General features: G+C 57.8%; 57 protein-coding genes, 1 other RNA gene and 1 other annotated feature (1 of these 59 cut by a window edge). Of the genes, 35 read left to right on the top strand and 23 right to left on the bottom strand.

Annotation, left to right across the window (positions count from 1 at the left end; translation table 11 throughout):
- Positions 1-207 precede the first annotated feature (207 nt).
- Together sltY and trpR are read left to right on the top strand one after the other, a co-directional pair.
- On the top strand, positions 208-2,142 hold the full coding sequence (gene sltY, locus KFZ77_RS16470) for a murein transglycosylase (protein ID WP_264384807.1): 1,935 nt from the start codon (positions 208-210) through the stop codon (positions 2,140-2,142).
- Positions 2,143-2,204: 62 nt separating this feature from the next.
- Positions 2,205-2,537, top strand: a complete 333-nt coding sequence (gene trpR / locus KFZ77_RS16465; RefSeq protein ID WP_264384806.1) for a trp operon repressor — start codon at positions 2,205-2,207, stop codon at positions 2,535-2,537.
- On the opposite strand, the gene yjjX is transcribed toward trpR, so the two are convergent.
- A complete protein-coding gene (gene yjjX / locus KFZ77_RS16460; RefSeq protein WP_264386208.1) occupies positions 2,528-3,043 on the bottom strand; it encodes an inosine/xanthosine triphosphatase in 516 nt (171 codons plus the stop codon). The two genes, trpR and yjjX, sit on opposite strands and share 10 nt — an antisense overlap.
- A 52-nt stretch (positions 3,044-3,095) precedes the next feature.
- Between yjjX and gpmB the strand changes: the two genes are divergently transcribed.
- A complete protein-coding gene (gpmB, locus tag KFZ77_RS16455; RefSeq protein WP_031519616.1) occupies positions 3,096-3,743 on the top strand; it encodes a 2,3-diphosphoglycerate-dependent phosphoglycerate mutase GpmB in 648 nt (215 codons plus the stop codon).
- Positions 3,744-3,746: 3 nt separating this feature from the next.
- Here the strand turns inward: gpmB and robA are convergent, their stop codons facing one another.
- Positions 3,747-4,616 carry an MDR efflux pump AcrAB transcriptional activator RobA gene (robA, locus tag KFZ77_RS16450; protein ID WP_031519618.1) on the bottom strand — a complete coding sequence of 290 codons (870 nt, stop codon included), beginning with the start codon at positions 4,614-4,616 and terminating at the stop codon, positions 3,747-3,749.
- Between the two features lie 207 nt (positions 4,617-4,823).
- On the opposite strand from robA, the gene creA reads away from it, so the two are divergent.
- Positions 4,824-5,294 carry a protein CreA gene (creA, locus tag KFZ77_RS16445; RefSeq protein ID WP_031519619.1) on the top strand — a complete coding sequence of 157 codons (471 nt, stop codon included), beginning with the start codon at positions 4,824-4,826 and terminating at the stop codon, positions 5,292-5,294.
- Between the two features lie 59 nt (positions 5,295-5,353).
- Here the strand turns inward: creA and arcA are convergent, their stop codons facing one another.
- Entirely contained in the window at positions 5,354-6,070 is a 717-nt protein-coding gene (gene arcA / locus KFZ77_RS16440) for a two-component system response regulator ArcA (RefSeq protein ID WP_031519621.1), read from the bottom strand.
- A gap of 95 nt (positions 6,071-6,165) precedes the next feature.
- On the opposite strand from arcA, the gene yjjY reads away from it, so the two are divergent.
- The 7 genes from yjjY to KFZ77_RS16405 all read left to right on the top strand — a co-directional run bounded on the left by yjjY (position 6,166) and on the right by KFZ77_RS16405 (position 12,929).
- A complete protein-coding gene (gene yjjY / locus KFZ77_RS16435) occupies positions 6,166-6,306 on the top strand; it encodes a YjjY family protein (protein ID WP_152548344.1) in 141 nt (46 codons plus the stop codon).
- A gap of 395 nt (positions 6,307-6,701) precedes the next feature.
- A complete protein-coding gene (locus KFZ77_RS16430; RefSeq protein ID WP_264384805.1) occupies positions 6,702-7,388 on the top strand; it encodes a tRNA/rRNA methyltransferase in 687 nt (228 codons plus the stop codon).
- 203 nt (positions 7,389-7,591) lie between these two features.
- Positions 7,592-7,660 (top strand): thr operon leader peptide, encoded by a 69-nt coding sequence (gene thrL, locus KFZ77_RS16425; protein WP_071789318.1) that lies wholly within the window; start codon positions 7,592-7,594, stop codon positions 7,658-7,660.
- Positions 7,599-7,716 (top strand) — a sequence feature (Thr leader region). It overlaps the preceding gene by 62 nt.
- A 25-nt stretch (positions 7,717-7,741) precedes the next feature.
- Entirely contained in the window at positions 7,742-10,204 is a 2,463-nt protein-coding gene (thrA, locus tag KFZ77_RS16420; protein WP_264384804.1) for a bifunctional aspartate kinase/homoserine dehydrogenase I, read from the top strand.
- Between the two features lies 1 nt (position 10,205).
- Entirely contained in the window at positions 10,206-11,135 is a 930-nt protein-coding gene (gene thrB, locus KFZ77_RS16415) for a homoserine kinase (protein WP_031519626.1), read from the top strand.
- A gap of 3 nt (positions 11,136-11,138) precedes the next feature.
- Positions 11,139-12,428 carry a threonine synthase gene (thrC, locus tag KFZ77_RS16410; protein ID WP_264384803.1) on the top strand — a complete coding sequence of 430 codons (1,290 nt, stop codon included), beginning with the start codon at positions 11,139-11,141 and terminating at the stop codon, positions 12,426-12,428.
- A 216-nt stretch (positions 12,429-12,644) separates the two neighbouring features.
- On the top strand, positions 12,645-12,929 hold the full coding sequence (locus KFZ77_RS16405) for a DUF2502 domain-containing protein (protein WP_031519630.1): 285 nt from the start codon (positions 12,645-12,647) through the stop codon (positions 12,927-12,929).
- A gap of 44 nt (positions 12,930-12,973) precedes the next feature.
- Here the strand turns inward: KFZ77_RS16405 and yaaA are convergent, their stop codons facing one another.
- Complete coding sequence (gene yaaA, locus KFZ77_RS16400) at positions 12,974-13,747, bottom strand: peroxide stress protein YaaA (RefSeq protein WP_031519632.1); 774 nt, start codon at positions 13,745-13,747, stop codon at positions 12,974-12,976.
- 59 nt (positions 13,748-13,806) lie between these two features.
- Here yaaA and KFZ77_RS16395 point away from each other — a divergent pair, with 59 nt between their 5' ends.
- The 4 genes from KFZ77_RS16395 (at position 13,807) to KFZ77_RS16380 (ending at position 17,130) form a co-directional block, all read left to right on the top strand.
- Positions 13,807-13,989 (top strand): hypothetical protein, encoded by a 183-nt coding sequence (locus KFZ77_RS16395; protein WP_264384802.1) that lies wholly within the window; start codon positions 13,807-13,809, stop codon positions 13,987-13,989.
- A 59-nt stretch (positions 13,990-14,048) separates the two neighbouring features.
- The gene (tal, locus tag KFZ77_RS16390; RefSeq protein ID WP_264384801.1) at positions 14,049-15,002 is read left to right on the top strand and encodes a transaldolase; all 954 of its coding nucleotides are present in this window, start codon (positions 14,049-14,051) and stop codon (positions 15,000-15,002) included.
- A gap of 107 nt (positions 15,003-15,109) precedes the next feature.
- A complete protein-coding gene (gene mog / locus KFZ77_RS16385; RefSeq protein ID WP_031519637.1) occupies positions 15,110-15,697 on the top strand; it encodes a molybdopterin adenylyltransferase in 588 nt (195 codons plus the stop codon).
- 125 nt (positions 15,698-15,822) lie between these two features.
- On the top strand, positions 15,823-17,130 hold the full coding sequence (locus tag KFZ77_RS16380) for an MFS transporter (protein ID WP_264384800.1): 1,308 nt from the start codon (positions 15,823-15,825) through the stop codon (positions 17,128-17,130).
- A gap of 93 nt (positions 17,131-17,223) precedes the next feature.
- On the opposite strand, the gene hemW is transcribed toward KFZ77_RS16380, so the two are convergent.
- The 5 genes from hemW to KFZ77_RS16355 are packed head-to-tail and all read right to left on the bottom strand — an operon-like array spanning position 17,224 to position 20,529.
- Complete coding sequence (gene hemW / locus KFZ77_RS16375) at positions 17,224-18,360, bottom strand: radical SAM family heme chaperone HemW (protein WP_264384799.1); 1,137 nt, start codon at positions 18,358-18,360, stop codon at positions 17,224-17,226.
- Complete coding sequence (locus KFZ77_RS16370) at positions 18,353-18,946, bottom strand: XTP/dITP diphosphatase (RefSeq protein ID WP_264384798.1); 594 nt, start codon at positions 18,944-18,946, stop codon at positions 18,353-18,355. The genes hemW and KFZ77_RS16370 overlap by 8 nt, the downstream gene beginning before the upstream one ends.
- 13 nt (positions 18,947-18,959) lie before the next feature.
- The gene (yggU, locus tag KFZ77_RS16365; protein ID WP_406678814.1) at positions 18,960-19,235 is read right to left on the bottom strand and encodes a DUF167 family protein YggU; all 276 of its coding nucleotides are present in this window, start codon (positions 19,233-19,235) and stop codon (positions 18,960-18,962) included.
- Positions 19,236-19,246: 11 nt separating this feature from the next.
- Positions 19,247-19,801 carry a YggT family protein gene (locus KFZ77_RS16360; protein WP_264384796.1) on the bottom strand — a complete coding sequence of 185 codons (555 nt, stop codon included), beginning with the start codon at positions 19,799-19,801 and terminating at the stop codon, positions 19,247-19,249.
- A gap of 8 nt (positions 19,802-19,809) precedes the next feature.
- A complete protein-coding gene (locus KFZ77_RS16355) occupies positions 19,810-20,529 on the bottom strand; it encodes a YggS family pyridoxal phosphate-dependent enzyme (protein WP_264384795.1) in 720 nt (239 codons plus the stop codon).
- Between KFZ77_RS16355 and KFZ77_RS16350 the strand changes: the two genes are divergently transcribed.
- Positions 20,528-21,529, top strand: a complete 1,002-nt coding sequence (locus KFZ77_RS16350) for a type IV pilus twitching motility protein PilT (RefSeq protein WP_264384794.1) — start codon at positions 20,528-20,530, stop codon at positions 21,527-21,529. The two genes, KFZ77_RS16355 and KFZ77_RS16350, sit on opposite strands and share 2 nt — an antisense overlap.
- 18 nt (positions 21,530-21,547) lie before the next feature.
- Here the strand turns inward: KFZ77_RS16350 and KFZ77_RS16345 are convergent, their stop codons facing one another.
- Entirely contained in the window at positions 21,548-23,806 is a 2,259-nt protein-coding gene (locus KFZ77_RS16345; protein WP_264384793.1) for an FAD-dependent oxidoreductase, read from the bottom strand.
- Between the two features lie 53 nt (positions 23,807-23,859).
- On the opposite strand from KFZ77_RS16345, the gene KFZ77_RS16340 reads away from it, so the two are divergent.
- A complete protein-coding gene (locus KFZ77_RS16340) occupies positions 23,860-24,549 on the top strand; it encodes an IclR family transcriptional regulator domain-containing protein (RefSeq protein WP_031519652.1) in 690 nt (229 codons plus the stop codon).
- A gap of 130 nt (positions 24,550-24,679) precedes the next feature.
- Here the strand turns inward: KFZ77_RS16340 and ruvX are convergent, their stop codons facing one another.
- The 6 genes from ruvX to KFZ77_RS16310 all read right to left on the bottom strand — a co-directional run bounded on the left by ruvX (position 24,680) and on the right by KFZ77_RS16310 (position 28,951).
- On the bottom strand, positions 24,680-25,096 hold the full coding sequence (gene ruvX / locus KFZ77_RS16335; protein WP_031519654.1) for a Holliday junction resolvase RuvX: 417 nt from the start codon (positions 25,094-25,096) through the stop codon (positions 24,680-24,682).
- Positions 25,096-25,659, bottom strand: a complete 564-nt coding sequence (locus tag KFZ77_RS16330) for a YqgE/AlgH family protein (protein ID WP_031519655.1) — start codon at positions 25,657-25,659, stop codon at positions 25,096-25,098. Before KFZ77_RS16330 ends, ruvX begins: the two co-directional genes overlap by 1 nt.
- Before the next feature lie 143 nt (positions 25,660-25,802).
- The gene (gene gshB, locus KFZ77_RS16325) at positions 25,803-26,750 is read right to left on the bottom strand and encodes a glutathione synthase (RefSeq protein WP_031519657.1); all 948 of its coding nucleotides are present in this window, start codon (positions 26,748-26,750) and stop codon (positions 25,803-25,805) included.
- A 68-nt stretch (positions 26,751-26,818) separates the two neighbouring features.
- Complete coding sequence (gene rsmE / locus KFZ77_RS16320) at positions 26,819-27,550, bottom strand: 16S rRNA (uracil(1498)-N(3))-methyltransferase (RefSeq protein ID WP_031519659.1); 732 nt, start codon at positions 27,548-27,550, stop codon at positions 26,819-26,821.
- An 86-nt stretch (positions 27,551-27,636) separates the two neighbouring features.
- Complete coding sequence (gene endA / locus KFZ77_RS16315; protein WP_264384792.1) at positions 27,637-28,344, bottom strand: deoxyribonuclease I; 708 nt, start codon at positions 28,342-28,344, stop codon at positions 27,637-27,639.
- A 94-nt stretch (positions 28,345-28,438) separates the two neighbouring features.
- Complete coding sequence (locus KFZ77_RS16310) at positions 28,439-28,951, bottom strand: SprT family zinc-dependent metalloprotease (protein ID WP_031519662.1); 513 nt, start codon at positions 28,949-28,951, stop codon at positions 28,439-28,441.
- A 269-nt stretch (positions 28,952-29,220) separates the two neighbouring features.
- On the opposite strand from KFZ77_RS16310, the gene KFZ77_RS16305 reads away from it, so the two are divergent.
- A complete protein-coding gene (locus tag KFZ77_RS16305; RefSeq protein ID WP_264384791.1) occupies positions 29,221-30,069 on the top strand; it encodes a nucleoside-specific channel-forming protein Tsx in 849 nt (282 codons plus the stop codon).
- A gap of 45 nt (positions 30,070-30,114) precedes the next feature.
- On the opposite strand, the gene KFZ77_RS16300 is transcribed toward KFZ77_RS16305, so the two are convergent.
- Both KFZ77_RS16300 and metK read right to left on the bottom strand, forming a co-directional pair.
- Positions 30,115-31,509, bottom strand: coding sequence for a sugar porter family MFS transporter (locus KFZ77_RS16300; RefSeq protein ID WP_031519665.1), 1,395 nt, complete (start codon positions 31,507-31,509; stop codon positions 30,115-30,117).
- A 402-nt stretch (positions 31,510-31,911) separates the two neighbouring features.
- Positions 31,912-33,066 carry a methionine adenosyltransferase gene (metK, locus tag KFZ77_RS16295; protein ID WP_031519667.1) on the bottom strand — a complete coding sequence of 385 codons (1,155 nt, stop codon included), beginning with the start codon at positions 33,064-33,066 and terminating at the stop codon, positions 31,912-31,914.
- A gap of 514 nt (positions 33,067-33,580) precedes the next feature.
- Here metK and KFZ77_RS19830 point away from each other — a divergent pair.
- The 4 genes from KFZ77_RS19830 to speB all read left to right on the top strand — a co-directional run bounded on the left by KFZ77_RS19830 (position 33,581) and on the right by speB (position 37,137).
- Complete coding sequence (locus tag KFZ77_RS19830) at positions 33,581-33,724, top strand: hypothetical protein (protein ID WP_426447450.1); 144 nt, start codon at positions 33,581-33,583, stop codon at positions 33,722-33,724.
- A 91-nt stretch (positions 33,725-33,815) separates the two neighbouring features.
- Entirely contained in the window at positions 33,816-34,028 is a 213-nt protein-coding gene (gene yqgB, locus KFZ77_RS19785; protein ID WP_406678813.1) for an acid stress response protein YqgB, read from the top strand.
- A complete protein-coding gene (gene speA / locus KFZ77_RS16285) occupies positions 34,021-35,997 on the top strand; it encodes a biosynthetic arginine decarboxylase (RefSeq protein WP_264384790.1) in 1,977 nt (658 codons plus the stop codon). The genes yqgB and speA overlap by 8 nt, the downstream gene beginning before the upstream one ends.
- A 219-nt stretch (positions 35,998-36,216) precedes the next feature.
- Positions 36,217-37,137 carry an agmatinase gene (gene speB, locus KFZ77_RS16280; protein ID WP_264384789.1) on the top strand — a complete coding sequence of 307 codons (921 nt, stop codon included), beginning with the start codon at positions 36,217-36,219 and terminating at the stop codon, positions 37,135-37,137.
- A gap of 88 nt (positions 37,138-37,225) precedes the next feature.
- Here speB and loiP read toward each other — a convergent pair whose 3' ends face one another.
- Complete coding sequence (loiP, locus tag KFZ77_RS16275; RefSeq protein WP_031519673.1) at positions 37,226-37,999, bottom strand: metalloprotease LoiP; 774 nt, start codon at positions 37,997-37,999, stop codon at positions 37,226-37,228.
- A 278-nt stretch (positions 38,000-38,277) separates the two neighbouring features.
- Here loiP and tkt point away from each other — a divergent pair, with 278 nt between their 5' ends.
- The 7 genes from tkt (at position 38,278) to KFZ77_RS16240 (ending at position 46,780) form a co-directional block, all read left to right on the top strand.
- Positions 38,278-40,269, top strand: coding sequence for a transketolase (tkt, locus tag KFZ77_RS16270; RefSeq protein ID WP_264384788.1), 1,992 nt, complete (start codon positions 38,278-38,280; stop codon positions 40,267-40,269).
- A gap of 324 nt (positions 40,270-40,593) precedes the next feature.
- Positions 40,594-41,613: an erythrose-4-phosphate dehydrogenase gene (gene epd, locus KFZ77_RS16265; RefSeq protein WP_031519677.1), complete on the top strand. Its 1,020-nt coding sequence runs from the start codon at positions 40,594-40,596 to the stop codon at positions 41,611-41,613.
- Between the two features lie 48 nt (positions 41,614-41,661).
- Positions 41,662-42,825 (top strand): phosphoglycerate kinase, encoded by a 1,164-nt coding sequence (pgk, locus tag KFZ77_RS16260; protein ID WP_031519680.1) that lies wholly within the window; start codon positions 41,662-41,664, stop codon positions 42,823-42,825.
- A gap of 160 nt (positions 42,826-42,985) precedes the next feature.
- Positions 42,986-44,065 carry a class II fructose-bisphosphate aldolase gene (gene fbaA, locus KFZ77_RS16255; RefSeq protein ID WP_031519682.1) on the top strand — a complete coding sequence of 360 codons (1,080 nt, stop codon included), beginning with the start codon at positions 42,986-42,988 and terminating at the stop codon, positions 44,063-44,065.
- Between the two features lie 188 nt (positions 44,066-44,253).
- Positions 44,254-45,138, top strand: a complete 885-nt coding sequence (gene mscS, locus KFZ77_RS16250) for a small-conductance mechanosensitive channel MscS (RefSeq protein ID WP_031519684.1) — start codon at positions 44,254-44,256, stop codon at positions 45,136-45,138.
- 141 nt (positions 45,139-45,279) lie between these two features.
- Complete coding sequence (gene argO / locus KFZ77_RS16245) at positions 45,280-45,915, top strand: arginine exporter ArgO (RefSeq protein WP_031519685.1); 636 nt, start codon at positions 45,280-45,282, stop codon at positions 45,913-45,915.
- Positions 45,916-46,018: 103 nt separating this feature from the next.
- A complete protein-coding gene (locus KFZ77_RS16240) occupies positions 46,019-46,780 on the top strand; it encodes an oxidative stress defense protein (protein WP_031519687.1) in 762 nt (253 codons plus the stop codon).
- Between the two features lie 48 nt (positions 46,781-46,828).
- On the opposite strand, the gene argP is transcribed toward KFZ77_RS16240, so the two are convergent.
- Positions 46,829-47,722 (bottom strand): DNA-binding transcriptional regulator ArgP, encoded by an 894-nt coding sequence (argP, locus tag KFZ77_RS16235; protein ID WP_031519689.1) that lies wholly within the window; start codon positions 47,720-47,722, stop codon positions 46,829-46,831.
- 164 nt (positions 47,723-47,886) lie between these two features.
- On the opposite strand from argP, the gene rpiA reads away from it, so the two are divergent.
- A complete protein-coding gene (rpiA, locus tag KFZ77_RS16230; protein WP_031519691.1) occupies positions 47,887-48,546 on the top strand; it encodes a ribose-5-phosphate isomerase RpiA in 660 nt (219 codons plus the stop codon).
- 269 nt (positions 48,547-48,815) lie between these two features.
- Positions 48,816-50,054, top strand: a complete 1,239-nt coding sequence (gene serA / locus KFZ77_RS16225) for a phosphoglycerate dehydrogenase (protein ID WP_264384787.1) — start codon at positions 48,816-48,818, stop codon at positions 50,052-50,054.
- A 69-nt stretch (positions 50,055-50,123) separates the two neighbouring features.
- On the opposite strand, the gene KFZ77_RS16220 is transcribed toward serA, so the two are convergent.
- The 3 genes from KFZ77_RS16220 to zapA all read right to left on the bottom strand — a co-directional run bounded on the left by KFZ77_RS16220 (position 50,124) and on the right by zapA (position 51,344).
- Complete coding sequence (locus tag KFZ77_RS16220; RefSeq protein WP_264384786.1) at positions 50,124-50,720, bottom strand: 5-formyltetrahydrofolate cyclo-ligase; 597 nt, start codon at positions 50,718-50,720, stop codon at positions 50,124-50,126.
- A gap of 61 nt (positions 50,721-50,781) precedes the next feature.
- Positions 50,782-50,965, bottom strand: a non-coding RNA gene (gene ssrS / locus KFZ77_RS16215) — 6S RNA.
- A gap of 49 nt (positions 50,966-51,014) precedes the next feature.
- Positions 51,015-51,344, bottom strand: coding sequence for a cell division protein ZapA (gene zapA, locus KFZ77_RS16210; protein ID WP_031519697.1), 330 nt, complete (start codon positions 51,342-51,344; stop codon positions 51,015-51,017).
- Between the two features lie 163 nt (positions 51,345-51,507).
- On the opposite strand from zapA, the gene KFZ77_RS16205 reads away from it, so the two are divergent.
- The 4 genes in view from KFZ77_RS16205 to ubiI are tightly spaced (at most 27 nt apart) and all read left to right on the top strand, a layout consistent with a single transcriptional unit that may run on beyond the window.
- Positions 51,508-52,086 (top strand): YecA/YgfB family protein, encoded by a 579-nt coding sequence (locus tag KFZ77_RS16205; RefSeq protein WP_031519699.1) that lies wholly within the window; start codon positions 51,508-51,510, stop codon positions 52,084-52,086.
- 27 nt (positions 52,087-52,113) lie between these two features.
- Entirely contained in the window at positions 52,114-53,430 is a 1,317-nt protein-coding gene (pepP, locus tag KFZ77_RS16200; RefSeq protein WP_264384785.1) for a Xaa-Pro aminopeptidase, read from the top strand.
- Complete coding sequence (gene ubiH, locus KFZ77_RS16195) at positions 53,427-54,605, top strand: 2-octaprenyl-6-methoxyphenyl hydroxylase (RefSeq protein WP_264384784.1); 1,179 nt, start codon at positions 53,427-53,429, stop codon at positions 54,603-54,605. Before pepP ends, ubiH begins: the two co-directional genes overlap by 4 nt.
- A gap of 10 nt (positions 54,606-54,615) precedes the next feature.
- Positions 54,616-55,446: the 5' portion of an FAD-dependent 2-octaprenylphenol hydroxylase gene (gene ubiI / locus KFZ77_RS16190; protein WP_264384783.1), read on the top strand. 372 nt of this gene lie beyond the right edge of the window; only the first 831 of its 1,203 coding nucleotides appear in the window; it begins with the start codon at positions 54,616-54,618; its stop codon lies beyond the right edge, outside the window.

Below are 55,446 nucleotides of genomic sequence, written 5' to 3'. Positions count from 1 at the left end.
GCGAAGTGTAGCCTTTTTCATGGCCCAAGCCCAGCCATCAACGCCCGGCGTGTTATGTCGCGCAGGCCGCCACACAAAGCGTAAAAAAATGTTCATATCATGGCGCAACCGGGCATGCCTGGTTAGCATGAAAAGGTTGTGCTGTAAGCACACCGGCTCAGGGGCGGCATGAGGCTGCCGCGGGAACAACGATATTGAGGAGTCACTGTGGGAAAAGCCAAACATGCCGTCTGGCGCGTGCTTGCGGCCAGCGTGTGTCTGATGACCGTAAGCAGCCTGGCGCGTGCCGATTCACTGGATGAACAACGCAGCCGCTATACCCAGATTAAACAGGCGTGGGACAGCCGCCAGATGGCGGTGGTGGAGCAGATGATGCCCGGCCTGCGCGACTATCCGCTCTATCCCTACCTGCAGTACCGTCAGCTGACTGACGATCTGATGAACCAGCCGGCGCTGGCGGTGAGCCAGTTTATCCAGCAGAACCCGACGCTGCCGCCGGCACGCGCGCTGAAATCGCGTTTTGTGAACGAGCTGGCGCGGCGCGAGGACTGGCGCGGTCTGCTTGCCTTCAGCACTACCGAGCCGGGCACCACCGAGGCGAAATGTAATTTCTACTACGCGAAATACAACACCGGTCAGACCAGCGATGCCTGGATTGGGGCGAAGCGCCTGTGGCTGACCGGGAAAAATCTGCCGCCGGCCTGCGACCGTCTGTTCTCGGCCTGGCGCAGCTCAGGCACGCAGCAGCCGGAAGATTACCTTGAGCGCATTCGCCTGGCGATGAAAGAGGGCAATACCCGTCTGGTGGGGCAGTTGGCTGTAGAAATGCCGTCGCAGTATCAGACGCTCTCTTCATCGCTGATAAGCCTCGCCAACAACCCTGACAGCGTGCTGAGCTTCGCGCAGACGGTGGGAGCGACCGACTTTACCCGCCAGCTGGTGGCAGTAGCCTTTGCCAGCGTCGCCCGTGAGGATGCGGACAACGCGCGCATGATGATCTCCTCTCTGACCCAGGCGCAGAAACTCAATGCCGATCAGGTGCAAGAGCTGAACGAGCTGGTGGCCTGGCGGCTGATGGGCAACGATATCACCGCTGAGGAGGCTCACTGGCGTGACGACGTCATCATGCGTTCCCAGTCCATCTCGCTGATTGAGCGCCGCGTGCGTATGGCGCTGGGAACCGGCGATCGCGGTGGGCTGAACACCTGGCTGGCGCGTCTGCCGATGGAAGCGAAAGAAAAAGACGAGTGGCGCTACTGGCAGGCCGATCTGCTGCTGGAGCGCGGGCGTGAAGAAGAGGCCAAAACCATTCTGCGCGATCTGATGCAGACCCGCGGCTTCTATCCGATGGTCGCGGCCCAGCGCCTCGGCGAGGATTACCCGCTGCGCGTCGATAAAGCCCCGCAGGTTAACAGTGCCGTGTTCCAGGGGCCGGAGATGGCCCGCGTGCGCGAGCTGATGTACTGGGGCATGGACAACACGGCGCGCAGCGAGTGGGCGAATCTGGTGGTCAGCCGTCCGGTAAACGAGCAGGCGGCGCTGGCGCGCTATGCCTTCGACCAGGACTGGTGGGATCTCAGCGTGCAGGCCACCATCGCCGGTAAGCTGTGGGATCAGCTGGAAGAGCGTTTCCCGCTGGCCTGGCAGAGCACGTTCGACCGTTACGTCAGCAACAAAGACATCTCGAAAAGCTATGCGATGGCGATTGCCCGTCAGGAGAGCGCCTGGAACCCGAAGGTGCGCTCCCCGGTGGGGGCGTCTGGCCTGATGCAGGTGATGCCCGCTACCGCGAGCCACACGGTGACGAAGTTTGGCATTCCGGGTTACAGCAGCAGTAATCAGCTGCTCGATCCGGAAATGAACATCAACATCGGCACTACCTATCTGCAGAGCGTTTATGAGCAGTTCGGCTATAACCGCATCCTGTCGTCGGCAGCCTACAACGCCGGGCCGGGGCGAGTAAGGACGTGGCTTGGCAACAGCGCCGGGCGCCTCGATGCGGTTGCCTTTATCGAGAGCATTCCATTCTCTGAAACCCGCGGCTACGTGAAAAACGTGCTGGCTTATGACGCGTATTACCGTTACTTCATGGGGGATAAGCCAGCGTTGCTGACCAGCAGCGAATGGCAGCGCCGTTACTGATTTGACGTCGGGTATGTTATGCTGCTGTACTAGTTAATGAGTATTCCGGATGGCGGCATAACATGACCCAACACGCGCCCTGGTCTGCAGAGCAGGCCGAACAACACAATCAGGAGTGGCTTCGTTTCGTGGAGCTGCTGAAAAACGCGTTCGATCGCGATCTGCATCTTCCGCTGATGATGCTGTTGTTGACCCCTGACGAACGTGAGGCGCTCGGCACTCGCGTGCGTATCATCGAAGAGCTGCTGCGCGGTGAGATGAGCCAGCGCGAACTCAAAAATGAACTGGGCGCCGGCATCGCCACGATTACTCGTGGCTCTAACAGCCTGAAAGCTGCTCCGCCTGAGCTGCGCGTCTGGCTGGAGCAGGTGCTGCTCAACGGCGATCAGTCGTAAATCGCGTTATGGAACGGGCTTAACGCCAGCACTACCGCCTGGTGGTAAACGCTGCTGCGGGTCAGCACCCCGCCGGTGAATACGCCGATGGCACCCTCTTTGCGGCCGATGGCGTCAATGCCGGTCAGGGCAGACATCACCGGCCCCAGCGGTTCACCTTGATACACTTTCTCCAGAATAGATTCTGGCAGCGGCAGCGTGGCGGATCGCGCTTCGCCGCGCTTATCTCCACGTTCAATTACCACCCAGCTAAAGGTGCTGCCTTCGTCAATGCCGGCTTCGATGGCAACCCAAAAATCCGCCTCGGGTTTCAGCGCCCGCGCATTCTGAACGCGAATACGCGCCCCGGCGCGGGTCTCTTCGCTGCCGAGCGGCTGCTCGGGCACGCCGGTCTCGACGACCACAGATTCGATATGGCAGGATGCGGTGCCAAAAATGGCCTCAAACGCGTGCAGAATCGCCTTAATTTTGGCGGGATTAGTGGTGGCACAGATAACTTGGTGCATAATCATTTAACATTCTGATAAAACGTGTGCAGCAGTATAACGGATAAAAAGTATGTTACAGGTATACCTTGTTCGCCACGGCGAAACGCAGTGGAACGCCGAGCGACGCATTCAGGGGCAGTCTGACAGCGCCCTGACCGAAAAGGGTGAGCAGCAGGCGCAGCAGGTGGCTGAACGCGCCAGAGCGCTGGGCATCACCCATATCATCTCCAGCGATCTGGGACGAACGCGTCAGACCGCCAGTATTATTGCTCAGGCTTGCGGGTGTGACGTGACGCTCGACGCGCGCCTGCGCGAGCTGGATATGGGCGTGCTGGAGCAGCGCCATATCGACGGTCTGACCGAGGAAGAAGAGGGCTGGCGTCGTCAGCTGGTGAACGGCACGCCCGACGGACGTATTCCGGACGGCGAGTCGATGGTGGAACTGAGCGAGCGCATGCAGAGCGCGCTGAATGCGTGTCTGGAGTTGCCGGAAGGGAGTCGTCCGCTACTGGTGAGTCACGGCATGGCGCTGGGCTGTCTGGTCAGTACCATTCTCGGTCTGCCCGCCTGGGCGGAACGCCGCCTGCGTCTGCGCAACTGTTCGCTTTCCCGCGTTGATTACCAGCAAAGCCCGTGGCTGGCATCAGGCTGGGTGGTGGAAACCGCAGGCGACGTCTCACATCTGGACGCCCCTGCGCTGGATGAAATGCAGCGTTAGCCGTTAGCGGCGAATCGGAATCAGGTACTCGCAGCGCAGATAGCGCGGCGGCTCCTGGTGTTTGGTTTCGTCGCGCGGGAAGAAGCGTTCAATATCCTGGCCCTTACGACGGGTCAGGTTGAGCGAAGGCATACAGGTGCCGTACACCGTCAGGATGAACTCCTGCAGTCCGGTTCCCGGCCCCTCATAATCGAACTGCACGTAGTCACCGCCATCCAGGGTAACCGCGTGGGCATTCGGCAGGCAGTTTTCAGCCAGCTCCGGTGGCAGCGCGGTGGTGTAGAACACCTCCTGTTCGTCATCCCGCTCGATGCTGGGACGCGGCTCGTGCAGCCCGTACAGCTCCGGTGGAATGGTCGGGCAGTGTTCCAGAAACGCGCGCCAGAACTGGATGCGCATCTCGTTACGGAAATCGGAAATCTGCTCCAGCGCGCAGCTGTAGCTCTGGGTGAGACCAATCAGGTGCATCGGTGGCAGCGTAACGAATTTATGCTCCGGGAGCGTAAAGCTGTCCAGCCGCAGCGGCGGGCGAATGCCGTACGCGCTCCAGTCGGCCGAGCGGCGATAGAGCGCTGGCGTCATGGAAAACTGTTTTTTAAACGCGCGGGTAAAAGTTTGCTGCGAATCGAATCGATATTGCAGGGCAATATCGAGTATGGGACGCGCGGTGAGGCGAAGCGCCACCGCTGACTTTGACAGCCGGCGCGCGCGTATATAGGCACCAATTGCGTGCCCGGTAACGTCTTTAAACATCCGTTGTAAATGCCACTTGGAATAGCCCGCTTTAGCCGCCACGTTATCTAAAGAGAGGGGATGATCCAGGTGGCTTTCCAGCCAGGTAAGCAAGTCGCGAATGATCCCAGCCTGATCCATAAAATATCCTCATCCAGCATGAGAGAGTGCTTGAAACTAAGGTGCGGATAATAGCATTTTTTGTTTTTTTAGCATTCTGTGTTTTTTGCCACGCCTGAGGCTTTTTTTCTACAAAATTCGCGTCAGGCGTGTAACGCAGTGATAATTAAACTTTTTTCAACACAGTGTAATAATCACACCAGGCAATATTTTAAAAATGGTAACAATATGAAATATAGACACTTAACTTTTGCCGCGCTGCTTTCGCTTTTCAGCTTCCACGCTGCGGCAGAGGAGATCGGATCGGTCGACACGGTATTCAAGATCTTCGGGCCGGATCATAAGATTGTGGTTGAGGCATTTGACGATCCGGACGTAAAAAACGTTACCTGCTACATCAGCCGCGCTAAGACCGGTGGTATCAAGGGTGGACTGGGTCTGGCGGAGGATACGTCAGATGCAGCGATCTCATGCCAGCAGGTAGGGCCGATCGAAATTAGCGAGAAGATCAAAGCGGGTAAAGCGCAGGGGGATGTGGTGTTCCAGAAACGCACATCGCTGATATTCAAGAAGCTACAGGTGGTGCGCTTCTATGATGCTAAACGCAACACGCTGGCGTACCTCGCGTACTCAGACAAAGTGGTGGAAGGCTCACCGAAAAATGCGCTCAGCGCGGTTCCGGTGATGCCCTGGAAGTAACCCCCGGCGCCAGAAATGAAAAAAGGGCAGTCAGCTGCCCTTTTTTACGTAACCGGGAGTTATTCCTGTAAGTCGCCGCAGAAGCGGTAACCTTCGCCGTGAATAGTGGCGATGATTTCTGGCGTGTCCGGCGTGGATTCGAAGTGCTTACGAATGCGACGAATGGTCACGTCAACGGTACGGTCGTGCGGCTTCAGTTCGCGACCGGTCATTTTCTTCAGCAGCTCGGCGCGCGTCTGGATTTTGCCCGGATTTTCACAGAAGTGCAGCATGGCGCGGAACTCGCTGCGCGGCAGCTTGTACTGTTCGCCATTCGGGCCGATCAGAGAACGGCTGTTGATGTCCAGTTCCCAGCCGTTAAATTTATAGCTCTCAACGCTGCGGCGCTCTTCGCTGACGGCGGCCAGGTTCATGGTACGCGACAGCAGGTTGCGCGCACGGATTGTCAGCTCGCGAGGATTGAACGGCTTGGTGATGTAGTCATCGGCGCCGATTTCGAGGCCAAGGATCTTGTCGACTTCATTGTCGCGGCCGGTCAGGAACATCAGGGCAACGTTAGCTTGTTCACGCAGCTCTCGCGCCAGCAACAGGCCGTTTTTACCCGGCAGGTTGATGTCCATGATCACCAGGTTGATGTCATTCTCAGAGAGGATCTGATGCATTTCAGCGCCATCGGTGGCCTCAGAAACATCGTAGCCTTCTGCTTCGAAAATACTTTTCAACGTGTTGCGTGTTACCAACTCGTCTTCAACGATAAGGATGTGCGGGGTCTGCATGTTTGCTACCTAAAATTGCCAACTAAATCGAAACAGGAGTACAAAAGTCCCTGACCTGCCTGCTGCATGATATAAATTAACATGCCGGGCGTAACATGACTAAAGTACGTAATGGCGTTCTTGATGCACTATTCGTCTACGTCAACAACATCATTAGCCTGGTCTTGGGTACTTTTTCTGTGGACCCGACGGTGTCAAAAACGGCTGATATCCTAACCATTTTAACAGCAACATAACAGACCAGGGCGGCTACGACACCCAATAAAACTACGCTTCGTTGACATATATCAAGTTCAATTGTAGCACGTCGAGCGTTTCATGAAATTGACGTCTCACAGAACGCGATTCGGTCACAATTTTATAATCAATCATGTCGTTTCACCCCCTAACTAATAAACAAGGTGAATAGAAATAACAAGCGATATTTTCATCGGGTTTATTCATGATAAACATAAGGATAACATGCGGTATCCTCATAACAAAGCGGCCAGCAACTCGGATAAATCCATAAGCAAAGTTTATATATTTTCGGCGTAACCGCCTGTTAATTGTTGCTGTAATGTAATTTTTTACGACGTAATAAGAGGGTGTAAATCTATCTGGTTACGCGTAATGCAGAGAAGAGAAAAATATGGAGTTTCCTGTTGTACTGGTAGCGCCTGCCCGCGCTGAAAACATTGGCGCTGCAGCCAGAGCGATGAAAACCATGGGCTTTACCCGGCTGCGTATTGTCGCCAGCGACGCGTGGCGCGATGAAGCTGCCCGGCGCGTAGCGCATGGCGCAGGGGATATTCTGGATAACGTGGAAACCTTCGACACTCTGGCCGATGCGCTGGCTGACGTCGACTTTACCATCGCGACCACCGCGCGCAGCAGAGCGAAGTTTCACTACTACGCCACCCCACAACAGTTACTGCCGCTGCTGGAAGAGAAGCGCCAGTGGCTGACGCGCTGCGCGCTGGTATTCGGGCGTGAAGATTCTGGCCTGACCAATGACGAGCTGGCGCTGGCGGATGTTCTCACCGGCGTGCCTATGGTGGCGGATTACCCCTCGCTTAACCTTGGCCAGGCGGTGATGGTTTACTGCTATCAGCTCTCTTCACTGATGCAGCTTGCAACCGTCAGCGTTCCGTCCGGGGAAGCGAACCAGCTGCAGGCGCTGCGTCTGCGCGTCACCTCGTTACTGGAAAGGCTGGAGGTGAGCGATGACGTGAAAATGGCGGACTGGCTGAGCCAGCGTCTGGGACTGCTGGAGCAGCGCGACACCGCGATGCTGCATCGACTGCTGCACGATATCGAAAAAAAATTGTCAGAATAACCTGCTGCTTAATGGACTCATGACCGTGCAGAATATCGCTATGCTACGACCATAAGCAGTGGTTATGGTTGGAAAGCCTCTGCCGTACAGCGAACCGCGGTTGTGGTTAATAAACAGCCAAAAACAGAAATGCGTTGACTTCACCCGGCGGATACTTTAACCAATAGAGACACACACAAAAAGATTCAGAGCACACAACATCCATGATTCGCATCAGCCTGACCACCACTATTACAACCATCACCATTACCACAGGTAACGGTGCGGGCTGACGCGTACAGGAAATACTGAAAAAAGCCCGCACCTGAACAGTGCGGGCTTTTTTTTCGACTAAAAATCAAAGGGCAACCACAATGAGAGTGTTGAAATTCGGCGGTACATCAGTGGCAAACGCGGAGCGGTTCCAGCGCGTTGCCGACATTCTGGAAAGCAATGCCAGGCAAGGGCAGGTAGCGACCGTTCTTTCTGCACCCGCAAAAATTACCAACCACCTGGTGGCGATGATCGAGAAAACCATCGCCGGCCAGGACGCTATTCCCAACATCAGCGACGCCGAGCAGATTTTCGCCCAGCTGCTGGACGGGCTGGCGCAGGCCCAGCCGGGCTTCGACCTTGCCGGGCTGAAAGCGGTCGTCGCGCAGGAGTTCGCCCAGATCAAACACGTGCTGCATGGCATCAGCCTGCTCGGTCAGTGCCCGGACAGCATCAACGCGGCGCTGATCTGCCGCGGTGAGAAGCTTTCCATCGCTATCATGGCTGCGCTGTTGCAGGCGCGCGGCAACAAGGTCACCGTTATCGACCCGGTAGAAAAACTGCTGGCGGTAGGTCACTACCTCGAATCCACTGTGGATATCGCTGAGTCCACGCGCCGCATCGCTGCCAGCCGTATTCCAGCGGATCATATGGTGCTGATGGCCGGTTTCACCGCCGGTAACGAAAACGGCGAGTTAGTGGTGCTGGGCCGCAACGGGTCCGACTACTCGGCGGCGGTGCTGGCGGCCTGTTTGCGCTCCGACTGCTGCGAAATCTGGACCGACGTTGACGGCGTCTATACCTGCGACCCGCGCCAGGTGCCGGACGCCAGGCTGTTGAAGTCCATGTCCTATCAGGAAGCGATGGAGCTGTCCTATTTCGGTGCTAAAGTCCTGCATCCCCGCACCATCACCCCCATCGCCCAGTTCCAGATCCCTTGCCTGATTAAAAACACTGCCAATCCGCAGGCGCCGGGAACGCTGATTGGCGCGACCAGTGAGGATGACGGCCTGCCGGTGAAGGGCATCAGTAATCTCAATAACATGGCGATGTTCAGCGTCTCCGGGCCGGGCATGAAAGGAATGGTCGGCATGGCGGCTCGCGTCTTCGCTACCATGTCCCGCGCCGGGATCTCGGTGGTGCTGATCACTCAGTCCTCCTCGGAATACAGCATCAGCTTCTGCGTCCCGCAGAGCGACAGCGAACGCGCCACCCGGGTGATGGAAGATGAGTTCTACCTGGAGCTGAAAGAGGGGCTGCTGGAGCCGCTGGCGGTGATGAACCGGCTGGCGATCATCTCAGTGGTGGGCGACGGTATGCGCACCCTGCGCGGCATCTCGGCGAAGTTCTTTGCTGCGCTGGCGCGCGCCAATATCAACATCGTGGCGATTGCCCAGGGCTCTTCCGAGCGCTCTATCTCGGTGGTGGTCAGCAATGACGACGCGGTAACCGGCGTGCGCGTCACCCATCAGATGTTGTTTAACACCGATCAGGTGATTGAAGTGTTTGTGGTCGGCGTCGGCGGCGTCGGCGGGGCGCTGATCGAGCAGCTTAAGCGTCAGCAGAGCTGGCTGAAACAGAAGCATATCGATTTACGCGTCTGCGGCCTCGCGAACTCGCGCGCGCTGCTGACCAACGTGCACGGGCTGGATCTGGAAAACTGGCAGGCGGAACTGGCGGAAGCGAAAGAGCCGTTCAATCTTGGCCGCCTGATCCGCCTGGTTAAAGAGTACCACCTGCTCAACCCGGTGATCGTAGACTGCACCTCCAACCAGGCGGTGGCCGATCAGTACGCCGACTTCCTGAAAGAGGGGTTCCACGTGGTGACGCCGAACAAGAAGGCCAACACCTCGTCGATGAACTACTACCACGAGCTGCGCCGCGCGGCGGAAAAATCGCGCCGCAAGTTCCTGTATGACACTAACGTCGGTGCCGGTCTGCCGGTGATTGAAAACCTGCAAAACCTGCTCAATGCCGGCGATGAGCTACAGCGCTTCTCCGGTATTCTTTCCGGATCGCTGTCGTTCATCTTCGGCAAGCTGGATGAAGGCATGAGCCTGTCGGAGGCTACCACTCTGGCACGCGAGATGGGATACACCGAGCCGGACCCGCGCGACGACCTGAGCGGCATGGACGTGGCGCGTAAGCTGCTTATCCTGGCGCGTGAAACCGGCCGCAGCCTTGAGCTGGCGGATATCGTGGTGGAGCCGGTCCTGCCGGCCAGCTTCGACAGCACCGGCGACGTCAGCGCCTTTATGGCGCGTCTCCCGCAGCTTGATGACGAGTTCGCCGCCCGCGTCGCTCAGGCGCGTGATGAAGGGAAAGTGCTGCGCTACGTCGGCAATATCGAAGAGGACGGCGTCTGCCGCGTGAAAATCGCTGCCGTGGACGGTAACGATCCGCTGTATAAAGTGAAGAACGGCGAAAACGCGCTGGCGTTTTACAGCCGCTACTACCAGCCGCTGCCGCTGGTGCTGCGCGGCTACGGCGCTGGCAACGACGTAACCGCTGCCGGGGTCTTCGCCGACCTGCTGCGCACCCTCTCATGGAAGTTAGGAGTTTAAGATGGTTAAAGTATATGCCCCGGCTTCCAGCGCAAATATGAGCGTCGGCTTTGATGTGCTGGGTGCGGCGGTGACGCCGATAGACGGCTCGCTGCTGGGTGATTACGTCACCGTTGAGGCTGCCGAACGCTTCAGTCTGCAAAACCTCGGGCGTTTCGCCAGCAAGCTGCCGGACGCGCCGCGGGAAAACATCGTCTACCAGTGCTGGGAGCGCTTCTGCCAGGAAATTGGCAGGGAGATCCCGGTCGCCATGACGCTGGAAAAAAACATGCCGATCGGCTCCGGGCTGGGGTCCAGTGCCTGCTCGGTGGTTGCCGGGTTAATGGCGATGAACGAGCACTGCGGCAAGCCGCTGAGCGATACCCGGCTCCTCTCCCTGATGGGCGAGCTGGAAGGGCGCATTTCCGGCAGCATCCACTATGATAACGTCGCCCCCTGTTTCTTAGGCGGCATCCAGCTGATGATCGAAGAAAACGGCATCATCAGCCAGGAGGTGCCAGGCTTTGATGAGTGGCTGTGGGTGCTGGCATACCCCGGCATTAAGGTTTCCACCGCCGAAGCGCGCGCCATCCTACCGGCGCAGTACCGCCGTCAGGACTGCATCAGCCACGGGCGTCATCTGGCGGGCTTTATCCATGCCTGCCACACCGGACAACCGGCGCTGGCTGCGAAGCTGATGCGGGATGTTATCGCGGAGCCGTACCGCACCAAACTGCTGCCGGGCTTCAGCGAAGCGCGCAGCGCTGCCGCAGATATAGGCGCGCTGGCGTGCGGCATCTCCGGCTCCGGTCCGACTCTGTTTGCCGTCTGCGATAACCCGGAAACGGCGCAGCGGATGGCGGACTGGCTCGGTCAGCACTATCTTCAAAATCAGGACGGATTCGTCCACATCTGCCGCCTGGACACGGCTGGCGCACGAGTACTGGGATAACGAATGAAACTCTACAACCTTAAAGATCATAACGAACAGGTCAGCTTCGCACAGGCGGTAACGCAGGGTCTTGGCTCACAGCAGGGCCTCTTTTTCCCGCATGACCTGCCCGAGTTCAGCCTGACCGAAGTGGACGACATGCTGGAGATGGACTTCGTATCCCGCAGCAGCAAGATCCTGTCGGCGTTTATCGGCGATGAAATTCCGGCGGAGATCCTCGAAACCCGCATCCGCAACGCCTTTACCTTCCCGGCCCCGGTGAAGGAAGTGCAGAGCGACATCGGCTGCCTGGAGCTGTTCCACGGCCCGACGCTGGCGTTTAAAGACTTTGGCGGCCGCTTTATGGCGCAGATGCTGACCCACATCAGCGGCGACAAACCGGTCACCATCCTCACCGCCACCTCCGGTGACACCGGGGCCGCCGTCGCGCACGCCTTCTACGGCCTGAAAAACGTACGCGTGGTGATCCTCTACCCGCGCGGCAAAATCAGCCCGCTGCAGGAAAAACTGTTCTGCACCCTCGGCGACAACATCGAAACCGTCGCCATCGACGGCGACTTCGATGCCTGCCAGGCGCTGGTCAAACAGGCGTTTGATGACGAAGAGCTGAAAACCCAGCTCGGCCTCAACTCCGCTAACTCCATCAACATCAGCCGCCTGCTGGCGCAGATCTGCTACTACTTTGAAGCGGTGGCCCAGCTGCCGCAGGAAGCGCGTAATCAGCTGGTGATTTCTGTGCCAAGCGGCAACTTCGGCGATCTCACCGCCGGTCTGCTGGCGAAGTCGCTTGGCCTGCCGGTAAAACGCTTTATCGCTGCCACCAATGCCAACGACACCGTGCCGCGCTATCTGGAAAACGGCAAGTGGGAACCAGACAGCACCCGCGCCACGCTCTCTAATGCGATGGACGTCAGCCAGCCGAACAACTGGCCACGGGTGGAAGAGATTTTCCGCCGTAAAATCTGGCGCCTCAACGAGCTGGGTTATGCTGCGGTGGATGATGAAACCACCGCCTCCACTATGCGCGAACTGAACGACGCCGGGTATGTCTCCGAGCCACACGCCGCCATCGCTTACCGCGCGCTGCGCGACCAGCTTCATCCTGGCGAGTACGGCCTGTTCCTCGGCACTGCCCATCCGGCGAAGTTTAAAGAGAGCGTGGAGGAGATCCTCGGCCAGACGCTGGATCTGCCAGAGGCGCTGGCCGAACGTGCCGAGCTGCCGCTGCTGTCGCAGTTCCTGCCAGCCGATTACGCCGCGCTGCGTCAGCTGATGATGAAGCCACGCGACTAAGGCACATTTGCAACCACAAAGGGGAAGCATGGCTTCTCCTTTTTTTATGCCCAAATGTGAAGAAAATAAGCAGGAAAGTGGCAGGAAAAAAGGAGGTTTTCCCAATAAATGCGGGCACTTAGCAATTAGGACGCCACCGGATAACCCGGCAGCCGGGTAACGCGTAGGCTTGCTTCATCAGCCCCGCAGTGGGGAGTGTAGCGAGGAGTAAACATTATGCTGAAACCTGTGATACTGGCTTTATCCGTCATGCTCATGACGCCCGTGATGGCACAGGCGGCAGACATCACGCTGTTACCGTCGGTGAAGTTACAGATTGGTGACAGCGATAACCGGGGGCACCGCTGGGACGGCGGCCGCTGGCGCGACCATGACTGGTGGCAATCGCACTATCAGTGGCGCGACCACCGCTGGCAGCCGCACGGCCACCGCGAAGGGCGTGGCCCGGAACGCCATCACGACCGCGACCATCGTCACGATCGCGGCTGGCACCGGCACTAACAAAAAAAGGCGGACCCGGTCCGCCTTTTCGCTGTGGTGCGTAATTAACGCTCGCTGCGCGTAAACACCAGCTCCGCGCCTTTCGACGCCGCCTCGTCAAACTGATAGCCGTCAAGATCAAAGCCGGTCAGCTGCTCCGGGCTGGTCAGGCGGTTCTGAATGATGTAGCGGCTCATCAGGCCGCGTGCTTTTTTGGCGTAGAAGCTGATGACCTTGAACTTGCCGTTTTTCTCATCAAGGAATACCGGCTTGATAATCTCCGCATTCAGCGCCTTCGGTTTCACGGCTTTGAAGTACTCATCGGACGCCAGATTAACGACGACGTTGTCGCCCTGAGCGGCCAGCGCCTGGTTGAGTTTGTCAGTGATGATTTCGCCCCAGAAGCTGTAGAGATCCTTGCCTTTGGCGTTGGCAAAACGAATGCCCATCTCCAGGCGGTAAGGCTGCATCAGATCGAGCGGGCGCAGCACGCCATACAGCCCGGAAAGCATACGCAGATGCTGCTGGGCGAAATCGAAATCCTCTTCGCTGAAGGTCTCGGTTTCCAGACCGGTATACACATCACCTTTGAACGCCAGAATCGCCTGGCGCGCGTTCTCTGGGGTGAAGTCCGGTTGCCAGTCGTGGAAACGGGTGGCGTTGAGATCGGCGAGTTTATCGCTGATGCTCATCAGCGAGGCGATCTGCGGGGCAGAGAGCTTGCGCGCCTCGGCAATCAGCTGCTGAGAGTAATCAAGCAGCTCGGGCTGGGTGTAGCGCGTGGTAGCAAGTTCGCTCTGGTAATCCAGCGTTTTGGCAGGTGAAATCAGAATCAGCATCGTCGTATCCCGAAAAATAAGTTGCCTGACTTTACCAAAAAACAGTCACGGCCTGGCCGATGGCTGCGATTAATCGTGATTTTTTTGCCGGAATCGTCCTGATTCGGTTGCGCAATACGCTGGCGAAGATGCGTAAATCCCCCGGCAACAAGGCGCTGGCGCGGATAAAGCCTATGAATTCTCATCGCTTAGAGCATTTTTTCTGGCGTGCCCTCCGCGGTTGCGCTGGCGATGCGGCGTGATATCATCGGGGCAGACCGATTACATCTCCCTAACAAGCAGTTCTAAGAGACTCATTATCATGACGGATAAATTGACCTCCCTGCGTCAGTTCACCACAGTCGTGGCTGACACCGGAGACATCGCGGCAATGAAGCTGTACCAGCCGCAGGATGCCACCACCAACCCTTCTCTCATCCTTAATGCCGCACAAATTCCTGAGTACCGTAAGCTGATTGACGATGCCGTGACCTGGGCGAAAAGCCAGAGCAGCGATCGCACTCAGCAGGTGGTAGATGCGACCGACAAACTGGCGGTCAACATTGGTCTGGAAATCCTCAAGCTGATCCCGGGCCGTATCTCCACCGAAGTGGACGCGCGTCTCTCTTACGATACCGAAGGCAGCATCGCCAAAGCGAAGCACCTGATTAAGCTCTACAACGATGCCGGCATCAGCAACGATCGTATCCTGATCAAGCTGGCTTCCACCTGGCAGGGCATCCGTGCCGCTGAGCAGCTGGAAAAAGAGGGCATCAACTGCAACCTGACGCTGCTGTTCTCCTTCGCCCAGGCGCGCGCCTGTGCTGAAGCGGGCGTGTACCTGATTTCCCCGTTTGTGGGCCGTATCCTCGACTGGTACAAGTCCAACACCGACAAGAAAGAGTACGCCCCGCAGGAAGATCCGGGTGTGGTATCCGTGACCGAAATCTACGAATACTACAAGCAGCACGGCTACGAGACCGTGGTGATGGGCGCAAGCTTCCGTAACGTCGGCGAAATCCTTGAGCTGGCCGGCTGCGACCGCCTGACCATCGCTCCGGCGCTGCTGAAAGAGCTGGCGGAAAGCGAAGGCGCGGTAGAGCGTAAACTCTCCTTCGCCGGCGAGGTGAAAGCGCGTCCTGAGCGTATGACCGAATCCCAGTTCTTCTGGGAACATAACCAGGATCCGATGGCGGTAGACAAACTGGCGGACGGTATCCGCAAGTTTGCTGTTGACCAGGAAAAACTGGAAAAAATGGTCGAAGCCCTGCTGTAATGCCACTGTGGCCGGTTCGCCGGCCACATCTTCCCGCGTTTCACCCTGTCTGCCAGCCCCGCCTGCGTGTATCATTCGGCAAACTGTACTGATTGACCGGAATCGATATGAATACTTTACGCATTGGCTTAGTTTCCATCTCCGATCGCGCCTCCAGCGGCGTTTACCAGGATAAAGGCATCCCGGCGCTTGAAGCCTGGCTGCAGCGCGCGTTGACCACGCCCTTCACGCTGGAAACCCGTCTTATCCCCGATGAACAGCCGATGATCGAACAAACGTTATGTGAGCTGGTGGATGAAACCGGCTGCCATCTGGTGCTGACCACCGGCGGCACCGGCCCCGCACGCCGCGACGTAACGCCCGATGCTACCCTCGCCATCGCCGACCGCGAAATGCCGGGCTTCGGCGAGCAGATGCGTCAGATCAGCCTGCACTTCGTGCCGACCGCGATCCTGTCTCGCCAGGTGGGTGCGATCCGCAAGCAGGCGCTAATCCTCAATCTGCCGGGCCAGCCGAAATCCATTCAGGAAACCCTGGAAGGGGTGAAGGACGAGCAGGGCAAGGTCGTGGTGGCAGGCATTTTTGCCAGTGTACCCTATTGTGTACAGCTGCTTGACGGGCCGTATATCGAAACGGCGGCCGACGTGGTAGCAGCTTTTCGCCCGAAAAGTGCAATTCGCCAGAGTAATGACTAAAAATACGTTTTGTATGGCATAACCTGATGTGGTGGTGGAGTATTGTTTTTTTGACGATATAGTAATTATCTGTTTACACCTGTATCGAAAACTAAATTCAATACTCCTCTTTACTCGAGTCATTTATGCCGAACGTAACCCGCCAACTCAATCGTCAGGATTACAAAACGCTGACGCTGGCCGCCCTGGGTGGCGCGCTGGAGTTCTACGATTTCATCATCTTTGTGTTCTTTGCAGCGGTGGTGGGCGAGCTCTTCTTCCCGCCGGACATCCCCGAGTGGCTGCGTCAGCTGCAAACCTTCGGTATTTTCGCTGCCGGCTATCTGGCACGCCCGCTGGGCGGCATCATCATGGCGCATTTTGGCGACAAAGTAGGGCGCAAGAAGATGTTCACCCTGAGCATCCTGCTGATGGCGCTGCCTACCCTCGCGATTGGTTTGCTGCCAACCTACGCGACGCTGGGCATTCTGGCTCCGCTGCTGCTGCTGGCGATGCGCCTGTTGCAGGGCGCGGCGATTGGCGGTGAAGTGCCGGGCGCCTGGGTGTTTGTTGCCGAACACGTGCCTGCCCGCCGCATCGGCATCGCCTGCGGTACGCTTACCGCGGGCCTGACGGTAGGGATCCTGCTTGGTTCGGTGGTGGCAACGGTGATTAACACCAGCATGACGCCGCAAACTCTGCACGATGGCGGCTGGCGCATTCCGTTCCTGCTGGGTGGGGTGTTTGGCCTGATGGCGATGTACCTGCGCCGCTGGCTGCGCGAAACCCCCGTCTTTATTGAGATGCAGCAGCGCAAAGCGCTGGCGGACGAGCTGCCGATCAAAACGGTGGTGATGAACCATAAAAAAGCGGTTGCCGTATCGATGCTGCTGACCTGGCTGCTGTCGGCGGGAATTGTGGTGGTGATTTTGATGTCGCCGGTGTGGCTGCAAAAGCAGCACGGCTTTGCGCCCGCGTTAACGCTGCAGGGCAACAGTATCGCCATCGTTATGCTGTGCATCGGCTGCCTGCTTGCCGGGCTGGCCGCAGACCGTTTTGGCGCCAGCAAAACCCTGATCGTCGGCAGCCTGCTGCTGGCGGTATGCAGCTGGATGTTTTATCACTACGCCGGGACGCACCCGGAGCAGCTGTTCCTGCTGTACGGTCTGGCGGGGCTGAGCGTGGGTGTGGTGGGCGCGGTGCCGTTTGTCATGGTGCGGGCGTTCCCGGCCGGGGTGCGCTTCACCGGGATTTCGTTCTCGTACAATCTTTCCTACGCGATTTTCGGCGGCATCACGCCGATCCTGGTCACGGGGCTGATGGCCGTGTCTCCGCTGGCTCCCGGCTGGTACGTACTGGCGCTTTCGCTGGTGGGACTGGCGCTCGGCATTCTGCTGCGTCAGGATTTGCATCATGAAGATGACGTGGCGCTGCAGGCGGTGGGAACGCGGTAATTTCTGGCGTCGTAGTGGTGGGTGCGCTGCGCTTACCCACCCTGGACGGTGACTCTGTTCACGGCGGGTAAGCTCGCGCACCCGCCGTAACCCTCACTCGCTCAAAAACAGTTCCAGCAGGGAATTGAGGAACAGCTTGCCGTGCTCGGTGATCTGCCAGTGCTGCGCGGTTTCGGTGAGATAGCCCTTCGCCAGCGCCGCATCAATTTGCGGACGGATCACCGCCTCGTCGAGCCCGGTATAGCGAGTAAACTCCTCACGCGGCGCGGCTTCCAGCAGGCGAAAACGGTTCATAAAGAACTCGAACGGCTTATCCTGCGTGGCGACGTCGTGCTGTTTATCCAGATATTTCCCCTGCATAAAGCCGCGCGGGTGGCGGGTTTTCGCGGTCCGCACAATGCGCCCGTCCGCCAGCGTCACCTTGCCGTGCGCCCCGCAGCCAATGCCGAGATAATCGCCGAAACGCCAGTAGTTCAGGTTGTGCTGACACTGATAGCCGGGCTTCGCATAGGCGGAGGTTTCATACTGCTGGTAGCCTGCCGCGCGCAGCAGCTGGTCACCCTGTTCAAAGATGGACCACAGCGCGTCGTCGTCCGGCAAGACCGGCGGGCGTGAGCCGAACAGGGTATTTGGCTCGATGGTGAGCTGATACCAGGAGAGGTGCGGAGGGTTGAGGGCAATAGCCTGACGCAGATCGCTGAGTGCCTCTTCCAGCGTCTGATCCGGCAGACCGTGCATCAGATCGAGGTTGAAACTGCGCAGGCCAAGCCCCTGAGCCAGCTGCGCGGCGCGTCTCGCTTCGTCCGCACCGTGAATACGCCCCAGCCGCGTGAGCTTTGCGTTGTCAAAACTCTGCACTCCAATGGAGATACGGTTCACCCCGGCGCGCTGATACTCAACGAAGCGATCCGCCTCGACGGTGCCAGGGTTGGCCTCCATGGTGATCTCCGCGTCGTGCGCCAGCGGCAGCCGCGCCCGTACACCGTCCAGCAGGGTTTGCATCGCCTCGCCCGACAACAGGCTCGGCGTACCGCCCCCGATGAAAATGGTCTTTACCTCACGTCCCTGTGCGTAGTGCACATCGGCATCCAGATCCGCCAGCAGGTGCTGCACGTAGTCGTCGTGCGGCACTTCGCCCTTCAGCGCATGAGAGTTGAAATCGCAGTAGGGGCACTTCTGTACGCACCAGGGAATATGAATATAGAGACTCAGGGGTGGCAAATTAGCCATTACGCATTGCTTCCAGTAACAGTTTCAGCGCCTGCCCACGATGGGAAACGGCACTCTTTTCTTCACGACTCAGTTCCGCCGCGGTTTTACCGGCAGACGGAACGTAAAAAATAGGATCGTAGCCAAAGCCGCCGTCGCCCGCCGGGGCGCGGGTAATTTCACCCGCCCAGCTGCCGTGGCAGACCAGCGGCGTTGGATCGTCCGCATGACGCAGATAAACCAGCACGCAGTGGAACTGTGCCTGGCGCTTGCCGTCCGGCACCGCGTCCAGCGCCGTCAGCAGTTTTTCCAGGTTCTGGCGATCGGAGGCGTCTTCTCCGGCGTAGCGCGCGGAGTAGATCCCCGGCGCGCCACCCAGGGCATCGACGGCGAGGCCGGAATCATCGGCGATAGCGGGCAGACCAGTGATCTGCGCCGCGTGACGCGCTTTCAGGATGGCGTTCTCAATGAACGTCAGCCCGGTTTCATCAGCGGACTCCACGCCCAGTTCGGTTTGCGCGACCACATCCAGGCCAAAATCTGCCAGCAGAGAGGCGAGTTCACGCACTTTACCGGCGTTACCGGTAGCGAGGACAACGTTTTGCATAGTAAATCCTTGATCAGGAAGTCAGTGCCGCGACGTCAGTCGGGATCTGTTGAGGATGAATAATTTTGACCTGTTTATGGCGGCCCAGTTCGCCTTTTTCAATCACGACATGGCTTTTCGCCACGCGAAACTGCTTCGCCAGAAACTTCACCAGATGGGCGTTGGCCTGACCATCCACCGGCGGGGCGGTAATGGCGACCTTCAGTTCGTCGCCATGTAAACCAACAATGCTGTCGCGGCTGGCCTTCGGCTGAATGTACAGCCGCAGCACCAGCCCGTCAGGCAACATGTCTACTGCATTCAAAGCTGGTACCACAGCCCCGGGAACAGGTCCATGCCCAGATAGTTCAGCATATAGAGAATAAGGATCACCACCATCGCGGAGAAATCGATGCCGCCCATTGCCGGCAGGAAGCGGCGAATCTGTGCCATCATCGGCTCGGTCATCTGCATCAGCACAAACTCAATCGGGCTGCGGCCCTGGCTGACCCAGCTCATGATGGAGCGGATGATGATTACCCAGAACACCATGGTGCCCGCCGCTTTCACCAGCGACAGCAAACCCACCAGCAGGTTAAGCGGATCGAGTGACACTACGCCTGCCTGAATCAGCAGCAGCAGCGGATATTTGATGGTGCAGAGGATAAACGCCAGCAGCAGCGAAGCGGTATCGATCGGCCCGAGCGACGGTAATACGCGACGCAGCGGACCAACCACCGGCTGGGTCACCTTCACCACAAACTGGGCGAACGGGTTGTAAAAATCGCAGCGCGACCACTGCATCCAGATACGTAACAGCAGCACCATCACGTACAGCTCAATTATGGTTTTGACCAGGAAAGTCAACGTCAGCATGGCATTCCTCAGGAGTTAACGTTAGGGCGAGCAGCGTAATCGCGCGCGCCAAAAATGGCGGTTCCGATGCGTACCATGGTGCTGCCTGCGGCAATCGCGGCGTCCATGTCATCGGTCATGCCTAAAGAAAGGGTATCCACGGACGGATACTGTTGTTTTAGCGCACGGAATGCTACCGCCATTTGATGGGCGACGGCAAACTGCCTGTCGTATGCCGTTTCCGGCGCCGGGATCGCCATCAGACCGCGCAGGCGTACACCCGGCAGCACGGCTATTTCCGCTGCCAGCGTATCCAGTTCGCTCAGGGTGATGCCGGATTTGCTCTGTTCATCGCTGATATTGACCTGAATCAGTACGTTGAGCGGCGGCAGATGTGCCGGGCGCTGCTCGCTGAGGCGGGTGGCAATACGCAAGCGATCAACGGTGTGGCACCAGTCAAAATGCTCTGCCACCAGACGACTTTTGTTGGACTGCAGCGGACCGATAAAGTGCCACTGTAACCCGGTTTGACCGGCATCCTGGAAGTGACGGATTTTTTCCACCCCCTCCTGAACATAGTTTTCCCCAAATGCGCGCTGCCCGGCCTCGATCGCTTCTGCGACGGCGCTCGCAGGCTTGGTTTTGCTCACTGCAAGCAGCGTAACTTCTTCTGAAGCCCGGCCGCAACGCTCAGCAGCAGCCGCGATTTTCTCCCTGACCTGTGCCAGGTTATGCGTTATCTCACTCATGGTTCAAGGATGGTCTGCGGAAATGGAAGAAATTGTGGCCCTTAGTGTAAAGCATAACGTCTCGGATCTACACCTGTGCAGCGCCTGGCCCGCACGCTGGCGACGCAGCGGTGTGCTTGAGCCGCTGCCCGGCACCGCTCCCGATCCTCAGACGCTGCTGGCGGGCTGGCTTAGCCCCGAACAGCAGGCAGCCTTTACCGCTGCAGGCCAGCTCGATTTTGCTGTCACCCTTGCGAGCGGCACCCGGCTGCGCGCCAACGCATTTCAGCAGCAGGCCGGGTTGTCGCTGGCGCTGCGTCTGCTGCCTGAACGCTGTCCAATCCTCGATACACTGGATGTGCCGCCCGCGCTGGCCGAACGGCTGACGGCGCAGCACGGCATCATCCTGGTTACCGGTGCCACCGGCAGTGGTAAATCCACCACCCTCGCCGCGATGGTGGACTGGCTTAATCAGCGTTTGCCGGGGCATATCCTGACGCTGGAAGATCCGGTGGAGTTTGTTCATACCTCGGTACGCTGCCTGATCCAGCAGCGGGAGATTGGCGTCCATTGCCAGAGCTACGCCGAGGGGCTGCGCGCTGCGCTGCGTGAAGATCCCGATATTATCCTGCTTGGCGAGCTGCGCGATACCGCCACCATCCGGCTGGCGCTTACCGCTGCAGAAACGGGGCACCTGGTGCTGGCAACGTTGCATACCCGGGGAGCGGCCCAGGCGGTGGAACGGCTGGTGGATGTCTTTCCGGCAGAGGAGAAGAGCCTGGTGCGCACGCAGCTTGCCGGTAGCCTGAATGCGGTGCTGGCGCAGAAGCTGGTGCCCGCGACAGGGGGAGGGCGCGTGGCGCTGTATGAACTGCTGATCAATACCACCGCTGTCGCCAGCCTGATCCGCGAAGGAAAAACCCATCAGCTGCCCGGGGTACTACAGACCGGGCAGCAGGCGGGGATGCTAACCTTCGAAGGCAGCCTGGCGCAGCGCCGCCATCAAGGTAAAATGGCCTGACTACCGTGTCTTGTTCAGCTAGCGCAGGTTGAGCGAGTAGAGCGCCGGTAACGCGCCGGCGCTGGCGAGGATCTCCAGTTTGATCTCATGCGCGGGTTCGGGGTGCACCAGGCGATGCTCGCGCACCGAGTGGTGGTTATCATTGACCTCGACAATCAGTGCGCCATTGAGCCACAGGCGATAGCGGTTCACGCAGTGGGGAGTAACCGCGCTGTCATGCCCCATCTGCACGGTTTCCATCGCGTTGTCGAAGTCGTTGTCAAAGATCAGCGTCAGCGTCTGGACGACGGGCGGATCATCCCAGCGCCAGGTGACGGTGGGCGCGCGGTCATCGTCGGCCGGTACCCAGGCGTTGGTATGCTGCTCGGGCCGCAGATGCCCATTGAGCAGATGCTCTGCAGCGTAGCAGCGCAGCGGCGGGTCAAAGGTCAGGGCGGGCATAACCTGATGCGGGCGGCGGCGCGGCAGCCAGAAGTCAAACTCATCCACGCCGTAGTCACCGTCGGCTATCTGGCGGGTATGTTTCGCCACGCGGGCATTGAGGCTGTTAAACACCGTCATCAGGCCGGGAAGCGCAGTATCGGTAAGGGCAATCTCGACGTCTGGCTGCGCCCCGAAGGCGAGAAACAGGTACTGGTCGCGCTCGCTCACCATGTTGAAATCAACCGGCAGTCGCTGTTCCCCGCTGACCTGCAGCGTCTGGCTGGCCAGAGTATGTTCCGGGGTGAAGTTTCCCGGTCGCTCGCTGGCAAGCAGGCTGACGGTGAGCGTCTGGAGGATGCGGCTTCGCAGCGTCAGGCCGATGACGGGCAGGCGCTCTCCGGCTTTAACCGGTAGCAGCAGCGCCATGCGCTCGCTCAGAGCCAGCCAGCTACCGTTAGCCTCCAGGTGCGAAAGCGCGTATTCACTGCTGGTGGTGACACGTGCCTGGCCCGCCGGATTGTTTAAGCGCTGGCGGGGTATGAAACACCCGGTCGCCTGCAGGTGCTGTTGCAGGTCGCCAATGCGTGCTGGCTCAGCCAGCTGGCGCGGGGAGATCTGCTGCTGATGGCACAGCGCGGCGGCGCGGCCCACCACTTCCCCCAGCAGCCCGCAGGTGCACATCACTCTGGCGCTGCCGAAGGCGACGTGGCTGGCGGAGATGAGGCGGCCAGTGAGGAAAAGATTGCTCAGCGAGCGGCTGTACAGGCTGCGAAACGGGATAGTGTAGGTACCTTTGCTGTGAAACTGACGGCAGCCATCGTGGGTGCTGTAGACCCCGTCTGCCGGGTGCAGGTCGATGGACCAGCCGCCGTAGCCGACGGCATCATAGTGGTCGCGTTGCTCGATGATGTCCTGCTGGCACAGCAGATGGTCGCCCATAAAGCGGCGGCTTTCGCGCTTGCCGGGAATAGCGCCCACCCACTCGATCGTCATGTTGTCGGCTTCGGGGAAGTCACCGGAATTTTTAATGTAGTTCCAGACGCCCCAGACGATTTTCCACAGCTCCCACTTGATGGTTTCGCTTTCATGCACGGTGTCGAGGCGTCCTCCCCACTCCAGCCACCACAGGTCACAGCCGTTGAGGGTCGAGGTTAGCCGCTTATAGCGCGGGATAGCGGTGATGTCCTGCAATGCGAAAGAGGGCGGGACAAAGTTGACCGGGCCGGAGGTCTGTTTCGTGTAAAAGTAGATGGAGTGTCCAAGCTTATAGCCGAAGCTGTCGCCGGGTGCCATCTTCTCGCCCAGCTCCGCCTGTTCTTCTGCACCTTCCCGGTATTCAGCACCCGCCAGATAGCCGAGCACGCCGTCGCCGGTAGCATCGCAAAACTGGAGAGCCTCAATATCGTAAAAGGTCTCATTGATGGGGTTGAAGCCGCAGGCGCCGGTAATGCGTTCGCCTGCGGTAACGACCTCAAACAGGGCGGTGTTGAGCAGCAGCGTCAGGCCGGGCTGGCTGCGTGCCAGGTCGAGCAGCACCAGGTCGAACATCACCGGGTTGCCCTCCTTGTTGCGCCACAGGTTCTCTTCGAGGATCTCGCCCATAATGCCGCCTTCGCGTGCCCAGCGGTTATTGTTACCCATGTGAGAGGTGGCCCCGTTGGCCCAGAGCCGCACTTCGCTGGAGGCGTTGCCGCCGAGCACCGGCCTGTCCTGTACCAGCACCACCTCCAGGCCATCGCGCGCGGCGGCGAGAGCCGCGCACAGCCCGGAAAGTCCGCCACCGGCAACCAGCAGATCGGCCTTCAGACGCTGGCGCGGAAAATGGCGGGCATCGGTTTGCTGAAAGATTTTCATAAACTGGTATCCTCTGGACTGGTTAAACATGTACCCGTTACGCGAAGCCCGCTATGTCATCACAACCAAACCAAAGTCTGATTGATGGTATCCGTTGCCTGCAGTACCTGGTTTCCAGCGGCAGGGCCATCGGCTGCCGCGAACTTGCCCGCCTGATGGGCATCAATACCACCCGCGTTAACCGCCTGCTGATGAGCATGGCTTCTATCGGTCTCACTACCCAGGACGAACAGCGCCGCTATCTGCCGGGGCCGGGTATTCATGCGCTTGCCGCTCAGGCCATTCGCGGTTCGGCGCTGTTTTCCCAGGCGCTGCCGCTGCTTGAGCGCCACGCGCCAAAAGATGTCGTCGTGGCGATGGGCGTGCTGTGGGAGGACCAGGTCATCTACATCTATCACTCTGAACCCGGCTCCCAGGTCAGCCAGGCGCTGGCCGGATTCCACATGCTGCCGGCGTGGCAGTCGGTGATCGGCATGTCGCTGCTGGCCGCCGAGCCGGATGACGCTCTGCAGGCGCGATTTAGCCCGGAGCAGTGGCAGCACCTGCAGCCGCACCTTGAACAGCAGCGCGCCACCGGGCACGTCATCTGGCGACACGACGATGGCGAAGTCTCCATGGCGACGACATTGGGGGCTCATAAAGCAGCCCTGGCGTTAGCCGGTATGTGGAACATCCCGGAGCACACTCTCAACGATCGGCTTAGCGAACTGCTGGCGCTCAGCGCCCGGCTGGGTGAAACATAACGCATCGCGGGTAGTCATAATGTTTCTTTTATAGAAACGTTATGGCAAAAGCAAAACGCCCGCGCTGAATTTGTGATCCCAGCGCGGGCGTTTATCGGGAATTGACCGGGCGCAACGGCCCGGTTGAGGATCAGGCGTGCTGCGCGAAATAGCTTTCGAGGATAACCACCGCCGAAGCGGAATCAACGCTGCCTTTGTTCAGGGCGCGAAAACCGCCGTTTTCGAACAGGCCGGCGCGCGCTTCCACAGTACTGAGGCGCTCGTCGTGCAGCGTAACGGCCACGCCAAAACGGCCATGCACGCGATTGGCAAAGGTGCGGGCGCGGGCGGTAAGCGGCTGTTCGGTGCCATCCATGTTCAACGGCAGGCCGACGATCACTTCGTCCGGCTGCCACTCTTTAAGCAGCCTTTCAATCTGCGTCCAGTCGGGGTTACCGTTGTTGGCTTTCAGCGCCGTCAGCGGGCGGGCGGTGCCGGTGATACGCTGGCCAATCGCCACGCCAATACTTTTGGTACCAAAATCGAAGCTCAGCAGAGTACCGCTCATCAGGCGTGACCTGCATCGACGGGCATCGTCTGAATATCAATCCCAATCAGTTTTGCTGCTTCGCGCCAGCGGTCGGCAATTGGCACCTTAAACAGGATGTTGAGATCTGCCGGGGCGGTCAGCCAGGCGTTTTCCAGAATCTCTTCCTCAAGCTGTCCTTTCTCCCACGACGAATAGCCAAGCGCAACAATCACTTCCGAAGGCTGCGTCGGCGTACCCAGGGTTTCCAGCACATCGCGTGAGGTGGTGATGATGGTGTTGTCAGAGATACGGATACTGGAGGAGAAATTATCCGGCGGCGTGTGGAGGATAAAGCCGCGATCTTCCGCCAGCGGACCGCCGACAAACACCGGTTTGTCGAGACGGATCGCCGGATCGCGCCCTTCAGGTTTGATCTTCAGCTTATCCAGCACCCCTTCGACCTTCAGGTTTTCCAGAGGCTTGTTGATGATGATGCCCATCGCACCGTCGTCGTTGTATTCGCAAATGTAAACCACGGAACGTTTGAATAGCGGGTCCTGGAGGCCAGGCATGGCAATAAGAAAGTGATGCTGTAAATTCATTGTCACAGGTTCAGTAGTCCCGGTTGAAAAAACGACAGTTTAGTATGCGGGGAAATCAGCGGTATGTCACTAGCCAGCGCTAAGACGACGCGGAAGGGCCAGCATGGCTGGCATTCTGGCCCTGTAAGCCGCGTCTGAAAGGGTTACTTCGCCAGACGCGCTTCGATGGCGTCCATCAGCATGCCGGTGATGGAAACCGGGAACGCGGCTTCGATTTCACGGATGCAGGTCGGGCTGGTGACGTTAATCTCGGTCAGGCGATCGCCGATGATGTCGAGGCCAACAAAAATCAGGCCTTTGGCTTTCAGCGTCGGACCAACGCGACGGGCGATCTCCCAGTCGCTGTCGGTCAGCGGACGGGCTTCGCCACGTCCCCCTGCCGCCAGGTTACCGCGGGTTTCGCCGCCCTGTGGGATACGTGCCAGGCAGTACGGCACCGGCTCACCATCCACCACCAGCACGCGCTTATCGCCATCAACAATGGCCGGCAGATAGTTCTGCGCCATGCAGTAGCGGGTTCCCAGCTCGGTCAGGGTCTCGGCAATCACGCCGATGTTCGGGTCGCCCTCTTTGACGCGGAAAATCGACGCGCCGCCCATGCCGTCCAGCGGTTTCATGATGATGTCGCCGTGCTGCTGCCAGAACGCTTTCAGCTGCGCTTTATTGCGAGTCACCAGGGTGTGCGGCGTGAGGTCGGCAAACCAGGCGGTGAACAGTTTTTCGTTGCAGTCGCGCAGGCTCTGCGGTTTGTTGACGATCAGCGTGCCTTGCTCTTCCGCGCGCTCAAGAATGTAGGTCGCGTAGATAAACTCGGTGTCGAACGGCGGATCTTTACGCATCAGAATGACATCGAGATCCGCCAGCGCCACATCCTGCTCGCTGGTGAATTCGTACCACTTATCGTAGTTCTGTTCGACGCTCAGCGTGCGTGTGCGAGCGTGTGCCACACCATCGTTCAGCCAGAGATCCGCCATCTCCATGTAGTGCAGCTCGTAGCCGCGACGCTGCGCTTCCAGCAGCATGGCGAAGCTTGAGTCTTTTTTGATGTTGATGGAAGCGATGGGGTCCATCACGATGCCGAGCTTAATCATTGTTGTTCTCCTGTAAAGCTGAAGCGTAAGGCGTCACGGTTGCAGCGCGCCGCGCCTGACGTTCAGGTTCAGCCCAGATCGCCAAACCGCACCTGTAGCGCGGTAATAGCGGTGAGCGCGGTCGTCTCTGTGCGCAAAACGCGTGGTCCTAACAGAATATCAGTAAACGCATGCTCTGCGGTCATGGCAATTTCATCGGCGCTCAGGCCGCCTTCGGGGCCGATCAGCAGGCGTACCCGCGTCACCGGCTGGCTCAGGGTGTTGATGCTTGCCTGCGCACGCGGGTGCAGATTCAGTTTCAGGGCATCGTCCTGCTCGGCGCACCAGGCTTCCAGATCCATCGCCGGACGGATTTCCGGAATGCGGTTGCGGCCACTCTGCTCGCAGGCGGCGATGGCAATCTTCTGCCACTGCTGGATCTTCTTATTCAGGCGCTCGGCGTCCAGCTTCACACCGCAACGTTCGGAGAACAGCGGAGTGATGACGTCCACGCCCAGCTCAATCGATTTCTGAATCGTGAACTCCATCTTTTCGCCGCGGGACATCACCTGCCCCAGATGCAGATGCAGCGGGGACTCCCGGTCGTCCAGCGCGGCGCTCAGCACCTTCACCTGCACGCTTTTCTTATCCGAGCGTACGATCTCCGCCTCGAAAACCTGATTACTGCCGTCAAACAGCTGCAGTGCCTGCCCGGCGCTCATGCGCAGGACGCGACCTACATGGTTAGCGGCGTCATCGCTCAGGGCGATCTCAGCGCCGACGGTAAGCGGCTCCGGGTGATGGATGCGGGGAATGCGCATGGCGTCTGTTATCCGTGTCGTAAGGCGCGGGGCGGAAGGCAACGCGGCCCCGGCGCGCAGTTAATCAAAGTGGACGCTAGTGTAGGTTACCCCTTTTGCGCCTGGCAAGCCCGCAGCACATAAGGGTTATGGTTGCCCTGCACGCGAGCGATACGCGCATCGCGCAGGCACTCCCATGCGCTCACCGGGTAGAGCTTATCCCAGGCGGTAAACAGCTGGGTCTGCTGGCGCGAGAGCGACAGTTTGTACTGGTCGCGCATATAGAAGTAGGTGCGGGCGATGGCGCCACGGGCGCGGGCCGGCGGCTCAGCCAGCTTCGCTTTGAAGTCCACTTTCATCGGGCACTGGCCGTACTGGCCTTCACCGCCGTTCCACTGGCTGTACATGAAGTTGCCGCGATCGCCATTTACTTCGCCGACCGCAGGCTGCAGGTTGTGCATGTCGCTCTCAATCTGGCGGTAAACCGGGTCTTTGGCGCAGTTTTTACGCCCGCCGTCCTGCCAGCACTGGCGCTGGTGACCAAACTGCCATGCCGGCACCACGTGCTCCCACTCGATGCGGCTGGCGCGGTTGGCGTTCTTACGCACTTTATAGCCGCAGGATGCCAGATCGACGACGCCTTTCTTGCCGTGCCAGTCAATTTTACAGCCGCAGTAAAAATCCCCCGGCGCGTCGGCGTTGATTTTTACCCCGGCGGCTTTGGCCTGAGAGAAGCTGTTAATCCCCTGACTGAGGGCCGGGAGAGCGAAGAGGGTGGCGGATAGCGCCAGAACAGAAATGCCGATACGTAACATGGCAGACTCCTTGTCAAAACGAGCCCGCACCGTAACCACAGATGGCGTTTGTTGCAATCAATAACAGCTGAAAATTTCCAGATCGGCGTCGGCGTTATGACGCCTCGTCGGAATGGGGGGTAAGACGGTTGCCGCACTGGGTGCAGCGGTATTCGGTTTCGCCGCGCAGCACGCGATTATGGCGACGGATGGTCAGCTGGTGCAGCTGGCAGCCGCAGTGGTAGGGGAAGGTATTCGCGCGTACTGACGCCACTTCGAAACGATGAGTGCGCTGCGCAGGCACGCCGAGCACGCTCTCCATCATCCACTTCCACTCTTTGCCATGCGGGGCCACGCGGCCAAAATGCTTCCACACCAGCAGGTGCGCCAGCTCATGCGGTACCACTTCCTCAACAAACGCCTGCTGATTTTCCAGCATCAGCACCGGGTTAAGGCGAATCTCATAGGGTTCCAGCCAGGCGGTGCCCGCAGCGGTGCCGCGCTGCTGATAAACCACGCTGGGTTCAGGATAGTTGCGCCCCAGATGCTGATTGGCGAGGGCGAGCTTTTCGCGCAGGCTGCGCATAACGGCCTGCTGAAGCGCGATGGGAAGACGAGGCGTTTTCATAGCGAGGGAGAATAACGTCTCGTGCGCATATTGACAATCTCCGTTATTAGTAGCGATTTGTGCGCTGCCGGTAATTAATCAGGGTCGTTCTTTTTAAACCCTGGACTAATAATATTCATTAACATTGTAGGCGTTCATGTAATTAATGAGGCGGGGTGGCTATTAATATTTTGCGTGAAAAGTCACAGTAAATATCAGGGCTGTTTAATTAAATGGGTGGGCGCAAAATATCTGTGATTGTAATTAACAGGAAACGTTAAGGGATATTTATGAAAATAAGAGGATGGCTTTTGGCATTAATTATTTCAGGGAGCTCGCCTGCGGCGATAGCGGATGAGTACCTTTCTGACTGGTGGCACCAGAGCCTGAACGTTATTGGCCGCTACCACACCCGCTTCGGCCCGATATTAACTAACGATCTGTATCCGGAATACACCGCATTTGGTAAAAAAGAGTGGTTTGATTTTTACGGCTACGTCGATATTCCTAAATTCTTCGGCGTTGGCAATACCCCGGACCACGGGGCGTGGGATGACGGCTCGCCGCTGTTCCTGGAAATTGAACCGCGTTTTTCGATTGATAAACTCACCGGCACCTCGCTGGCGTTCGGCCCGTTTAAAGAGTGGTATATCGCTAACGACTACGTTTATGACATGGGGGATAACCAGGCCTCCAGGCAAAGCACCTGGTACATGGGGTTAGGCACCGATATCTCTACCGGGTTGCCGATGACGCTGGCGCTAAACGTGTATGCCAAATACCAATGGCAAAACTATGCCGCCGCCAATGAGAATGAGTGGGATGGGTATCGGGTGAAAGTTAAATATGGCATTCCCATCGGCACCCTGTGGGGCGCGCAGTTTTCCTATATTGGCTTCACCAATTTTGATTTTGGCTCGGAATTAGGTGACAGGGATAGTGCACGCACCAATGATTCCATCGCGTCGTCCCATATTCTGGCCCTCAACTGGACGCACTGGAAAACGGCCGTAACGGCGCGCTATTTCCATAATGGTGGCCAGTGGAAAAATAATGCGACGCTCAATTTCGGTGACGGGGAGTTTAGCGTTCATGCGACCGGATGGGCCGGATACTTTACGGTGGGGTATGCGTTTTAAGCTGCGCGGATAAAAAAAGGGATGCCTGAGCATCCCTTGTTAACGTTAATCGCGAGAACCGATATCGCGCAGGCGACGCCCCTTCATCAGGTTGCGTTCGATGTGCTCCAGCGAGATATGCTTGGTTTCCGGCACCAGCCACAGGGTCAACACGATAAAGAACAGGTTCAGGCCAGCATACACCCAGAAGGTGTTGGCATTACCCAGCGTGTTGAGCATGGTCAGGAAGGTCGCACCGACGATCATGTTGGCAATCCAGTTGGTCGCGGTGGACAGCGTAATACCAAAATCGCGGCCTTTCAGCGGCTGGATCTCAGAGCACAGTACCCAAATCAGCGGACCGGCGCTCATCGCAAATCCAATGATAAACATCAGCAACATGGCGACCGCGAAGTACTGGGCGGTGGCGGAGTGAATGCCGATGTGCATCATGGTGCCCAGAATACCCATACCGGAAGCCATCACGATGAAGCCCAGAATCAGCGTCGGCTTACGGCCCCAGCGGTCCACCAGGCCGATAGCGATGAAGGTTGCCAGCACGTTAGTCAGACCAACGATAACCGTACCCCACATCTGCTCGGTGGTGTTGCTGTAACCCGCCAGCTCAAAGATTTTCGGCGCGTAATACATGATGACGTTCATCCCGGTAAACTGCTGCATCACCTGCAGCAGCACGCCGAGGAACACTGCACGACGGAAGTTGCTGTTCTCTTTGAACAGCGCCCAGCCGCTCTGTTTTACCTTCAGGCTTTCACGGATCTCTTCCAGCTCGCGTTTAGCTTCAGCGCTGGAATCACGCAGCTTCAGCAGCACGCGCTCTGCGTCGTGGAAGCGACGTTTTGCAGCGAACCAGCGCGGGCTGTCCGGCAGGAAGAACACGCCGATGAGCAGCAGCAGAGCCGGAATCGTGATGATACCCAGCATCCAGCGCCATGCACCGCTGTAGCTGAACGCGGTATCGGACAGGTAGGCACCCAGAATACCGATGGTGATCATCAGCTGATACATGGAGATCATACTGCCGCGGATTTTCTCCGGCGCGATCTCAGAGAGATAGAGCGGCGCGGTGTAGGAGGCAATACCTACTGCCAGGCCGAGCAGCACGCGGGAGATAATCAGCACTTCTACGTTCGGCGCTGCGGCAGAGCAGAGAGAGCCGATAACGAACAGCACCGCGCCAATCATCAGGCTGTACTTACGTCCGAGACGTGAAGAGAGCCAGCCGCTGCCGACGGCACCAACGGCGGCGCCGAACATCATTGAACTGACCACCCACTCCTGCTGGTGCGGTGTGATCTGAAAATCTTCAGTAATGAAGGGTAATGCGCCGGCAATGACGCCAATATCCAGGCCAAATAACAGTCCCGCCAGGGCTGCGAGAAAACAGACAAAGAACGTCATGCTCTTGTTAGAACGCCCCTGTTTTTTATTGTCAGGCATTGTGCCCTCCAGTTGGGTTATCACTTATGTCGGTGTAAAGGGTAGGTTAGCGCAGCGTAAAGTTATGTGAAGTTAATCACATAGGTGTAATCGGTTACACTGTGTGTGTTTTCCATAATCCTGAAATACGCTTGTAATACAGCTGCTTATTATACAGGAAGCGAAGCGGAGTGTTACAAAATCAGACTATACCGAACGGGGATGTAACAAAAAGCGGTGTTTATCGCGAGTGTCCGTTAATAAAATGGAAAATAGCTAATTAAATCAAATGTAATCGCTTTCAAATAAACGCGGTCAGAACGTGAAGGGAAGTATAGCCATGAGGAGAAAAAAGGGCGGCGGGGGCTAAAAAAAGAAAAAGGCCAGCGCGCGGCTGACCTTTTTTGCTGTGCGAACGGCGGCTTATTTCAGGCCGGCAGCATCACGCAGCAGCTGGGCTTTGTCGGTTTTTTCCCACGGGAAGTGGTCGCGACCAAAGTGACCGTAGGCTGCGGTTTCTTTGTAGATTGGGTGCAGCAGATCCAGCATCTGAATCAGGCCGTACGGACGCAGATCGAAGAACTCACGCACCAGCAGGGTCAGCTGTTCGGTGGCGATTTTCTCGGTACCGAAGGTTTCTACCATGATGGAGGTCGGCTCTGCGACGCCGATGGCGTAGGAGACCTGAATTTCGCAGCGGTCGGCAAGACCCGCAGCAACGATGTTTTTCGCCACGTAACGCGCCGCGTAAGCCGCAGAACGGTCAACTTTAGACGGGTCCTTACCGGAGAACGCGCCGCCACCGTGACGTGCCATGCCGCCGTAGGTGTCAACGATGATCTTACGGCCGGTCAGACCGCAGTCGCCCATCGGGCCACCGATAACAAAACGGCCAGTTGGGTTGATGAAGTATTTGGTGGACTCGTTCAGCCACTCGGTCGGCAGCACCGGCTTGATGATCTCTTCCATCACCGCTTCCTGCAGATCTTTCTGGGCGATCTCTTCGGAATGCTGGGTGGAGAGTACGACTGCGTCGATACCGACGATGTTGCCGTTGTCGTACTGGAAGGTTACCTGGCTTTTCGCATCCGGACGCAGCCACGGCAGCGCGCCATTCTTGCGCACTTCAGCCTGACGCTGCACCAGACGGTGTGCGTAGGTTACCGGGGCCGGCATCAGCACGTCGGTTTCGTTGGTCGCATAACCAAACATCAGACCCTGGTCGCCCGCGCCCTGCTCAAGCGGATCGCTGCGGTCAACGCCCTGGTTGATGTCCGGAGACTGTTTGCCAATCGCGCTCAGGACCGCGCAGGAGTTGGCGTCAAAGCCCATATCGGAATGAACATAACCAATCTCACGCACGGTGTTACGGGTGATCTCTTCGATATCAACCCATGCGCTGGTAGTAATTTCGCCGCCAACCAGCACCATACCGGTTTTGACGTAGGTTTCGCACGCCACGCGCGCTTTCGGGTCCTGCTCAAGGATCGCATCCAGCACCGCATCGGAAATCTGGTCAGCGATTTTGTCGGGATGCCCTTCGGATACGGACTCGGAGGTAAAAAGGTGTTTTGCCATGTTCTCTGTCACCCTGGATAAATCGGTAAGCTCAACGGTTTATGGGGATGTCTGAACGACATCCCTCTGGCGTGCAGGTTAAGACGCAGCCGTTAAGTGTTAATCAGCATAACTACGCGGATCAGGCTACGGTGCCACGGGGCAGTAGCCTGACATCCGTCAGGTATTTAGATGGATTAACATCTGGACGGCTATTCTAGGTTAATTCTTAACCCCATTTCCAGCAGTTTTTGATGTAGTGCACACTTCCTTTATCGGCAGCCAAACGTATTTCCTGACATCCCCGGTAAGTTGCCCAATTATATTTTGCATTTTACCCCTGTTCCCGGTATAAAACGGCGCGCGCGGCTTGTACCCGTCGTCTGCTGATAACGCTCTTATCACGGACGCGAAATAAGGTACGCAACGGTGATTAACGAGTTCGTCCTGTTGCCACTTCCCGCCGGGTTAAACGACTGATAGATTTGGCTTGTCGCTGGTCATGAAACGGCTGGCGTGGAGGTGATACCAGATAATGAACCACACTGTTCCGCATACTCTGCCGCACCGTTCTGGCGCGCGTTTGTCCCCCGTAATCAGCATCTCTGTTTTGCACACCTGCCGATGTTATACCCATCTCGGCGCTTCTCAGGATCCCAGGGCCGGTCTGGCTCAGTGAGGACTGAACAAGGGCGCTCTTGCACCGCAAGAGTTTTCTCGTGGTTTCGCCGTCCCGTCATACAGGGTTCGGATACGTGTTTTACAATGATATGAATCAGAAACCGGTCGCTCAGTCGGGGTTTCAGCGCTATGTGCTGGAAAGTCGGACTGTTTATGGGTTGTTATCGCAACTTTGGGCTGCGATAGTAGTCAACTGTTTTACACCCGTCGTCTTTCAGAGTGCGGATGCGCGGTCAGCGCACGGCAGTCTGAAATCCAAAGGGTCTACACTTTCGACAACAATTGAGGTTCGCTATGTCTGACGACATTTCTTCTTCTTCGCCTTCGTCAGCGGGCGAACAGGGTGTACTACGTTCCATGCAGGAGGTTGCGATGAGCTCCCAGGAAGCCAGCCAGATGCTGCGCACGTACAATATTGCCTGGTGGGGCAATAACTACTATGACGTCAACGAGTTAGGGCATATAACCGTCTGCCCGGACCCGGACGTTCCCCACGCCCGCGTCGACCTTGCCAAACTGGTTAAGGCGCGTGAAGCGCAGGGGCAGCGCCTGCCCGCGCTTTTCTGCTTCCCGCAGATCCTGCAACACCGTTTGCGCTCGATTAACGCCGCGTTCAAACGCGCGCGCGAGTCCTACGGTTATAACGGCGACTATTTCCTGGTCTACCCGATCAAGGTCAACCAGCATCGCCGCGTGATTGAATCTCTTATCCACTCTGGCGAACCGCTGGGGCTGGAAGCCGGCTCGAAAGCCGAGCTGATGGCGGTACTGGCTCACGCCGGTATGACCCGCTCGGTGATCGTCTGTAACGGCTATAAAGACCGCGAGTACATCCGTCTGGCGCTGATCGGCGAGAAGATGGGCCATAAGGTCTATCTGGTTATCGAAAAGATGACGGAAATCGACATCGTGCTGGAAGAGGCCGAGCGCCTGAACGTGATCCCGCGCCTTGGCGTGCGTGCGCGTCTGGCATCCCAGGGCTCCGGCAAATGGCAGTCCTCCGGCGGCGAAAAATCCAAGTTCGGCCTGGCGGCGGTGCAGGTGCTGCAGCTGGTTGAGACGCTGCGTGAAGCGGGCCGCCTCGACAGCCTGCAACTGCTGCACTTCCACCTCGGCTCGCAGATGGCGAACATTCGCGATATCGCCACCGGCGTGCGTGAATCGGCGCGTTTCTACGTTGAGCTGCACAAGCTCGGCGTCAATATCGAATGCTTCGACGTCGGCGGCGGTCTGGGCGTGGACTATGAAGGCACGCGCTCCCAGTCCGACTGCTCGGTGAACTACGGCTTGAACGAGTACGCGAATAACATCATCTGGGCCATCGGCGATGCCTGTGAAGAGAACGGCCTGCCGCATCCGACCGTGATCACCGAGTCCGGCCGCGCTGTCACCGCGCACCATACCGTACTGGTCTCGAATATCATCGGCGTGGAGCGTAACGAATTCACCCAGCCGGAAGCGCCTGCGGAAGATGCAGCGCGCGCGCTGCAGAGCATGTGGGAAACCTGGCAGGAGATGCACGAGCCGGGCAACCGCCGCTCGCTGCGCGAATGGCTGCACGACAGCCAGATGGACCTGCACGACGTGCATATCGGCTACTCTTCCGGCACGTTCAGCCTGCAGGAGCGCGCCTGGGCCGAGCAGCTCTATCTTGGCATGTGCCACGAGGTGCAGAAGCAGCTTGATCCAAGCAACCGCGCGCACCGTCCCATCATCGACGAGCTGCAGGAGCGTATGGCGGATAAAGTCTACGTGAACTTCTCGCTGTTCCAGTCCATGCCGGACGCGTGGGGCATCGATCAGCTGTTCCCGGTACTGCCGCTGGAAGGTCTGGACCAGGCACCAAAACGTCGCGCCGTGCTGCTGGACATCACCTGTGACTCCGACGGGGCTATCGATCACTACGTGGACGGCGACGGCATTGCTACTACCATGCCGATGCCGGACTTCGATCCGCAGAATCCGCCGCCGCTGGGCTTCTTCATGGTAGGTGCCTATCAGGAGATCCTCGGCAACATGCACAACCTGTTCGGCGATACCGAAGCGGTGGACGTGTTTGTCTTCCCGGACGGCAACGTGGAAGTGGAGTTGTCGGACGAAGGGGATACGGTCGCGGATATGCTCCAGTACGTGCAGCTCAACCCGAACACGCTGCTGACCCACTTCCGCGATCAGGTAAAACAGACCGATCTCGACGAAGCGCTGCAGCAGCAGTTCCTCGAAGAGTTCGAAGCCGGTCTGTACGGCTACACCTATCTGGAAGATGAGTAAGGACTGAAGGGCGATGTTTGCGGAGCGTTATGCCGCAAATGCCGCCCCATGCCGGGCAGGTTCTGTAGTGCTGAACATGACTATTACAGGCTTGAACCCGGCTGAAAATACGGCGATAATTCGCGCCAACATGCTGTACACGAATCAATCCCTTCCTCGTCGGGCCAACGACGCGGAGGGGATTTTTTTTACATCTTTTTCTGACGAGAGGTTTCGCTCATGAGCACCTTAGGCCATCAGTACGATAACTCCCTGGTATCTAACGCCTTCGGTTTTTTGCGTTTGCCACTGAATTTCCAGCCGTACGAATCTGACGCTGACTGGGTCATCACCGGCGTTCCGTTTGATATGGCGACCTCCGGTCGCGCCGGTGGCCGTCATGGTCCGGCGGCGATTCGCCAGGTGTCTACCAACCTCGCATGGGAAGGCAACCGCTTCCCGTGGGATTTCGACATGCGCAAACGCCTGAACGTGGTGGACTGCGGCGATCTGGTGTACAGCTTCGGCGACGCGCGTGAAATGAGCGAGAAGCTGCAGGCCCACGCGGAGAAACTGCTGGCGTCCGGGAAGCGCATGCTCTCCTTCGGCGGCGACCACTTCGTTACGCTGCCGCTGCTGCGCGCGCACGCGAAGCACTTTGGTAAGATGGCGCTGGTGCACTTTGATGCCCACACCGACACCTATTCCAACGGCTGCGAGTTTGACCACGGCACCATGTTCTACACCGCGCCGAAAGAAGGCCTGATCGATCCGAACCATTCGGTGCAGATCGGTATTCGTACCGAGTTCGATAAAGACAATGGCTTCACCGTGCTGGATGCTGCGCAGGTTAACGACCGCACCGTGGATGACATCCTGGCCCAGGTTAAACAGATTGTTGGCGATATGCCGGTGTATCTGACCTTCGATATCGACTGCCTGGATCCGGCATTTGCACCGGGTACTGGTACGCCGGTTATCGGTGGCCTGACCTCCGATCGCGCGCTGAAGCTGGTGCGCGGCCTGAAGGATCTCAACATCGTTGGTATGGATCTGGTAGAAGTCGCGCCGGCTTATGACCAGTCTGAAATCACCGCCCTGGCGGCGGCGACGCTGGCGCTGGAAATGCTGTACATCCAGGCGGCGAAGAAAGGCGAATAAACGCGAGTGAGAGAAAAGAGGGCGATAGCGCGCTTCTGCTCCATCAGACATAAAGAAGGCTCCTGCGGGAGCCTTCTTTTTTTGCGGATTACTGCGCCGCTGGCGGCGTCAGCCCGTCGGCCTTCATGCGCTCGCGAATGTGCTGGGCGCGCGCGTCTGACGCCGGGTGATCGTCAAACATTGAGCTTTGACGGCCCGCTTCCTGCTTCGCCAGTTTCTCGAAGCTGGTCACCAGACCTGACGGATTGATGTTGCGCTTGCGCAACAGATCGTAGGAGTAGTCATCCGCTTCGGCTTCCTGACGCTGGGAGAACTGCGCGTTCACCAGTTTCTCGCCGAGTTCACCAAGCTGTGACTGGGAAAGGTTACCCAGCACGCCGCCCGCTGAGGCTGCCGCCACGCGAATGGCGTTGGTGCCAAGCGCAACCTGCATGCCGCGCTTCACGTGGCCGAGCGCAACGTGGCCCATTTCGTGGCCGATAACCGCTTCCACTTCGTTGTCGGTCATCATGTCCATCAGCCCGGAATAGACGCGGATACAGCCGTTTGCCATGGCGAAGGCGTTGACGTCTTTGGTCACGTACACCTTGTAGTTCACCGGCTGGCCATTGATGTTGTCGCCCAGCGCGGCGGCAATTTTATTCAGCCGCTGCGTGTAGTTGCTGCTGGCCGGCGCAAGTGTCGCCTTGCTGTCCTGCTCTTTACAGGCTTCATCGCTCAGGGTTTTTACCTGCGCATCGCTGAGCGAATAAGCCTGATAAGCTTCCGCGCCAGAGGAGAGCAGGCCGTTGGAGTCCATATTCTGACAGCCTGTCAGCAGGGCAGCCGTACCGAGGCTGAGTAAAATGGCACGCATTTTCATGGAGGTAGCTTCCGCAATTAATTGACGACAATAACATTTTGCAGCCGACTGAGCCGCGCGTGGGGCTAAGTATAAAGAAGATAACGAGCCGCAGGCGAGAGACTTGCGCAACCTGCGAGCACGATCCAGAGATTTCTTACGCGGCGCAAGGATGCTCCATGTACATGACTTGCCGCTTGGGTTACATTGATGGCACTTTTTTTCGGGCGTAGCCCATAACGCGTAGTCGTCAAGTCGATAATCAGACATGGCCTTCAACTATCCGATCTGGAGTCAAAATGTCCTCTCGTAAAGAGCTTGCCAATGCTATTCGTGCGCTCAGCATGGACGCCGTACAGAAAGCTAAATCCGGTCACCCGGGTGCCCCGATGGGCATGGCAGACATCGCCGAAGTTCTGTGGCGTGATTTTCTGAACCACAACCCGCAGAACCCGTCCTGGGCTGACCGCGACCGTTTTGTACTTTCTAACGGCCACGGCTCAATGCTGATTTACAGCCTGCTGCACCTCACCGGTTACGATCTGCCGATTGAAGAGCTGAAAAACTTCCGTAAGCTGCATTCGAAAACGCCGGGTCACCCGGAAGTGGGTTACACCGCGGGTGTTGAAACCACCACCGGGCCGCTGGGTCAGGGCATCGCTAATGCGGTGGGCATGGCGATTGCGGAACGCACAATGGCGGCGCAGTTCAACCGTCCGGGTCATGAGATTGTCGACCACCACACCTACACCTTCCTCGGCGATGGCTGCATGATGGAGGGCATCTCCCATGAAGTGTGCTCTCTGGCCGGTACCCTGGGCCTCGGCAAGCTGGTGGCGTTCTATGACGACAACGGCATCTCCATCGACGGTCACATTGAAGGCTGGTTCACTGACGACACCGCAAAACGTTTCGAAGCCTACGGCTGGCACGTGGTGCGTGGCGTAGACGGTCACGATGCCGACGCCATCAAACGCGCCATTGAAGAAGCGAAGTCCGTTTCCGATAAGCCGTCCCTGCTGATGTGCAAAACCATCATCGGCTTCGGATCCCCGAACAAAGCGGGCACCCACGACTCTCACGGCGCGCCGCTGGGCGAGGCGGAAGTTGCCGCTACGCGTGAACAGCTGGGCTGGAAACACGAACCGTTCGTGATCCCGCAGGACATCTATGCGCAGTGGGATGCGAAAGAAGCAGGCCAGGCGAAAGAAGCCGCGTGGAATGAGAAATTCGCTGCCTACGCCAAAGCCTTCCCGCAGGAAGCCGCGGAATTCACCCGTCGTATGAAGGGTGAAATGCCGGCGGAGTTCGCAGAGAAAGCGCAGGCGTTCATTACGAATCTGCAGGCAAACCCGGCGAAAATCGCCAGCCGTAAAGCCTCTCAGAACGCGATCGAAGCGTTTGGCAAGCTGCTGCCGGAGTTCCTCGGCGGATCTGCGGACCTGGCACCTTCCAACCTGACTATCTGGTCTGGTTCGAAAGCCATCAACGAAGACGCGGCCGGGAACTACATCCACTACGGCGTGCGTGAATTCGGTATGACCGCTATCGCCAACGGTATTGCACTGCACGGCGGTTTCCTGCCGTACACTTCTACCTTCCTGATGTTCGTGGAATATGCCCGTAACGCGGTGCGTATGGCTGCGCTGATGAAGCAGCGTCAGGTGATGGTCTATACCCACGACTCTATCGGTCTGGGTGAAGATGGCCCGACGCACCAGCCGGTAGAACAACTTGCCGCGCTGCGCGTAACCCCGAACATGAGCACATGGCGTCCGTGTGACCAGGTTGAATCTGCGGTGGCGTGGAAATACGCGGTCGAGCGTCACGATGGCCCGACAGCGCTGATCTTTTCTCGCCAGAACCTGGCGCAGCAGGATCGTACCGAGCAGCAGCTGGCGGATATCGCGCGCGGCGCGTACATCCTGAAAGATTGCGACGGTCAGCCGCAGGTGATCTTCATCGCTACCGGTTCTGAAGTTGAGCTGGCAGTGGCTGCCTGGGACAAACTCGCTGCCGAAGGCATCAAGTCGCGCGTGGTTTCCATGCCGTCTACCGATGTATTCGACAAGCAGGATGCCGCTTACCGCGAGGCCGTACTGCCGAAAGCCGTCAGCGCACGCGTGGCTATCGAAGCCGGCATCGCCGATTACTGGTTCAAGTACACCGGCCTGAATGGCGCTATCGTTGGCATGACCACCTTCGGTGAGTCTGCACCGGCTGAACTGCTGTTCGAAGAATTTGGTTTCACCGTCGATAACGTGGTGAGCAAGGCGAAAGCGCTGCTCTAATCACGTCACTGAAACGGGTCGCTCAGGCGGCCCGTTTTTTTATCCGGTTCTTTCCTGCCTTGCTTTTTTATTCGTCTTTCCCCTGCAATTCCCTGCAATTATTCCAGTAAAAATGTGACCTGCGTCATGAAGCTGCGCTCATCAGGCGGTGGCAACGTTTCTTTTATTCCACGCTTCGCTTATGCTGGCTGAAGCGTTTCAGTTGAACATTTGTTCGATAACTGACCGGACAGCGAGAGTTTGTGACGGGCGAGGTTTCCCTCCGCCAGAGGCTGCATTACTCTGTTTGCCACTGGCGAAATGGGTACATCTTGCAGGAGTAATATGACGATACGCGTGGCGATAAATGGCTTCGGTCGCATCGGACGTAACGTGGTTCGGGCTCTGTACGAGACCGGACGACGGGCGGAGATCACCGTGGTGGCAATCAATGAGCTGGCAGATGCTGCGGGCATGGCGCACTTGTTGAAATATGACACCACTCACGGACGTTTCGCCTGGGATGTACGCCAGGAGCGCGAGCAGCTGTGGATTGGCGACGATATCATTCGTTTGCTTCACGAACCTGAGATCGAAAACCTGCCGTGGCGTGAACTTGGTGTTGACGTGGTGCTCGATTGTACCGGCGTCTACGGTAGCCGCGCCGATGGGGTGGCGCATTCTGAAGCTGGCGCGAAGAAGGTGCTGTTTTCACATCCGGGCGGCAACGATCTTGATGCCACGGTGGTATATGGTGTGAACCACGACGAACTGCGGCCAGAACATCGCATCGTCTCTAACGCTTCCTGTACCACCAACTGCATCATCCCCATTATCAAACTGCTCGACGATGCGTTCGGCATTGACTCAGGTACGGTAACTACCATCCATTCTGCCATGAACGATCAGCAGGTTATCGACTCCTGGCACCCGGATCTTCGTCGTACCCGCGCCGCGAGCCAGTCGATTATTCCGGTCGATACCCGTCTTGCAGCGGGTATAACTCGTATTTTTCCGAAATTTAATGACCGATTTGAAGCAATTGCGGTGCGCGTACCCACCATTAACGTGACGGCGATTGACCTGAGCGTCACCGTGAAGAATTCAGTAAAAGCCAGTGATGTCAACCAGTTGCTGCAAAAAGCGGCGCTGGATACATTTCATGGTATAGTTGACTATACGGAATTACCGTTGGTCTCAACAGATTTTAACCACGATCCGCACAGTGCCATTGTGGACGGCACGCAGACGCGGGTTAGTGGAGCGCACCTGATTAAAACGCTAGTCTGGTGCGATAACGAATGGGGCTTTGCGAATCGTATGCTCGACACAACGTTAGCAATGGCCGCTCAAGGTTTCAGGTAGGACGCGGGTTGCGTCTGCAAAACTTTAGAATCAACGAGAGGATTCACCATGTCTGTAATTAAGATGACCGATCTGGATCTGGCTGGTAAACGCGTTCTGATCCGTGCTGATCTGAACGTGCCGGTTAAAGATGGAAAAGTAACGTCTGACGCTCGTATCCGCGCCTCGCTGCCGACCATCGAGCTGGCCCTGAAACAGGGTGCGAAAGTGATGGTAACGTCCCACCTCGGCCGTCCGACCGAAGGTGAATACAACGAAGAATTCTCTCTGTTGCCGGTAGTTAACTATTTGAAAGACAAAATCTCCAGCCCGGTTCGTCTGGCAAAAGATTACCTCGACGGCGTTGAAGTCGCAGAAGGTGAACTGGTTGTGCTGGAAAACGTTCGCTTCAACAAAGGCGAAAAGAAAGACGACGAAACCCTGTCTAAAAAATATGCCGCGCTGTGCGACGTATTCGTAATGGACGCGTTCGGCACCGCGCACCGCGCTCAGGCATCTACTCACGGCGTGGGCAAATTTGCAGATATCGCCTGTGCAGGCCCGCTGCTGGCAGAAGAGCTGGACGCGCTGGGTAAAGCGCTGAAAGAGCCGGCACGTCCGATGGTTGCCATCGTGGGCGGTTCTAAAGTTTCCACTAAACTGACCGTGCTGGACTCCCTGTCCAAAATCGCTGACCAGCTGATCGTCGGCGGCGGCATCGCCAACACCTTCGTGGCGGCTCAGGGCCACAACGTGGGTAAATCCCTGTACGAAGCGGATCTGGTTGAAGAAGCGAAGCGCCTGTTGACTACCTGTGATATCCCGGTGCCGACCGACGTGCGTGTTGCAACCGAGTTCTCTGAAACCGCGACGGCAACCCTGAAATCTGTCTCCGAAATTAAAGATGAAGAGCAGATTCTGGATATGGGCGATGTGTCCGCTGAGAAACTGGCTGAAATCCTGAAGAATGCCAAAACCATTCTCTGGAACGGCCCGGTTGGCGTGTTCGAATTCCCGAACTTCCGTAAAGGCACCGAAATCGTTGCCCGCGCTATCGCAGACAGCGAAGCCTTCTCTATCGCTGGCGGCGGCGACACGCTGGCCGCAATCGATCTGTTCGGCATTCAGGACAAGATCTCCTACATCTCCACCGGTGGCGGCGCGTTCCTCGAATTTGTGGAAGGCAAAGTTCTGCCGGCGGTTGCGATGCTCGAAGAGCGCGCTAAGCAGTAATCCTTCATCAGGCGAGGCGACTCGCCTGATGTTTACACCTTTTCCACCCTATGGGTTTCGGATTGCAGGCACACCAGCGACGCTCGTTACAGCGCGACATTGATGCGGCTTCAACACGAAACACAACGGGTATAACGGCCGAAGATACAGGACAACGAATATGTCTAAAATTTTTGATTTCGTAAAACCTGGCGTGATCACTGGTGATGACGTTCAGAAAGTATTCCAGGTAGCTAAAGAAAACAATTTCGCACTGCCGGCAGTTAACTGCGTGGGCACTGACTCCATCAACGCCGTTCTGGAAACCGCAGCGAAAGTAAAAGCGCCGGTTATCGTACAGTTCTCTAACGGTGGCGCGGCGTTCATCGCCGGTAAAGGCATTAAAACTGACGTTCCTCAGGGTGCTGCAATCCTGGGCGCTATCTCCGGTGCGCATCACGTTCACCAGATGGCTGAACACTACGGTGTTCCGGTTATTCTGCATACTGACCACTGCGCCAAGAAACTGCTGCCGTGGATCGATGGTCTGCTGGACGCGGGCGAGAAGCACTTCGCTGCAACCGGTAAGCCGCTGTTCTCTTCCCACATGATCGACCTGTCTGAAGAGTCTCTGGAAGAGAACATCGAGATCTGCTCTAAGTACCTGGAGCGTATGTCCAAAATGGGCATGACCCTGGAAATCGAACTGGGTTGCACCGGTGGTGAAGAAGACGGCGTGGACAACAGCCATATGGACGCGTCTGCACTTTACACCCAGCCGGAAGACGTTGATTACGCGTACACCAAACTGAACGCTATCAGCCCGCGTTTCACCATCGCGGCGTCCTTCGGTAACGTACACGGCGTTTACAAGCCGGGTAACGTAAAACTGACCCCGACCATCCTGCGTGATTCTCAGGAATACGTTTCTAAGAAACACAACCTGCCGCACAACAGCCTGAACTTCGTGTTCCACGGCGGTTCCGGTTCTTCTGCGCAGGAAATCAAAGACTCCGTAAGCTACGGCGTGATCAAAATGAACATCGATACCGACACCCAGTGGGCAACCTGGGAAGGTATTCTGAAGTACTACAAAGAGAACGAAGCTTACCTGCAGGCTCAGCTGGGCAACCCGAAAGGCGAAGACCAGCCGAACAAGAAGTACTACGATCCGCGCGTATGGCTGCGTGCCGCGCAGGCCAGCATGGTGGTTCGTCTGGAGCAGGCATTCAAAGAGCTGAACGCGGTAGACGTACTGTAATCTGCTTTCTGTCCTGACGTTAAGGCCCGCATTCGCGGGCCTTTTTTATTTGCTCACGCTCTGTAACAGCTAATCCCGCCATTGGTTTGGCAAACTCCACGCTTTTTGTTTACCCTTTAAATACCTGCACATACCGCGCCTGGCGCGGATATTTTTTGCCCACAAGGGCCAGTTTGAAGGAACAGTAAATGGATGATTTGAACGTGGTAGACAGCATCAATAACGCCGGTGGTTGGCTGGTGAGGAATCAGGCGCTGCTGCTGAGCTACGCGGTTAACATCGTGGCCGCCATCGCCATCATCATCATCGGGATGATTATCGCCCGGGCCGTGGCTAACGGCGTTAACCGTGTGATGCGTGCACGGCACATTGATGCTACGGTCGCAGACTTCCTGTCGGCACTGGTGCGCTACGGTATCATCGCTTTTACGCTGATTGCCGCCCTGGGTCGCGTCGGCGTGCAGACAGCGTCCGTGATCGCCGTGCTGGGTGCCGCCGGTCTGGCCATCGGTCTGGCGCTGCAGGGCTCGCTCTCAAACCTGGCTGCCGGCGTGCTGCTGGTCACCTTCCGCCCGTTCCGTGCCGGTGAGTATGTCGATCTTGGCGGCGTAGCCGGTACGGTGCTTAATGTGCAGATCTTCTCCACCACTTTACGCACCGTGGACGCACGTATCGTGGTGATCCCGAACGGGAAAATTATCGCCAACAACATCATCAACTTTTCGCGCGAGCAGGTGCGCCGCAACGAATTTATTATCGGGGTGTCTTACGAAGCAGATATCGATCAGGTGAAGCAGATCCTGACCGAAATTATCGAGTCTGACGAACGCATTCTTAAAGATCGTGAAATGACGGTGCGTCTGAACGAACTGGGCGCCTCTTCGGTAAACTTTGTGATCCGCGTCTGGAGCAACAGTAGTGATTTACAGGCAGTTTACTGGGACGTACTGGAGCGCATTAAGAAGGCATTCGACGCCAACGGTATCAGCATCCCGTATCCGCAGATGGACGTTAATTTTAAACGCGTTAAGGCACCGCAGGACGACGCCGAACATACGCCGGTTAACCATTAATTACGCAGAGCCGACATCGCGTCGGCTTTTTTATAACTCTTATTATTAGCAATACTGATTAATGATTAAAATTATCAATTTCCGCTAATAACCTTACGGCGTTATAGTCTGCTCCAGTTTTCCTTATTCAGAGTATTGGCTGTGATTGCATATTATTTTCAAGGGCTTGCCTTAGGGGCCGCGATGATCCTTCCGCTGGGGCCGCAAAATGCTTTTGTATTAAACCAGGGGATTCGTCGTCAGTATCATCTGATGATCGCGGCGCTGTGCGCGTTCAGCGATATCCTGCTCATCAGCGCCGGTATTTTTGGCGGCAGCGCGCTGCTGATGCAGTCGCCACTGCTGTTAACGGCGGTCACCTGGGGTGGGGTGGCGTTTCTGCTGTGGTATGGCTGGGGAGCGCTGCGTACCGCGTTCAGTCGGGATATTGAAATGGAGAATGCTGCAACCCTGAAGCAGGGGCGGCTGCGGCTGATTGCTACCATGCTGGCGGTGACCTGGCTCAACCCGCACGTCTATCTGGACACCTTCGTGGTGCTGGGCAGTCTGGGCGGACAGATGGCGGAGGAGCCAAAGCGCTGGTTTGCCCTCGGCACCATCAGCGCGTCGGTGTTGTGGTTCTTCGGTCTGGCGCTGCTCGCCGCCTGGCTTGCCCCGCGTTTGCGCACCGTCACGGCGCAGCGCATCATCAACGGTCTGGTCGGCATCGTAATGTGGGTCATCGCCATTAAGCTTGCGCAGGACGGTTTCTCACACCTTTCGGCGTTAATTAACTAATCTTAATCCGATAGACTTAACCTGCGCAGGATTTACTCTCTGCGCAGAGGCTCGTCTGTTGCGACGAGCTGCATTTCCCGGCACACAGCAAGGAGAAATAACAGTGAAGTTTAAGATGATGGCCCTCGCGGCCGTGATTGGATTGAGCACCTTCCCGGCGCTGGCAAACGAACTGCCAAACGGCCCGCATATTGTTACTACCGGCACAGCAAGCGTTGATGCCGTACCGGATATCGCGACCCTGACCATCGAAGTGAACGTGGCAGCGAAAGATGCCGCGTCCGCGAAAAAGCAGGCGGATGACCGCGTTGCGCAATACCTGACCTTCCTGCAAAAAAATAACGTCGAGAAGAAAGACATCGCCTCGGCCAACCTGCGTACCCAGCCTGACTACGACTATCAGGACGGGAAAAGCATTCTCAAAGGTTACCGCGCGGTGCGCACCGTTGAAGTTACCCTGCGTGAGCTGGATAAGCTGAATGCGTTGCTGGATGGCGCGCTGAAAGCAGGCCTGAACGAAATCCGCTCCGTCTCGCTGGGCGTCGCGAAGCCGGAAACCTACAAGGATGAGGCGCGTAAAGCGGCAATTAAGGACGCGATGCACCAGGCTGAGCAGCTGGCTTCCGGCTTTAACAGCAAGCTGGGCAACGTCTACAGCGTGCGCTATCACGTCTCCAACTATCAGCCGCAGCCGATGGTGCGCATGATGAAAGCCGACGCCGCACCGGCTTCTGCCCAGGAGAGCTACGAGCAGCCGACGATTCAGTTTGACGATCAGGTGGATGTGGTGTTTGAGCTGCAGCCAGGCCAGAGCGGCAACACTGCCGCAACCCCGGCCACGCCTGCAACCACGCCGGCGCAGTAATTGCCGGATAAAAAAAGCCCCGCGCAGTCTGGCGGGGCTTTTTTGTTATTAGTCCTGACGCAAAACCCGATGGCCGTGGCTGAGCAGGGCATCGGTGACGTTGCGCATCATGCGGCTTTCCGGCGCAAACCGATGCCAGTAAAGCATCCGGCGCTGGAACAGGCCCGGCGTCAGGTCGATAAGCTCGCCGCTGGCCAGCTCTTTTTCGATCTGCAGATGCGGGATCATACAGCAGGTAGTGCCCTGGCGGGCGAGCTGCACAAAGGCTTCAGACGAGTTAACGATGTGGCAGGGCACGCTGCCCGGCGACAGGTCAAAGTTCTGCTGTAAAAACGCCTGGTGCATGTCGTCTAAGTGGTCGAAGGCGACGGCTGGCGCTTTCAGCAGGGCCGAGCGGGTAACGCCGTTCGGGAAGTAGCGATCGGCAAAGGCTTTAGAGCCGACAAACAGGTAGTCGAGCGCGCCGAGCTGGTCCACGAGGCAGCTTGGCAGCGCCTGAGACTGAATACTCACCGCACCCACCACTTCTCCGCGACGCAGCCGCTCCTGGGTGCGGGTTTCGTCTTCAACCTGCAGATTGAGGCGAATAGGGGAATCGGCCAGCACCGGGGCCAGCGCCGGCAGCAGCCAGGTCGCCAGACTGTCGGCGTTGACCGCCAGCGACAGCAGCAGCGGCGTGGAACCCGTCTGTTCGTCGCCCAGCCACTCCTCTTCCAGCAGCTCGACCTGACGCAACAGCGCCAGCAGTTTCTGACCCTGCTCGGTCGGACGTGGCGGCACGGTACGCACCAGCAGCGGCTGACCAAACATGTTTTCCAGCTGTTTGATGCGCTGAGAGACCGCGGACTGCGTAATACACAGCTTCTGGGCCGCGCGTTCAAATCCACGCTCGCGGATAACCGCATCCAGCGCCTGTAATGTTCTGTAATCCGGGCGTTTCATTGCTCTGCGCACTCCTGATTTTATTATGCCCCGCACTATGACATAAATTTGCCTTTGATACAGACCCTTTCGGTCAAATCACACTGCGGCGATTCCAGGCGGGAATGTCCCTGCGGATGGGGGTATAATCCGCGGCAGTTTTCTCACCACAGGCATAACAAACCATGACCCAGGATGAATTGAAAAAAGCCGTTGGCTGGGCGGCGCTCCAGTACGTGCAGCCAGGTACTATCGTTGGTGTCGGCACCGGCTCCACCGCGGCACATTTTATTGATGCGCTGGGTACCGTGCGTCACCAGATTGAGGGCGCGGTTTCCAGCTCGGATGCCTCTACCGAAAAACTCAAAAGCCTCGGTATTCCGGTGTTCGATCTGAACAACGTTGATTCGCTGGGCATTTATGTCGATGGTGCCGACGAAATCAATGAGCAGATGCAGATGATCAAAGGCGGCGGCGCGGCGCTGACCCGTGAGAAAATCATCGCCTCCGTCGCCGATAAGTTTATCTGCATCGCGGATGCCTCCAAGCAGGTGGCAATCCTCGGCAGTTTCCCGCTACCGGTTGAAGTTATCCCGATGGCGCGCAGCGCGGTAGCTCGTGAGCTGGTGAAGCTGGGCGGTCGTCCGGAGTACCGTCAGGGCGTGGTCACCGACAACGGCAATATCATTCTTGATGTGCACGGTCTGGAAATCCTCGACCCGATCGCGCTGGAGAATGCGATCAACGGTCTGCCGGGCGTGGTAACCGTCGGGCTGTTCGCCAACCGTGGTGCAGACATCGCGCTTATCGGCAGCGCAGACGGTGTAAAAACCATCGTAAAATGATCTGAAGGGAGCGCTGCGGCGCTCCCCCAGTAAAAAAATTCGTTATCGCTTAATTTGGTGACATCTGTCACACCTTGCCTCCCTTTCTCAAATTCATTCCGTTTAGTTTCTTCGGACCAGTGTTTTGTGCTACTGAGCTGCGCTGCATGACGTTTCCTCACGCGGCCCGCGCAAACGTTCATATTGCTGCAATAGTTTTTTTTGATATGTTGAAACAAAGCTGGTTACAAGCTCAGCACATTATCAGTACAGACAAACAGGGTCGGGAAATGGCAAAAGTATCGCTGGATAAAAGCAAAATTAAGTTCCTGCTGGTGGAAGGCGTGCACCAGAAAGCAATCGATAACCTGCGCGCCGCGGGTTATACCAACATCGAGTTTCATAAAGGCGCGCTGGACAGCGAGGCGCTGAAAGCGTCGATCCGCGATGCGCATTTCATCGGTATCCGATCCCGTACCCATCTGACTGAAGAAATTTTCGCCGCGGCTGAAAAGCTGGTGGCGGTGGGCTGCTTCTGCATCGGCACGAATCAGGTCGATCTTACCGCCGCCGCGATCCGTGGTATTCCGGTATTTAATGCCCCGTTCTCCAACACCCGCTCGGTCGCAGAACTGGTGATCGGTGAACTGCTGCTGCTGCTGCGCGGCATTCCGGAAGCGAACGCCAAAGCGCACCGCGGCATCTGGAACAAGCTGGCGGCCGGTTCTTTTGAGGCGCGCGGGAAGAAGCTTGGCATCATCGGCTACGGGCATATCGGCACCCAGCTGGGTATTCTGGCGGAATCCCTCGGTATGCATGTCTTCTTCTACGATATCGAAAGCAAGCTGCCGCTCGGGAATGCGACCCAGGCGCAGCATCTTTCCGACCTGCTGAACATGAGCGACGTGGTGAGTCTCCACGTGCCGGAAAATGCCTCTACCAAAGATATGATCGGTGCCGAAGAGCTGGCGCTGATGAAGCCGGGATCGCTGCTGATTAATGCCGCACGCGGCACCGTGGTGGATATCCCTGCGCTGTGCGATGCGCTGCGCACCCGACACCTTGCGGGCGCAGCCATTGACGTCTTCCCGGAAGAGCCGGCCACCAACAGCGATCCGTTCACCTCGCCGCTGATTGAGTTCGACAACGTGATCCTGACGCCGCATATCGGCGGTTCGACTCAGGAAGCGCAGGAGAATATCGGCATTGAAGTATCCGGCAAGCTGGCGAAGTACTCCGACAACGGTTCTACGCTTTCAGCGGTGAATTTCCCGGAAGTATCCCTTCCGCTGCACGGTGGGACCGTGAGCCGACTGCTGCACATCCACGAAAACCGTCCGGGCGTGTTGACGGCCATCAACCAGATTTTCGCCGAGCAGGGCGTCAACATCGCAGCCCAGTTCCTGCAGACCACGCCGCAGATGGGTTATGTAGTCATTGATATTGATGCCGAAGAGGACGTAGCGCAAAAAGCGCTGCAGAGCATGAAGGCTATTCCGGGCACCATCCGCGCTCGCCTGCTGTATTGATTAGTTTTGTTTCACATTTATACGCGCTAAAAACGAAAAAGCCCTCGCGATGCGGGGGCTTTTTTTTGATTACCACACCCAGAGGCGCGAAGGCGTAACCACCGCCGGAAGCGGTATATCCCACTCTTCGCTTGGCAGGGCATCAACCTGCTGACAATCATGCGCATAACCTACCGGCTGCAAACCATGCTGCTGCCAGTTCTGCAGCGTGCGATCGTAAAAGCCGCCGCCCATGCCCAGCCGCTGCCCCTGCGTATCGAATGCCACCAGCGGCGTCACCAGCACGTCCAGGCGCTCCAGCGGCAGCACGTCGCGCACGTCGAGCTCAGGCTCGCTGATGTTGAGACGATTGACCACCAGCTCACTTTCGGGATGGTAATGCAGAAACAGCAGATTGCCGGGACTGAACGGGTGCAGCACCGGAAGATAAACCCGTTTTCCGGCGCGCCACAGGCGATCGATCAGCGGGCGGGTATCCAGTTCGCCATCAAACGACAGAAATACTGCCACGGTATGCGCGAGCAGCATCGGGGCGTAAGCCATCATGCGGTCGGCGGCCTGTTCGGCAAAATGGGTTTGCTGTTCAGCAGTCAGAGTACGGCGTAATTGCCTGATATGTTTGCGTATTTCTTGTCGGGATGAAGCCGGGAGAGGATGTTGCGTCATGTCATACGCTTATCTGAAAGGTCGCGCGAAGCGCAATAACAAACGTGTGGTGAAAAGAGAAGGAATCTCCGAGATGCCGCCGCAGGCTGTAACCCTTGAACCCGTGGTTCAAGGTGAATGCGTCGTCACGGTTTTAAGGCTTCTCGGACGAACCGAGCATGCTCACCAACCGTGGACCAACACATTCTGTTTTTTTGAAATATCGGCTCAGGGGACTGGCCCGCTTGCGAACATCTCAGAGAAATTTTGTACTTCACGGTCACTCTAACATAAAGAACCCTGAAGTGTTATCCGTTATTCGAACTTTGGACCCGTTCTTTCGCTAATGCGACCCTGGTCAAGCAATGCCTGCTCAATGGTCTGCTGTAGCATCCGAATACGCTGTTCCATGCTGGAGGCGTAATCGCGGGTTTTAGTCTTTTCTTGTGCCAGCTCATAACAAACGTTAAGTGCGGCGATGAAGACCAGTTGTTCTGTATTTGTGACTCTAGTGCGAACTTTCAGATCTTGCAACCGCTGATTCAGGTCTTCTGCTGCCTGATTTAACGCATCTCTCTGTTCAGGAGGACAATTCACCCGCAGAGAACGGCCAAAAATTTGGATATCGACTGGTTGTGCAGACATGACACCTTCCTGCTGTTTGACTGCGCGTCGCTCGCCGCCGGGCTGGGCTGCGAAGGGGCGACACTATAGCTACCCTGATTTGATGGCACAAGCCCTTTCTGGTTCACCAGGGTCCAAAGTGGTAGCATATCACGATCTTATCCTCCCAACGACGACGAATGCTATGTCTACAAATACCGATTTACCTGGCTACGCGGAACTTGGCCAGTTACTTAACCAGCAGGATGTCGGCTTAACACCTGCGGAAATGCATGGACTGATCAGCGGTATGTTGTGCGGTGGAAACAACGACAGCACCTGGCAGCCGCTGCTGCACGATCTGACCAACGAAGGGCTGGCTTTCGGGCAAAACCTGGCACAGATGCTGCGTCAGATGCACGCCGCCACGGATATTGCGCTGGAAGATGATGGCTTCCAGTTCCAGCTTTACCTGCCGGATGGCGACGAGGTGACCGTATTTGACCGTGCTGATGCGCTGGCAGGCTGGGTGAATCACTTCCTGCTGGGGCTGGGCGTCACGCAGCCGAAACTCGATAAGGTCACCGGCGAAGCGGGTGAAGCCATCGACGATCTGCGTAACATTGCTCAGCTTGGTTATGACGAAGACGAAGATCAGGAAGAGCTGGAGATGTCGCTCGAAGAGATCGTGGAGTACGTTCGCGTAGCAGCCTTGCTGTGCCATGACCGTTTTAACCGCCAGCCGCCAACGGCGCCGGAAGTGCAGAAACCCACGCTACACTAATTGTTTCATCGCTTTTGAGGAGATGTCATGACACCCCAGGAATATCGTCGACGTCGCCAGGCGTTACTGGCAAAGATGGCTCCGGCAAGCGCCGCACTGATTTTCGCCGCGCCAGAAGCGCCGCGCAGCGCGGACAGCGAGTACCCGTATCGTCAGAGCAGTGATTTCTGGTACTTCACCGGCTTTAATGAGCCGGAAGCCGTGCTGCTGCTGATCAAAAGCGATGACAACCATAACCACAGCGTGCTGTTTAACCGCGTGCGCGATAAAAATGCTGAAATCTGGTTCGGACGTCGTCTCGGCCAGGACGCTGCGCCTGAAAAACTGGGCGTTGACCGCGCGCTGGCATTCGATGAGATCGACGAGCAGCTCTATCAGCTGTTAAATGGGCTGGACGTGGTGTATCACGCCCAGGGTGAATACCCGTATGCCGACACCATCGTGTTCACCGCGCTGGACAAGCTGCGTAAAGGCTCACGCCAGAACCTGGCAGCACCGGCTACCCTCACCGACTGGCGGCCATGGGTGCATGAGATGCGCCTGTTCAAATCCGAAGAGGAGCTGGCGGTAATGCGCCGCGCCGGAGAGATCAGCGCCCTTGCACACACACGCGCGATGGAAAAATGCCGCGCCGGGATGTACGAATACCATCTCGAAGGCGAAATCCACCACGAGTTTAACCGCCACGGCGCGCGTTACCCTGCTTACAACACCATCGTTGGCAGCGGGGAAAACGGCTGCATCCTGCATTACACCGAAAATGAAAGCGTGCTGCGCGACGGCGACCTGGTGTTGATCGATGCCGGCTGCGAATATCAGGGCTACGCCGGTGATATCACCCGCACCTTCCCGGTGAGCGGTAAATTCTCCCCGGCGCAGCGTGCGGTCTACAACATCGTGCTCGAATCGCTGGAAACCTCTCTGACCCTGTTCCGCCCCGGCACCTCTATTCAGGACGTCACCGGCGAGGTGGTACGCATTATGGTGAGCGGCCTCGTGAAGCTTGGCATTCTGCATGGCGAGGTTGAACAGCTCATCGCGGATAACGCGCATCGCCAGTTCTTTATGCATGGTCTGGGGCACTGGCTGGGGCTGGACGTGCATGATGTCGGTGCTTATGGCGCGGATCGCTCGCGTCCGCTGGAGCCGGGCATGGTGATCACCGTGGAGCCGGGCCTGTATATCGCGCCGGACGCCGACGTCCCTGCGGAGTACCGCGGGATCGGCATTCGCATCGAAGACAACATCCTTATTACTGAAGCGGGTAATGAGAACCTGACCGCCAGCGTCGTGAAACATGCGGATGAGATTGAAGCCTTGATGGCGGCGGCACGGCAGTCATGAGCGTGATTATCGCCGGCGGCGGCATGGCGGGCGCGACCCTGGCTCTTACTCTGTCGCATCTCACCAACGGCACGTTGCCGGTGCATCTGGTGGAAGCCCGGGATCCTGCCGCGGCAAGCCACCCCGGATTTGATGCCCGCGCCATCGCGCTGGCGCACGGTACCACGCAACAGCTGGCGCGTACCGGCATCTGGCAGGCGATTGCTGACCGGGCGACGCCCATCCATAGCGTGCACGTCAGCGATCGCGGCCATGCCGGCTTCGTTACCCTTGAAGCCAAAGATTACCGTATCGACGCCTTAGGACAGGTGGTTGAGCTGCACGACGTCGGCCAGCGCCTGTTTACGCTGCTGCGCAAAGCGCCCGGCGTCACGCTGCACTGTCCGGCCCGGGTGGCGGCGTTTGACCGTGCCCCCCAGCACGTCAGCGTCACGCTGGACAACGGCGAAACCCTCAGCGCGCAGCTGCTGGTTGCCGCTGACGGTGCCCGCTCGGCGCTGGGTTCCCAGAGCGGCATTGTGCATGAAGCGTACGAGTACGATCAGGTGGCGGTGATCGCCAATGTGACAACCGCCATTCCGCATGGGGGACGGGCGTTTGAGCGTTTCACTGAGCACGGCCCGCTGGCGCTGCTGCCGATGTCGGGCAACCGCTGCTCGCTGGTGTGGTGCCATTCGCGCGCTAAACAGCAGGCAATTCTCGACTGGAGTGACGAACAATTTTGCCTTGAGCTGCAGCGTGCCTTCGGCTGGCGACTGGGGCGCATCGTCCATGCGGGCGCCCGCAGCGTGTATCCGCTGACGCTCACCCGCGCACGCCGTCCCATTTCGCATCGCGTGGCGCTGGTGGGGAACGCGGCCCAGAGCCTGCATCCGATTGCCGGGCAGGGGTTTAACCTGGGCCTGCGCGACGTGATTTCACTGGCGGAGTGTCTGGCCGCTGCGCTACACGACGACCCGGACTGCGGTCGCTACACTGTATTAAGCGCCTGGCAGCAGCAGCGTCAGGCGGACAAAGCCGCGACCATCGGCATGACGGACGGGCTGGTGCACCTTTTTGCCAACCGCTGGGCACCGCTGGTGGCAGGCCGCAATGTCGGTCTGACGGCGATGGAACTGTTTACTCCGGCGCGAAACGCGCTGGCAAAGCGAACCCTTGGCTGGGTCGCACGTTAAGGAGACGAATGTGCAAAGCGTAGATGTGGCAATTGTTGGCGGGGGTATGGTCGGCCTCGCGGTTGCCTGCGGGTTGCAGGGCAGTGGCCTTCGCGTTGCGGTGCTGGAGCAGCATGAGCCCGAGCCGTTAGCCGCGAACGCGCCGCCCGCGCTGCGCGTCTCGGCAATCAATGCCGCCAGCGAAACGCTGCTGGCGAAGCTCGGGGTGTGGAACGACCTGCAACAGGGGCGTGTCAGTCCCTATCACGGCATGGAAGTGTGGGATCAGGACAGCTTCGGACATATTGCTTTTGATGATAAATCCCTCGGCTACAGCCATCTCGGGCATATCATTGAAAATGCTGTGATCCACCAGGCGCTGTGGGATAAAGCCCAGCGCTGTTCAGACGTTACGCTCATTGCCCCGGCGCAGATGCAGCAGGTTGCCTTCGGCGAGAACGACGCCTTTCTCACCCTGACCGACGGCACGATGCTGACGTCGCGGCTGGTGATTGGTGCGGACGGGGCGAACTCCTGGCTGCGCGAGCGCGCCGATATTCCGCTGACATACTGGGATTACCGCCATCACGCCCTGGTGGCAACCATTCGCACCGATGAGCCTCACGGTCAGGTGGCGCGCCAGATGTTTCACGGTGACGGCATTCTCGCCTTCCTGCCGCTGGCCGATCCGCACCTGTGCTCGATCGTCTGGTCGCTGTCGCCTGATAAAGCGCAGCAGATGCAGCAGGCCAGCGATGAAGCCTTCAATCAGGCGCTGTGCGTAGCGTTTGATAACCGCCTTGGGCTGTGCCACGTCGAAAGTGAGCGTCAGGTCCATCCGCTGGTCGGCCGTTACGCGCGG

This window comes from Siccibacter colletis, assembly GCF_025914095.1.
Taxonomy (GTDB): Bacteria; Pseudomonadota; Gammaproteobacteria; order Enterobacterales; family Enterobacteriaceae; genus Siccibacter; species Siccibacter colletis.
This window is presented reverse-complemented; position numbering and strand designations above follow the sequence as displayed.

What these genes read in the sequence shown, in the direction of transcription:
- fbaA (WP_031519682.1), top strand. Translation starts at nt 42,986, where the DNA reads ATGTCTAAAATTTTTGATTTCGTAAAACCTGGCGTGATCACTGGTGAT.
- gshB (WP_031519657.1), bottom strand. Translation starts at nt 26,750, where the DNA reads ATGATTAAGCTCGGCATCGTGATGGACCCCATCGCTTCCATCAACATC.
- ruvX (WP_031519654.1), bottom strand. Translation starts at nt 25,096, where the DNA reads ATGAGCGGTACTCTGCTGAGCTTCGATTTTGGTACCAAAAGTATTGGC.
- yggU (WP_406678814.1), bottom strand. Translation starts at nt 19,235, where the DNA reads ATGTTGCCTGACGGGCTGGTGCTGCGGCTGTACATTCAGCCGAAGGCC.
- tkt (WP_264384788.1), top strand. Translation starts at nt 38,278, where the DNA reads ATGTCCTCTCGTAAAGAGCTTGCCAATGCTATTCGTGCGCTCAGCATG.
- tal (WP_264384801.1), top strand. Translation starts at nt 14,049, where the DNA reads ATGACGGATAAATTGACCTCCCTGCGTCAGTTCACCACAGTCGTGGCT.
- rpiA (WP_031519691.1), top strand. Translation starts at nt 47,887, where the DNA reads ATGACCCAGGATGAATTGAAAAAAGCCGTTGGCTGGGCGGCGCTCCAG.
- pepP (WP_264384785.1), top strand. Translation starts at nt 52,114, where the DNA reads ATGACACCCCAGGAATATCGTCGACGTCGCCAGGCGTTACTGGCAAAG.
- KFZ77_RS16330 (WP_031519655.1), bottom strand. Translation starts at nt 25,659, where the DNA reads ATGAATTTACAGCATCACTTTCTTATTGCCATGCCTGGCCTCCAGGAC.
- KFZ77_RS16310 (WP_031519662.1), bottom strand. Translation starts at nt 28,951, where the DNA reads ATGAAAACGCCTCGTCTTCCCATCGCGCTTCAGCAGGCCGTTATGCGC.
- pgk (WP_031519680.1), top strand. Translation starts at nt 41,662, where the DNA reads ATGTCTGTAATTAAGATGACCGATCTGGATCTGGCTGGTAAACGCGTT.
- mscS (WP_031519684.1), top strand. Translation starts at nt 44,254, where the DNA reads ATGGATGATTTGAACGTGGTAGACAGCATCAATAACGCCGGTGGTTGG.
- ubiH (WP_264384784.1), top strand. Translation starts at nt 53,427, where the DNA reads ATGAGCGTGATTATCGCCGGCGGCGGCATGGCGGGCGCGACCCTGGCT.
- loiP (WP_031519673.1), bottom strand. Translation starts at nt 37,999, where the DNA reads ATGAAAATGCGTGCCATTTTACTCAGCCTCGGTACGGCTGCCCTGCTG.
- KFZ77_RS16345 (WP_264384793.1), bottom strand. Translation starts at nt 23,806, where the DNA reads ATGAAAATCTTTCAGCAAACCGATGCCCGCCATTTTCCGCGCCAGCGT.
- arcA (WP_031519621.1), bottom strand. Translation starts at nt 6,070, where the DNA reads ATGCAGACCCCGCACATCCTTATCGTTGAAGACGAGTTGGTAACACGC.
- KFZ77_RS16220 (WP_264384786.1), bottom strand. Translation starts at nt 50,720, where the DNA reads ATGACGCAACATCCTCTCCCGGCTTCATCCCGACAAGAAATACGCAAA.
- robA (WP_031519618.1), bottom strand. Translation starts at nt 4,616, where the DNA reads ATGGATCAGGCTGGGATCATTCGCGACTTGCTTACCTGGCTGGAAAGC.
- yaaA (WP_031519632.1), bottom strand. Translation starts at nt 13,747, where the DNA reads ATGCTGATTCTGATTTCACCTGCCAAAACGCTGGATTACCAGAGCGAA.
- KFZ77_RS16305 (WP_264384791.1), top strand. Translation starts at nt 29,221, where the DNA reads ATGAAAATAAGAGGATGGCTTTTGGCATTAATTATTTCAGGGAGCTCG.
- KFZ77_RS16430 (WP_264384805.1), top strand. Translation starts at nt 6,702, where the DNA reads ATGGAGTTTCCTGTTGTACTGGTAGCGCCTGCCCGCGCTGAAAACATT.
- KFZ77_RS16350 (WP_264384794.1), top strand. Translation starts at nt 20,528, where the DNA reads ATGGTTCAAGGATGGTCTGCGGAAATGGAAGAAATTGTGGCCCTTAGT.
- zapA (WP_031519697.1), bottom strand. Translation starts at nt 51,344, where the DNA reads ATGTCTGCACAACCAGTCGATATCCAAATTTTTGGCCGTTCTCTGCGG.
- KFZ77_RS16395 (WP_264384802.1), top strand. Translation starts at nt 13,807, where the DNA reads ATGGCTGCGATTAATCGTGATTTTTTTGCCGGAATCGTCCTGATTCGG.
- KFZ77_RS16380 (WP_264384800.1), top strand. Translation starts at nt 15,823, where the DNA reads ATGCCGAACGTAACCCGCCAACTCAATCGTCAGGATTACAAAACGCTG.
- yqgB (WP_406678813.1), top strand. Translation starts at nt 33,816, where the DNA reads ATGAATCAGAAACCGGTCGCTCAGTCGGGGTTTCAGCGCTATGTGCTG.
- trpR (WP_264384806.1), top strand. Translation starts at nt 2,205, where the DNA reads ATGACCCAACACGCGCCCTGGTCTGCAGAGCAGGCCGAACAACACAAT.
- KFZ77_RS16340 (WP_031519652.1), top strand. Translation starts at nt 23,860, where the DNA reads ATGTCATCACAACCAAACCAAAGTCTGATTGATGGTATCCGTTGCCTG.
- yjjY (WP_152548344.1), top strand. Translation starts at nt 6,166, where the DNA reads ATGACTAAAGTACGTAATGGCGTTCTTGATGCACTATTCGTCTACGTC.
- thrA (WP_264384804.1), top strand. Translation starts at nt 7,742, where the DNA reads ATGAGAGTGTTGAAATTCGGCGGTACATCAGTGGCAAACGCGGAGCGG.
- speB (WP_264384789.1), top strand. Translation starts at nt 36,217, where the DNA reads ATGAGCACCTTAGGCCATCAGTACGATAACTCCCTGGTATCTAACGCC.
- KFZ77_RS16205 (WP_031519699.1), top strand. Translation starts at nt 51,508, where the DNA reads ATGTCTACAAATACCGATTTACCTGGCTACGCGGAACTTGGCCAGTTA.
- creA (WP_031519619.1), top strand. Translation starts at nt 4,824, where the DNA reads ATGAAATATAGACACTTAACTTTTGCCGCGCTGCTTTCGCTTTTCAGC.
- metK (WP_031519667.1), bottom strand. Translation starts at nt 33,066, where the DNA reads ATGGCAAAACACCTTTTTACCTCCGAGTCCGTATCCGAAGGGCATCCC.
- endA (WP_264384792.1), bottom strand. Translation starts at nt 28,344, where the DNA reads ATGTTACGTATCGGCATTTCTGTTCTGGCGCTATCCGCCACCCTCTTC.
- serA (WP_264384787.1), top strand. Translation starts at nt 48,816, where the DNA reads ATGGCAAAAGTATCGCTGGATAAAAGCAAAATTAAGTTCCTGCTGGTG.
- KFZ77_RS16360 (WP_264384796.1), bottom strand. Translation starts at nt 19,801, where the DNA reads ATGCTGACGTTGACTTTCCTGGTCAAAACCATAATTGAGCTGTACGTG.
- speA (WP_264384790.1), top strand. Translation starts at nt 34,021, where the DNA reads ATGTCTGACGACATTTCTTCTTCTTCGCCTTCGTCAGCGGGCGAACAG.
- thrC (WP_264384803.1), top strand. Translation starts at nt 11,139, where the DNA reads ATGAAACTCTACAACCTTAAAGATCATAACGAACAGGTCAGCTTCGCA.
- gpmB (WP_031519616.1), top strand. Translation starts at nt 3,096, where the DNA reads ATGTTACAGGTATACCTTGTTCGCCACGGCGAAACGCAGTGGAACGCC.
- thrB (WP_031519626.1), top strand. Translation starts at nt 10,206, where the DNA reads ATGGTTAAAGTATATGCCCCGGCTTCCAGCGCAAATATGAGCGTCGGC.
- KFZ77_RS19830 (WP_426447450.1), top strand. Translation starts at nt 33,581, where the DNA reads ATGAACCACACTGTTCCGCATACTCTGCCGCACCGTTCTGGCGCGCGT.
- KFZ77_RS16405 (WP_031519630.1), top strand. Translation starts at nt 12,645, where the DNA reads ATGCTGAAACCTGTGATACTGGCTTTATCCGTCATGCTCATGACGCCC.
- KFZ77_RS16355 (WP_264384795.1), bottom strand. Translation starts at nt 20,529, where the DNA reads ATGAGTGAGATAACGCATAACCTGGCACAGGTCAGGGAGAAAATCGCG.
- epd (WP_031519677.1), top strand. Translation starts at nt 40,594, where the DNA reads ATGACGATACGCGTGGCGATAAATGGCTTCGGTCGCATCGGACGTAAC.
- KFZ77_RS16300 (WP_031519665.1), bottom strand. Translation starts at nt 31,509, where the DNA reads ATGCCTGACAATAAAAAACAGGGGCGTTCTAACAAGAGCATGACGTTC.
- argP (WP_031519689.1), bottom strand. Translation starts at nt 47,722, where the DNA reads ATGAAACGCCCGGATTACAGAACATTACAGGCGCTGGATGCGGTTATC.
- rsmE (WP_031519659.1), bottom strand. Translation starts at nt 27,550, where the DNA reads ATGCGCATTCCCCGCATCCATCACCCGGAGCCGCTTACCGTCGGCGCT.
- KFZ77_RS16370 (WP_264384798.1), bottom strand. Translation starts at nt 18,946, where the DNA reads ATGCAAAACGTTGTCCTCGCTACCGGTAACGCCGGTAAAGTGCGTGAA.
- yjjX (WP_264386208.1), bottom strand. Translation starts at nt 3,043, where the DNA reads ATGCACCAAGTTATCTGTGCCACCACTAATCCCGCCAAAATTAAGGCG.
- mog (WP_031519637.1), top strand. Translation starts at nt 15,110, where the DNA reads ATGAATACTTTACGCATTGGCTTAGTTTCCATCTCCGATCGCGCCTCC.
- hemW (WP_264384799.1), bottom strand. Translation starts at nt 18,360, where the DNA reads ATGGCTAATTTGCCACCCCTGAGTCTCTATATTCATATTCCCTGGTGC.